Origin of the sequence: Paenarthrobacter sp. A20, from assembly GCF_024168825.1 — a bacterium.
Taxonomy (GTDB): Bacteria; Actinomycetota; Actinomycetes; order Actinomycetales; family Micrococcaceae; genus Arthrobacter.
On record NZ_JALJWH010000001.1, the window covers coordinates 4,178,018 to 4,234,928 of the forward strand.

54 protein-coding genes, 1 tRNA gene, 1 other RNA gene and 1 riboswitch (2 of these 57 cut by a window edge) are annotated in these 56,911 nt (G+C 62.2%); of the genes, 26 read left to right on the forward strand and 30 right to left on the reverse strand.

Translation table 11 applies throughout. The annotated features are described in order from the left end of the window. Together lysA and argS are read right to left on the reverse strand one after the other, a co-directional pair. Positions 1–361, reverse strand: partial view of a diaminopimelate decarboxylase gene (lysA, locus tag J3D46_RS19410; protein ID WP_253468558.1) — the beginning only. Its footprint begins 1,112 nt before the window's first position; only the first 361 of its 1,473 coding nucleotides appear in the window; the start codon lies at positions 359–361; the stop codon falls past the left edge of the window. A gap of 4 nt (positions 362–365) precedes the next feature. Further along, positions 366–2,030 (reverse strand): arginine--tRNA ligase, encoded by a 1,665-nt coding sequence (gene argS / locus J3D46_RS19415; RefSeq protein ID WP_231341874.1) that lies wholly within the window; start codon positions 2,028–2,030, stop codon positions 366–368. Positions 2,031–2,247: 217 nt separating this feature from the next. Between argS and J3D46_RS19420 the strand changes: the two genes are divergently transcribed. The 6 genes from J3D46_RS19420 to J3D46_RS19445 all read left to right on the forward strand — a co-directional run bounded on the left by J3D46_RS19420 (position 2,248) and on the right by J3D46_RS19445 (position 6,888). Next, positions 2,248–2,736 (forward strand): hypothetical protein, encoded by a 489-nt coding sequence (locus tag J3D46_RS19420; protein ID WP_231341875.1) that lies wholly within the window; start codon positions 2,248–2,250, stop codon positions 2,734–2,736. A 4-nt stretch (positions 2,737–2,740) separates the two neighbouring features. After that, positions 2,741–3,613, forward strand: a complete 873-nt coding sequence (locus tag J3D46_RS19425; RefSeq protein WP_231341876.1) for an FAD:protein FMN transferase — start codon at positions 2,741–2,743, stop codon at positions 3,611–3,613. Continuing rightward, positions 3,610–5,112, forward strand: coding sequence for an FAD-dependent oxidoreductase (locus tag J3D46_RS19430; protein ID WP_231341877.1), 1,503 nt, complete (start codon positions 3,610–3,612; stop codon positions 5,110–5,112). Before J3D46_RS19425 ends, J3D46_RS19430 begins: the two co-directional genes overlap by 4 nt. A gap of 120 nt (positions 5,113–5,232) precedes the next feature. Continuing rightward, positions 5,233–5,305 (forward strand) — tRNA-Arg (locus J3D46_RS19435). 157 nt (positions 5,306–5,462) lie between these two features. Further along, positions 5,463–6,503, forward strand: a complete 1,041-nt coding sequence (locus J3D46_RS19440) for a M4 family metallopeptidase (protein WP_231341891.1) — start codon at positions 5,463–5,465, stop codon at positions 6,501–6,503. An 82-nt stretch (positions 6,504–6,585) separates the two neighbouring features. Next, positions 6,586–6,888, forward strand: a complete 303-nt coding sequence (locus J3D46_RS19445) for a protealysin inhibitor emfourin (protein ID WP_231341878.1) — start codon at positions 6,586–6,588, stop codon at positions 6,886–6,888. A 14-nt stretch (positions 6,889–6,902) separates the two neighbouring features. On the opposite strand, the gene J3D46_RS19450 is transcribed toward J3D46_RS19445, so the two are convergent. Continuing rightward, positions 6,903–7,871 carry a GlxA family transcriptional regulator gene (locus J3D46_RS19450; RefSeq protein WP_231341879.1) on the reverse strand — a complete coding sequence of 323 codons (969 nt, stop codon included), beginning with the start codon at positions 7,869–7,871 and terminating at the stop codon, positions 6,903–6,905. 81 nt (positions 7,872–7,952) lie between these two features. Between J3D46_RS19450 and J3D46_RS19455 the strand changes: the two genes are divergently transcribed. From J3D46_RS19455 to hrpA, 3 genes are all read left to right on the forward strand, one after another. Next, positions 7,953–8,123 carry a hypothetical protein gene (locus J3D46_RS19455; protein ID WP_200846779.1) on the forward strand — a complete coding sequence of 57 codons (171 nt, stop codon included), beginning with the start codon at positions 7,953–7,955 and terminating at the stop codon, positions 8,121–8,123. 159 nt (positions 8,124–8,282) lie between these two features. After that, a complete protein-coding gene (locus tag J3D46_RS19460; protein ID WP_253468559.1) occupies positions 8,283–9,275 on the forward strand; it encodes a YafY family protein in 993 nt (330 codons plus the stop codon). A 13-nt stretch (positions 9,276–9,288) separates the two neighbouring features. Beyond that, positions 9,289–13,233: an ATP-dependent RNA helicase HrpA gene (gene hrpA / locus J3D46_RS19465; protein WP_253468560.1), complete on the forward strand. Its 3,945-nt coding sequence runs from the start codon at positions 9,289–9,291 to the stop codon at positions 13,231–13,233. 63 nt (positions 13,234–13,296) lie between these two features. Here hrpA and J3D46_RS19470 read toward each other — a convergent pair whose 3' ends face one another. From J3D46_RS19470 to J3D46_RS19480, 3 genes are read right to left on the reverse strand one after another with little or no spacing between them, the layout of a single operon-like run. After that, the gene (locus J3D46_RS19470; RefSeq protein ID WP_231341882.1) at positions 13,297–13,725 is read right to left on the reverse strand and encodes an HIT family protein; all 429 of its coding nucleotides are present in this window, start codon (positions 13,723–13,725) and stop codon (positions 13,297–13,299) included. After that, positions 13,722–14,870 (reverse strand): NAD(P)-dependent alcohol dehydrogenase, encoded by a 1,149-nt coding sequence (locus J3D46_RS19475; RefSeq protein WP_231341883.1) that lies wholly within the window; start codon positions 14,868–14,870, stop codon positions 13,722–13,724. The genes J3D46_RS19470 and J3D46_RS19475 overlap by 4 nt, the downstream gene beginning before the upstream one ends. Beyond that, complete coding sequence (locus J3D46_RS19480; RefSeq protein WP_231341884.1) at positions 14,867–15,784, reverse strand: sulfurtransferase; 918 nt, start codon at positions 15,782–15,784, stop codon at positions 14,867–14,869. The genes J3D46_RS19475 and J3D46_RS19480 overlap by 4 nt, the downstream gene beginning before the upstream one ends. 83 nt (positions 15,785–15,867) lie before the next feature. On the opposite strand from J3D46_RS19480, the gene J3D46_RS19485 reads away from it, so the two are divergent. Continuing rightward, on the forward strand, positions 15,868–16,950 hold the full coding sequence (locus tag J3D46_RS19485; RefSeq protein ID WP_231341885.1) for a PLP-dependent cysteine synthase family protein: 1,083 nt from the start codon (positions 15,868–15,870) through the stop codon (positions 16,948–16,950). On the opposite strand, the gene J3D46_RS19490 is transcribed toward J3D46_RS19485, so the two are convergent. Continuing rightward, positions 16,947–17,600, reverse strand: a complete 654-nt coding sequence (locus J3D46_RS19490) for an MBL fold metallo-hydrolase (protein ID WP_231341886.1) — start codon at positions 17,598–17,600, stop codon at positions 16,947–16,949. The genes J3D46_RS19485 and J3D46_RS19490 overlap by 4 nt on opposite strands. A 94-nt stretch (positions 17,601–17,694) precedes the next feature. Between J3D46_RS19490 and J3D46_RS19495 the strand changes: the two genes are divergently transcribed. Next, positions 17,695–18,162, forward strand: coding sequence for a Fur family transcriptional regulator (locus tag J3D46_RS19495; protein WP_231341887.1), 468 nt, complete (start codon positions 17,695–17,697; stop codon positions 18,160–18,162). On the opposite strand, the gene J3D46_RS19500 is transcribed toward J3D46_RS19495, so the two are convergent. From J3D46_RS19500 to J3D46_RS19520, 5 genes are all read right to left on the reverse strand, one after another. Further along, positions 18,159–19,049 carry a metal ABC transporter permease gene (locus J3D46_RS19500; RefSeq protein ID WP_231341888.1) on the reverse strand — a complete coding sequence of 297 codons (891 nt, stop codon included), beginning with the start codon at positions 19,047–19,049 and terminating at the stop codon, positions 18,159–18,161. The two genes, J3D46_RS19495 and J3D46_RS19500, sit on opposite strands and share 4 nt — an antisense overlap. After that, the gene (locus tag J3D46_RS19505) at positions 19,050–19,901 is read right to left on the reverse strand and encodes a metal ABC transporter ATP-binding protein (RefSeq protein ID WP_374110809.1); all 852 of its coding nucleotides are present in this window, start codon (positions 19,899–19,901) and stop codon (positions 19,050–19,052) included. Positions 19,902–20,014: 113 nt separating this feature from the next. Next, entirely contained in the window at positions 20,015–21,016 is a 1,002-nt protein-coding gene (locus tag J3D46_RS19510) for a metal ABC transporter solute-binding protein, Zn/Mn family (RefSeq protein ID WP_231341890.1), read from the reverse strand. A 118-nt stretch (positions 21,017–21,134) separates the two neighbouring features. Continuing rightward, the gene (locus J3D46_RS19515) at positions 21,135–22,205 is read right to left on the reverse strand and encodes a hemolysin family protein (RefSeq protein ID WP_231338298.1); all 1,071 of its coding nucleotides are present in this window, start codon (positions 22,203–22,205) and stop codon (positions 21,135–21,137) included. Beyond that, complete coding sequence (locus J3D46_RS19520) at positions 22,202–23,554, reverse strand: hemolysin family protein (protein WP_231338297.1); 1,353 nt, start codon at positions 23,552–23,554, stop codon at positions 22,202–22,204. The genes J3D46_RS19515 and J3D46_RS19520 overlap by 4 nt, the downstream gene beginning before the upstream one ends. Before the next feature lie 489 nt (positions 23,555–24,043). Between J3D46_RS19520 and J3D46_RS19525 the strand changes: the two genes are divergently transcribed. The 6 genes from J3D46_RS19525 to J3D46_RS25175 all read left to right on the forward strand — a co-directional run bounded on the left by J3D46_RS19525 (position 24,044) and on the right by J3D46_RS25175 (position 31,592). Further along, complete coding sequence (locus J3D46_RS19525) at positions 24,044–27,847, forward strand: multifunctional oxoglutarate decarboxylase/oxoglutarate dehydrogenase thiamine pyrophosphate-binding subunit/dihydrolipoyllysine-residue succinyltransferase subunit (RefSeq protein ID WP_231338296.1); 3,804 nt, start codon at positions 24,044–24,046, stop codon at positions 27,845–27,847. Between the two features lie 138 nt (positions 27,848–27,985). After that, positions 27,986–28,585 (forward strand): GDSL-type esterase/lipase family protein, encoded by a 600-nt coding sequence (locus J3D46_RS19530; RefSeq protein WP_014922202.1) that lies wholly within the window; start codon positions 27,986–27,988, stop codon positions 28,583–28,585. 2 nt (positions 28,586–28,587) lie between these two features. Then, positions 28,588–29,859, forward strand: coding sequence for a serine hydrolase (locus tag J3D46_RS19535; protein WP_231338295.1), 1,272 nt, complete (start codon positions 28,588–28,590; stop codon positions 29,857–29,859). A gap of 82 nt (positions 29,860–29,941) precedes the next feature. Beyond that, entirely contained in the window at positions 29,942–30,790 is an 849-nt protein-coding gene (locus tag J3D46_RS19540) for a DUF4097 family beta strand repeat-containing protein (protein WP_231338294.1), read from the forward strand. Then, positions 30,790–31,404 carry a PadR family transcriptional regulator gene (locus J3D46_RS19545; protein WP_231338293.1) on the forward strand — a complete coding sequence of 205 codons (615 nt, stop codon included), beginning with the start codon at positions 30,790–30,792 and terminating at the stop codon, positions 31,402–31,404. Before J3D46_RS19540 ends, J3D46_RS19545 begins: the two co-directional genes overlap by 1 nt. 113 nt (positions 31,405–31,517) lie before the next feature. Beyond that, complete coding sequence (locus J3D46_RS25175) at positions 31,518–31,592, forward strand: 50S ribosomal protein bL37 (protein WP_369299106.1); 75 nt, start codon at positions 31,518–31,520, stop codon at positions 31,590–31,592. An 87-nt stretch (positions 31,593–31,679) separates the two neighbouring features. Here J3D46_RS25175 and rsrA read toward each other — a convergent pair whose 3' ends face one another. After that, on the reverse strand, positions 31,680–31,940 hold the full coding sequence (gene rsrA, locus J3D46_RS19550; RefSeq protein ID WP_159707456.1) for a mycothiol system anti-sigma-R factor: 261 nt from the start codon (positions 31,938–31,940) through the stop codon (positions 31,680–31,682). Next, the gene (locus tag J3D46_RS19555) at positions 31,937–32,734 is read right to left on the reverse strand and encodes a sigma-70 family RNA polymerase sigma factor (RefSeq protein ID WP_231338292.1); all 798 of its coding nucleotides are present in this window, start codon (positions 32,732–32,734) and stop codon (positions 31,937–31,939) included. Before J3D46_RS19555 ends, rsrA begins: the two co-directional genes overlap by 4 nt. Positions 32,735–32,914: 180 nt before the next feature. On the opposite strand from J3D46_RS19555, the gene J3D46_RS19560 reads away from it, so the two are divergent. From J3D46_RS19560 to J3D46_RS19590, 7 genes are all read left to right on the forward strand, one after another. After that, positions 32,915–33,430 carry a DoxX family membrane protein gene (locus tag J3D46_RS19560; RefSeq protein WP_231338291.1) on the forward strand — a complete coding sequence of 172 codons (516 nt, stop codon included), beginning with the start codon at positions 32,915–32,917 and terminating at the stop codon, positions 33,428–33,430. 6 nt (positions 33,431–33,436) lie between these two features. After that, entirely contained in the window at positions 33,437–34,804 is a 1,368-nt protein-coding gene (gene aroA / locus J3D46_RS19565) for a 3-phosphoshikimate 1-carboxyvinyltransferase (protein ID WP_231338290.1), read from the forward strand. A gap of 2 nt (positions 34,805–34,806) precedes the next feature. Continuing rightward, the gene (locus tag J3D46_RS19570; RefSeq protein ID WP_231338289.1) at positions 34,807–35,922 is read left to right on the forward strand and encodes a ribosome small subunit-dependent GTPase A; all 1,116 of its coding nucleotides are present in this window, start codon (positions 34,807–34,809) and stop codon (positions 35,920–35,922) included. A gap of 54 nt (positions 35,923–35,976) precedes the next feature. Further along, positions 35,977–36,789, forward strand: a complete 813-nt coding sequence (hisN, locus tag J3D46_RS19575) for a histidinol-phosphatase (protein ID WP_231338288.1) — start codon at positions 35,977–35,979, stop codon at positions 36,787–36,789. A gap of 185 nt (positions 36,790–36,974) precedes the next feature. Next, positions 36,975–37,088: riboswitch (SAM riboswitch) on the forward strand. 32 nt (positions 37,089–37,120) lie between these two features. Further along, complete coding sequence (locus tag J3D46_RS19580; RefSeq protein WP_231338287.1) at positions 37,121–38,530, forward strand: aminotransferase class V-fold PLP-dependent enzyme; 1,410 nt, start codon at positions 37,121–37,123, stop codon at positions 38,528–38,530. 114 nt (positions 38,531–38,644) lie between these two features. Beyond that, a complete protein-coding gene (locus J3D46_RS19585; protein ID WP_253469260.1) occupies positions 38,645–39,469 on the forward strand; it encodes a class I SAM-dependent methyltransferase in 825 nt (274 codons plus the stop codon). 9 nt (positions 39,470–39,478) lie between these two features. Further along, positions 39,479–40,192 (forward strand): metal-dependent transcriptional regulator, encoded by a 714-nt coding sequence (locus J3D46_RS19590; protein ID WP_253468561.1) that lies wholly within the window; start codon positions 39,479–39,481, stop codon positions 40,190–40,192. A gap of 18 nt (positions 40,193–40,210) precedes the next feature. Here the strand turns inward: J3D46_RS19590 and J3D46_RS19595 are convergent, their stop codons facing one another. Next, positions 40,211–41,659, reverse strand: coding sequence for an MFS transporter (locus tag J3D46_RS19595; RefSeq protein ID WP_231338285.1), 1,449 nt, complete (start codon positions 41,657–41,659; stop codon positions 40,211–40,213). A 37-nt stretch (positions 41,660–41,696) separates the two neighbouring features. Here J3D46_RS19595 and J3D46_RS19600 point away from each other — a divergent pair, with 37 nt between their 5' ends. Beyond that, positions 41,697–42,071 carry a hypothetical protein gene (locus J3D46_RS19600; protein WP_231338284.1) on the forward strand — a complete coding sequence of 125 codons (375 nt, stop codon included), beginning with the start codon at positions 41,697–41,699 and terminating at the stop codon, positions 42,069–42,071. 7 nt (positions 42,072–42,078) lie between these two features. On the opposite strand, the gene J3D46_RS19605 is transcribed toward J3D46_RS19600, so the two are convergent. The 14 genes from J3D46_RS19605 to J3D46_RS19670 all read right to left on the reverse strand — a co-directional run bounded on the left by J3D46_RS19605 (position 42,079) and on the right by J3D46_RS19670 (position 53,529). Then, the gene (locus J3D46_RS19605) at positions 42,079–43,062 is read right to left on the reverse strand and encodes a S1C family serine protease (protein WP_231338283.1); all 984 of its coding nucleotides are present in this window, start codon (positions 43,060–43,062) and stop codon (positions 42,079–42,081) included. Positions 43,063–43,239: 177 nt separating this feature from the next. Continuing rightward, positions 43,240–43,608: a transfer-messenger RNA gene (ssrA, locus tag J3D46_RS19610) on the reverse strand. Between the two features lie 113 nt (positions 43,609–43,721). After that, a complete protein-coding gene (gene smpB / locus J3D46_RS19615) occupies positions 43,722–44,192 on the reverse strand; it encodes an SsrA-binding protein SmpB (RefSeq protein WP_026540087.1) in 471 nt (156 codons plus the stop codon). A gap of 74 nt (positions 44,193–44,266) precedes the next feature. Further along, positions 44,267–45,682: a M23 family metallopeptidase gene (locus J3D46_RS19620; protein WP_231338282.1), complete on the reverse strand. Its 1,416-nt coding sequence runs from the start codon at positions 45,680–45,682 to the stop codon at positions 44,267–44,269. Positions 45,683–45,739: 57 nt separating this feature from the next. Then, positions 45,740–46,654 (reverse strand): permease-like cell division protein FtsX, encoded by a 915-nt coding sequence (ftsX, locus tag J3D46_RS19625; protein ID WP_159707478.1) that lies wholly within the window; start codon positions 46,652–46,654, stop codon positions 45,740–45,742. Further along, a complete protein-coding gene (ftsE, locus tag J3D46_RS19630) occupies positions 46,651–47,415 on the reverse strand; it encodes a cell division ATP-binding protein FtsE (RefSeq protein WP_231338281.1) in 765 nt (254 codons plus the stop codon). The genes ftsX and ftsE overlap by 4 nt, the downstream gene beginning before the upstream one ends. A 190-nt stretch (positions 47,416–47,605) precedes the next feature. Next, positions 47,606–48,724 (reverse strand): peptide chain release factor 2, encoded by a 1,119-nt coding sequence (gene prfB, locus J3D46_RS19635; RefSeq protein ID WP_231338280.1) that lies wholly within the window; start codon positions 48,722–48,724, stop codon positions 47,606–47,608. A gap of 65 nt (positions 48,725–48,789) precedes the next feature. Then, entirely contained in the window at positions 48,790–49,263 is a 474-nt protein-coding gene (locus tag J3D46_RS19640) for a pilus assembly protein TadG-related protein (protein WP_231338279.1), read from the reverse strand. After that, positions 49,260–49,796 (reverse strand): hypothetical protein, encoded by a 537-nt coding sequence (locus J3D46_RS19645; RefSeq protein ID WP_231338278.1) that lies wholly within the window; start codon positions 49,794–49,796, stop codon positions 49,260–49,262. The genes J3D46_RS19640 and J3D46_RS19645 overlap by 4 nt, the downstream gene beginning before the upstream one ends. Then, the gene (locus J3D46_RS19650) at positions 49,777–50,166 is read right to left on the reverse strand and encodes a TadE/TadG family type IV pilus assembly protein (protein ID WP_231338303.1); all 390 of its coding nucleotides are present in this window, start codon (positions 50,164–50,166) and stop codon (positions 49,777–49,779) included. The genes J3D46_RS19645 and J3D46_RS19650 overlap by 20 nt, the downstream gene beginning before the upstream one ends. A 39-nt stretch (positions 50,167–50,205) precedes the next feature. After that, on the reverse strand, positions 50,206–50,445 hold the full coding sequence (locus J3D46_RS19655) for a hypothetical protein (protein ID WP_231338305.1): 240 nt from the start codon (positions 50,443–50,445) through the stop codon (positions 50,206–50,208). A 68-nt stretch (positions 50,446–50,513) separates the two neighbouring features. Further along, a complete protein-coding gene (locus tag J3D46_RS19660) occupies positions 50,514–51,455 on the reverse strand; it encodes a type II secretion system F family protein (protein ID WP_231338263.1) in 942 nt (313 codons plus the stop codon). Beyond that, positions 51,452–52,306 (reverse strand): type II secretion system F family protein, encoded by an 855-nt coding sequence (locus J3D46_RS19665; RefSeq protein ID WP_231338244.1) that lies wholly within the window; start codon positions 52,304–52,306, stop codon positions 51,452–51,454. Before J3D46_RS19665 ends, J3D46_RS19660 begins: the two co-directional genes overlap by 4 nt. Then, positions 52,306–53,529: a CpaF family protein gene (locus J3D46_RS19670; protein WP_231338233.1), complete on the reverse strand. Its 1,224-nt coding sequence runs from the start codon at positions 53,527–53,529 to the stop codon at positions 52,306–52,308. Before J3D46_RS19670 ends, J3D46_RS19665 begins: the two co-directional genes overlap by 1 nt. Before the next feature lie 285 nt (positions 53,530–53,814). Here J3D46_RS19670 and J3D46_RS19675 point away from each other — a divergent pair, with 285 nt between their 5' ends. Further along, positions 53,815–56,502 carry a GH25 family lysozyme gene (locus J3D46_RS19675; RefSeq protein ID WP_374110810.1) on the forward strand — a complete coding sequence of 896 codons (2,688 nt, stop codon included), beginning with the start codon at positions 53,815–53,817 and terminating at the stop codon, positions 56,500–56,502. Positions 56,503–56,601: 99 nt separating this feature from the next. On the opposite strand, the gene J3D46_RS19680 is transcribed toward J3D46_RS19675, so the two are convergent. Continuing rightward, positions 56,602–56,911, reverse strand: the final stretch of a protein-coding gene (locus J3D46_RS19680) for a hypothetical protein (RefSeq protein WP_231338219.1). The gene runs 1,037 nt beyond the window's last position; only the last 310 of its 1,347 coding nucleotides appear in the window; the start codon falls outside the window, past its right edge; it ends in the stop codon at positions 56,602–56,604.

The window sequence follows — 56,911 nt, forward strand, 5'->3', positions numbered from 1 at the left end:
CGCCGGAGCACGTATCCAGGCGGAGGCCCTCTTCGGCCACCCAGCTGGCCACAGCGGTGCAGAGGAAGGACTTTCCTGCATAGTAGACATCCACTCCCCCGCAGATGTCCGCAAAGGCGGCGTCGAAGGCGTCCTTGAATGCGCGGGCACGGGAGCGGAAGTCCGATTCGCTCATGACGAACAGTGGAGTGCCGAATTGTTCCTTGAGCTCACTGACGGTAATTCCGTCAATGGTGACCTCGCCGGCGTCGTTCTTCCCAACCCCGGCCGCCCACAGGGGCGCCTGCAGGGCATTGAGGTCTTCGGGGACAGCCAACCACCCGGGAGCCAGCGGAGAAGCGTGCGCAGCGTCTGTGTTCATAGCCCTACATCCGTTCCGGCGCCGAGACGCCAAGCAGTTCGAGTCCGTTGGCAAGGACTTGGCTCGTGGCGTCGTTGAGCCAGAGGCGTGTGCGGTTGACGTCCAGGACGGGATCGTCGCCCTGCGGGGACACGCGGCAGGCGTCGTACCAGCGGTGGTACGCGCCGGCGATGACCTCGAGGTGCCGGGCTACGCGGTGCGGTTCGCGCAGTTCGGCCGCCTTCGCCACGATGGACGGGTAGCTGCCCAGGTAGGAGAGCAGCTCGTTTTCCGTGGCGTGGTCAAGAAGTGACGCGTCGAAGGCATCCTGCCCGTCAACCTGGCGCTCGACGCCGGCCTCGGCAGCGTTACGTGCCGTGCCACGGGACCGTGCATGGGCGTACTGCACATAGAACACCGGGTTCTCATTGCTGTGCTTCTTCAGCAGTTCCGGATCCAGCGTCAACGGCGAGTCGGCCGGGAAACGGGCCAGCGAGTAGCGGACCGCGTCCTTGCCGAGCCAGGAAATAAGGTCCTTGAGCTCGATGATGTTGCCCGCTCGCTTGGACAGCTTTGCGCCATTCACAGACACGAGCTGGCCGATGAGGACCTCGATGTTGACTTCAGGGTCATCGCCCGCGCAAGCCGCAATGGCTTTCAGGCGGTTGATGTACCCGTGGTGGTCGGCACCGAGCAGGTAGATCTTTTCGGTGAATCCGCGGTCCTTCTTGGAGAGGTAATAGGCGGCGTCGGCAGCGAAGTAGGTAGGTTCACCGTTGGCGCGGATCATCACACGGTCTTTGTCGTCGCCGAAGTCGGTGGTGCGCAGCCAGACGGCACCACCGTCGTCAAAGACATGACCCTGCTCCCGGAGTCGGGCAACGGCGGATTCGATCGCACCGGCGTCGTGCAGTTCCTTCTCCGAGAAGAAGACGTCAAACTCAACACCGAAGCCTGCCAGCGTGGTCTTGATATCGGCCATCTGTGCCTCGTAGGCAGCGGCGCGGATCACCGGAAGGGCTGCCTCGTCCGTCAGTTCGCGGATGTCAGGGTGGGCCTTCAGGACTTCGTCGCCCAACTCCCGGATGTATTCGCCCGGGTAGCCGCCCTCCGGAACTCCCCGGCCGTGCAGGCGGGAAAGCACGGAGTTGGCAAAGACGTTCATCTGCGAGCCGGCGTCATTGATGTAGTACTCGGCCGTGACGTCAGCTCCCGAGGCACGCAACACCCGGGCGATGGCATCGCCCAGGGCGGCCCAGCGGGTGTGCCCGATGTGCAGCGGACCAGTGGGGTTGGCGGAAACGAATTCCATGTTGACCACGCGGCCCGCGAGCGCCTGGTTGGTGCCGTAGCCCGCGCCGGCCTCAACAATGGCCTTGGCCAGGGCACCGGCCGTGGCGGCGTCCACGGTGATGTTCAGGAAGCCTGGACCGGCGATTTCCACCCCGGTAACACCGGGAATGCCCTGCAGGTGGTTGCTGAGGATACCGGCGAAGTCGCGGGGATTCATACCGGCTTGCTTGGAGAGTTGCAGGGCGATGTTGGTGGCCCAGTCTCCATGATCCCGGTTCTTGGGTCGCTCCACTCGCACGGCGTCAGGCACGGCAGATTCCGTCAAGGCGATTTCGCCGGTAGAGACGGCGTCCTTAAGGCAGGCGGATATGGCAGCAGAGAGTTCTTCGGGAGTCACGCATCTAGCCTACCGGGGGCCTGCAAAGTCGCGGAATTGAGGGTCGCTTATGTGGATAGTTTGGTCACAGCCAGCGCACAGGAACGGCTGGCGGGTGGCACAGACTGAACCATTACGCTGAATTCAACGTTGTGAACACGTAGGAGGTGGCCGCGTTGGTCATCCCGGGAGAACCAGTCCATTGACCATTTCTTGTCCAGTTGAAACGAGCAGACCCATGACTACGCCACTCCGCAAGAGCCTTTACACCGGCATGGCCGGCCTTTCACTCATCGGTGCCGTGGCCGCCTGCGCACCATCTGCGCAGTCGCAGCCCGCGGAGTCCTCGCCGGCCGGCGAGAACGGTGGCCAGGCGAGCACATCCAGCCCCACCACTTCATCCACCACGTCCGGCTCCACCACCTCGGCCACCGCATATAAGGACGGAACCTACAGCGCCGACGGCACCTATACCTCTCCCAATGGTCAGGAGACTGTGGGCGTGGAACTCACCCTCGCGGGTGACACCGTGTCCGCTGTGAACATCACGGTCCATCCCTCCAACCCGAACACCAAGAAGTTCCAGGGCGAGTTCGCCAGCGGTATTTCGGCGCAAATCGTCGGCAAGAGCATCGATGAGCTCAACGTCTCCAAGGTGGCTGGTTCTTCCCTCACCTCGGGCGGATTCAACGACGCCGTGGAGCAGATCAAGTCCCAGGCCAAGTAGCACCATGCCGCATCCGGACTGGAGCAACTTCAGTTTCGAAGGCATAGGCACGCACTGGGAGATTTCGACGCCGGAGCCGCTGGCACCCGCGGTGCGCAACCAGCTGTTGGAAACAGTGGGTGATTATGACCTGACGTACTCGCGGTTCAGGGCAGATTCCTTGGTGTCCAGCCTGTCCCGGGCACCGGGCAGGATCACGTTGCCAGAGCATGCCAAAGACCTTCATAAGGTCTATGCCGCCTTGTATCGGCTCAGCAATGGCGCCATGACCCCGCTCATCGGCAGCAGCCTCGAACGGCTTGGCTACGATCCCGGATACACGTTGGCTCCTTCCGGAAGCCCCCAGCCTCCGCCCCGGTGGGAAGACGTCCTTGAGTGGACGGATGCGGCCTTGACCGCCACGGAGCCGGTGGTCCTGGATATTGGAGCCGCCGGAAAGGGGCAGCTGGTGGACCTCCTGGGCGAGGTCCTTCGCGCCGCGGACCATGCTGAGTTCCTGGTGGATGGCAGCGGCGACATGGTGCATGCGGGGACGCATCCGGTGATGGTCGCTTTGGAACACCCCTACAACCCTGGCCAGGCCATTGGCACCGTTGAACTCCACAATGCCGCGCTCTGCGCCTCGGCTTCGAACCGTCGGGCCTGGGGTGATGGATTGCACCATGTCCTGGATGGGACCACCGGCAAGCCCGTTAACACCACGGTGGCCACGTGGACCATGGCGTCGAGCGCGTTGTTGGCCGATGCGTTGGCCACGGCATTGTTCATGCTGGAACCGACCCGGTTGCAGGATGAGTTCGATTTCTCCTGGCTCAAGGTTTCCTCCAGTGGTGCCGCCACGTTTTCGAACCGTTTCGAGGGGAGACTGTTCACATGATTGCCGCTAAGTCCCGGGTGGACACCTGGTTGGGTCGATTGACGATGTACCGCTTGATTCTGTGGGTGCTGGGTGTGCTGGTGGCCTACAGCATGCTGCTCAACATCCTGGGATGGCTGACATTCGGCCTCCCGGAAATGCTGGTACACCTTGCGCTCTGCTTGGGGGTGACATACGCATCCAACCGATTGCTCGCGTTGGTCTTCCGGGTTAAGCCGCACACGGAGTCCTCCCTGATTACTGGGTTGCTGCTGTATTTCCTGTTCTGGCCGACGTTCGGGCTCACCGACATGACGGGTGTCGCACTGGCCTGCGTGTTGGCCAGCGTGTCCAAGTACGCGCTGGCTTTCCGCGGGCGGCACATCTTCAACCCAGCGGCCGCCGGGGCGTTCATCACCGGCCTGACCGGTTTGAACATCGCGACATGGTGGGCTGCCACCCCGGCAATGCTCTGGCTCTTGGTCCCCGGCGTGCTGGTTGTCCTCTACCGCACGCGAAAGCTGCTGATGGGCACGGTTTTCCTGGCGGCGGCCACCACCATCATTACGGTGGAGCTCCTGAGCCGCAGCATGACGTTCGGGCAGGCGTTGTGGCAATCGCTGGCGCAGCGCCCGTTGCTGTTCTTCGTGGGTTTCATGCTCTCGGAGCCGCTCACCCTGCCTCCCCGCCGCTGGCAGCAGGTGGCGCTTGCCGGCGTCGTGGGTGTTGTCTTCGCGGTTCCCTACAACTTCGGATTCGTCGCCAACTCCCCCGAACTTGCCCTGTTACTGGGCAACCTCCTGGCTTTCTTCCTGGGTCAGCGGGGCGGCGTTGAGCTGACGTTCAAGGGTTCGCGTGCCCTCACTCCGGGCAGTACGGAGTTCAGTTTCGAGCCGCAGCGGCCTGTGCGGTTTGTGGCCGGTCAGTTCATGGAGCTCAACTTGCCGCATTCCGGTTCCGACGGCAAAGGCCGCCGTCGTGTCTTCAGCATTACCAGCCCGCCCGGTTCGCCGGAGGTGACTTTCGGAGTTGGCACGGCCGAGCCGCTGTCTACGGCAAAAAAGGCGTTGATGGCTTTGAAGCCCGGCGACAAGCTCTCTGCAACTGCCGTAGGTGGAGACTTTCTCTTGCCGAACGACGCCGGGAAGCCGGTCCTGCTGATCGCTGCAGGAATCGGGATCACACCTTTCCTGTCGCAGCTGGCTGCCGACGCCCCGGCACGCGACACCGTGGTGGTGTATCTCGCCAAGGGCCGCAATGAGTTGGCCTGCGTAGAGCAGTTGCAAGCGTCAGGGGCGAAGGTCATTGCCCGCCTCGCGGACGGATCAACTCCCCCGGATTTCATGCTCGACGCCGGCGCCTCCAGGATCGATGCCGCACGCCTGGCGGAGTTGGTTCCGGACATCGTGGACCGGGAAGTGTTTGTCTCGGGCTCCCCGCGGAGCGTCGACTCCCTCCGCGCTGCCGCCCGAAGCGCAGGAGCACACCGGGTCCACGTCGACTCGTTCGCCGGGTACTGACCGGGTACTGATTGGCGGGCCCCTGAGCTGGGCCTGCCGCTACGGTGCCGGGTTTTCATTTGCGGCATAGTGGCTGCTAAGCTCTAGGACGTCCCACCGGCAACGGAGGGAACCCTGGATGCCCTCGTAGCTCAGGGGATAGAGCGTCTGCCTCCGGAGCAGAAGGCCGTAGGTTCGAATCCTATCGAGGGCACATCAAATACCCCGCCAGTCCTGCTGGCGGGGTATTTTTGTCTGCCGGTGCCGCGCTATCAGTTCGGGGCTTGCCGGGCGTACACCGCAATATTGTCTGCGGCTGCTTTTAGGCTGAATCCAGTTGGACTTACCGATAGCCAAAGGGGTTTGCCGTGATGTGCTCGATCGTCCCGCCGTACATGCTTCGCAAGATAGCCGCCCAGCACGAGCCCCGGCTGCGGGCCGTCGCCAGGGCAGCCAAAGAGTCGCTGCTGCATATTAAGGACCTGCAGGCCACCCGCACAGCCCCCGTTCCGGCGGCACCGCCCAGTGCCCGCCAGACCAAGCCGGGACCTCCGAAGCGGACCATATTCGATGCCGAATCCTCGGAAACCCTGCCGGGGCGGGTTGTCCGGAAAGAGGGCGCGGGACCCGTCGGGGACGTAGCTGCAGACGAGGCCTACGAAGGGCTCGGGAGCACGCACCGCCTCTACAGCGATATTTTCGGCAGGGACTCCATCGACGACGCCGGTCTCGCCCTGGACGCGACCGTCCATTACGGAAAGCTCTACGACAACGCCTTCTGGGATGGATCCCAGATGGTCTTTGGCGATGGTGACGGCCAGATTTTTCAGCGCTTCACCAAATCCGTCAGCGTCATAGGGCATGAACTGGCTCATGGTGTCACGCAGTACACAGCCAATCTGGCATACCGCAACCAGGCCGGCGCGCTCAATGAGTCCATGTCGGATGTGTTCGGCGTCCTGGTGGAGCAGTACCTTAAACAGGAGCCGGCAGCGCAGGCCAGCTGGCTGATCGGCGAGGGCCTCTTCACTGACCAGGTGCAAGGTGCTGCCCTGCGCTCCATGAGGGCACCCGGGACCGCTTATGACGACGACGTGCTGGGCAAGGATCCCCAACCGGACTCCATGGATACGTACGTGCGGACAAGTGCTGACAACGGTGGAGTGCATATCAACTCCGGCATCCCGAACAGGGCTTTCTACGTGGTTGCCTCGGAGCTCGGTGGCAATGCGTGGGAGGCGCCGGGCCAGATTTGGTACGGCACCCTGACCAGCGGTTCACTCCCCGCGACGTGCACGTTTGGAAAGTTCGCCAAGACCACTGTGGCCACCGCTGGGGAACTCTTCGGTTCCGGTTCAGCTGAACATGACGCCGTCCTCAAGGCGTGGGAGACTGTGAAGGTCAAGGTTTAGTCACAGGGCGGGACCGGACAGTGCTTGTTTGTGGTCCCGCCGGCCGGCTGGCCATGGAATGTCGAACGAGAAGCAGCCGGTCATGAAGATCACCGTCCAACGCAGTGGGGGAATCGCCGCGATGACACGCGTCTGGAGCGTGGAGGCTGTCTCCCCCGATGAGAAGGAACGATGGGTTCCGATTGTTGAGGCCTGCCCGTGGGACGAAGCGAAAAGCCAGCCCCGTTCAGCTAACGAACCGGACCGGTTCATGTACTCCATCAGGGCGGGCCAACGCCGCGCCACCCTCCCCGACCGTGCCGTCACAGGCCCGTGGCAGGAACTGGTGGAGTGCGCCAAGGCTGAGGGCTCGGAGTCCCGTGGTCGCCTCGGGAGCCGGCGCTAACGGTCCCGGTTCCCCTAGACGGCCTCAGCCAGCTGCCCCCGGAAGGCACGCCGGTAACTCTGCGGGCTGGTATCCAGCACCTTGGTGAAATGATGGCGGAGCAGCACCGAATGCCCGAACCCTGCTTCCCTGGCGATCTCGTCAATGTTCAGTTCTGTGGTCTCCAGTAGCTCCTGTGCCCTCAAGACCCGTTGCGAATTGAGCCACGCGGCAGGAGTCGTGCCGGTTTCGGCCCTGAAGCGGCGCGCGAAGGTCCTGGGAGACATGTGGAGACGTGCGGCGAGTTCATTCACGCTGTGTTCCTCGTCCAGGTGTTCCACCATCCAACGCAGGAGCTCCTCCATGGGCGCTGAACCACAGCGCGGCATGGGGCGGTCGATGAACTGGGCCTGGCCGCCGTCGCGATGGGGCGGAACCACCATGTCGCGCGCGATGGCAGCGGCGACGTTTGCTCCCAACTCGACGCGGACGAGGTGGAGGCAGGCATCGATTCCGGCTGCGGTGCCGGCGCTGGTGATGATGGTTCCGTCCTGCACATAGAGGACGTTCTCATCCACGATGATGTCCGGATAGCGGCTGGCCAGGTCTTGCGAATAGTGCCAGTGCGTGGTGCAACGGCGCCCGTCCAGCAGACCGGCACGGGCCAGTGCATAGGCTCCGGAACAGATGGACATCACCCATGCGCCGCGCGCGTGGGCGGCCCGCAAGGCATCCATGACCGACTCGGGGACCTCTTGGTCCCGGCCGAAAGGCGCCATGATGACCAGGTCCGCATCGGCTGCTGCCTCAAGGCCCAGATTCACATGCAGTGAGAGGCCGGACTTCATGCGGATGTCCCCAGGCTCGGGGGCGACCACCCGGAAATCGAAGGCCGGAACTCCGGCGTTTCGGTCCGATCTGTCGATGCCGAAGACCTCGAAGGCCGTCCCGAATTCGAAGATCGAGAAGTTGGGTACAACGATCACCGCCACTGATTTCAACATAACTCCAGTGTGGCAGAAAATTGTCTAAATGGGGCATTTCTGCCACTGTTTCTTGGTCTGCCACAGGAGCAGGCTTGAGGCATGGAAATCTTCGGAATCATCCTCTTCATCGTCCTCATCACCGCCGTCGCAGCTACCATCTCAGCCCTGTTGAAGGATGGTCGCGGACACAACCCGCCCGTCAGCTCCAAGGAACCGTGGAGCGCCTTCGACGCTCCGAGCAGCCCGTACTGGAACCCCCGCATCTACTAGGGGCATGCCAGTCCACTGCAAGGTCCACCACGCCATAACCAACCGACGCCCGTCCGTTCAAGGAATTCTGCAGGATTCCCCCAATGGCGGGCGTCCCAATTTAAGGGCTGCATGTTTCCTGGCTCTCACGCCTCGGACACATGGACTAGATTCACTTGCATGATCCAAACCTCTGCCCGGTTGCTCCAGCTGTTGTCGCTGTTGCAGGTTCGTCGGGAATGGACGGGCCCCGCCCTCGCTGACCGCATGGGCGTTACCGAGCGGACGGTCCGACGCGACATCGATAAGCTTCGGAACCTGGGATACCCCATCCATGCCTCACCCGGCATCGCCGGAGGCTACCAGCTTGGAGCCGGCGCGCAGCTTCCACCCCTCCTCCTGGACGACAACGAAGCATTGGCGGTCGCCTTGGGCTTGAACTCGGTGGCCGCAGGTCCGGTAGCTGGAATCGGCGAGGCTTCGGTCCGCGCCCTGGCAAAGCTGGAACAAGTCCTGCCATCCCGGCTTCGTCCCAAGTTCGCCATGCTGAAAGCCGCTGTCACCACGCTTCCCAGCAACGCGGCGACAGTTGATCCCCAACAGCTGACCGTTGTCTCAGCCGCCATATCAGACCGGCGCCAGATTTCCTTTGACTACGTCAAGTCCGACGGCGAATCTGCGCGGCGGCTTGTGGAACCCTACAGGCTGGTGGACACCGGCCGCCGCTGGTATCTGGTGGCCTGGGATGTGGACCGCGAGGATTGGCGGACCTTCAGGGCTGACAGGTTCGCTTCCCTGCCGTCCGAACGCAAGAAATACTTACCACGTCCGCTGCCCGCGGAAGACTTGGCTGCCTACGTGCAGCAGTCGATCACCCGCTCGCCGTACAGGTTCGATGTCGTGGTGCGACTCCGCGCACCGCTGGCCGAGGTAGCCGCCGTCGTGAATTCCCAATACGCGACGCTGACAGCAGACGGCCAGAGCGCCACCATCCTGAGCTCCGGATGGGACAACCTGGCCGCACCGGCCGCGTATCTGGCCGCGCTGGACATGGACTTCGAGATCCTCGAGCCCGAAGAATTCAGGTCCTTCGCCCGGCACCTGTCCCGCCGGCTCACCGCAGCAGCCGGGACTGTGACGGAAGCAGCGGACGCAGGACCCCGGCCACAGTAGACTGGCAGCAGCCATGACACTTCATATTTCCTACCCCGCAGAGCTGCCCGTCTCCGAGCGCCGCGAGGATCTGATGGCGGCCATCGCCGCAAACCAGGTGACCATCATTGCCGGTGAGACCGGCTCGGGCAAGACCACCCAGATCCCCAAAATGTGCCTCGAGCTTGGCCTTGGAGACAAGGGCCTGATCGGGCACACCCAGCCGCGCCGCCTGGCTGCCCGCACGGTGGCCGAACGCATCGCGTCGGAGCTCGGCGTCGAGATCGGCCAGGAGGTCGGCTTCCAGGTCCGCTTCACCGGCGAGGTGAGCGCGTCCACCAGGATCAAACTGATGACCGACGGAATCCTCCTTGCCGAGATCCAGCGGGACAAACTGCTCCGGAAGTACAGCACCATCATCATCGATGAGGCCCATGAACGCAGCCTCAACATCGACTTCATCCTGGGCTACCTCAAGCGCATCCTCCCCCAGCGCCCGGACCTCAAGGTCATCATCACCTCGGCCACCATCGATCCCCAACGCTTTGCCAAGCACTTCGGAAACGACGAAGAGCCCGCGCCCATCATTGAAGTTTCCGGACGCACCTACCCGGTGGAGATCCGTTACCGTCCGCTGTCCCAGCCAGCCGGCGCGGACGAAGAAAGTTCGGACGACGAACTCGAAGAAGACCGTGATCCCCTGGATGCTGTCTGCGACGCCGTAGACGAACTCGCCAAGGAAGCTCCGGGCGATATCCTCATTTTCTTCTCCGGCGAACGCGAAATCCGTGACGCGGCGGAGGCCATCAATGGCCGCATCCAGACCAACCGCCGCCTGGCGGGGACCGAAGTGCTGCCACTGTTTGCCCGCCTAAGCCTCCAGGAGCAGCACAGGGTCTTCAACCCTGGTGGCAAGCGACGCATCATCCTCGCTACCAACGTGGCGGAGACATCCCTGACCGTCCCGGGCATCAAGTACGTGATAGACACCGGAACGGCCCGCATCTCCCGCTACTCGCACCGGACCAAGGTCCAGCGCCTTCCCATAGAGCGCGTGTCCCAGGCCTCGGCCAACCAGCGCTCCGGTCGTTGCGGCCGTGTGTCCGAAGGCATCGCGATCCGCCTGTACTCCGAGGAAGACTTCGAGTCGCGTCCCCAGTTCACCGACCCGGAAATCCTCCGAACCAACCTTGCTGCCGTCATCCTGCAAATGACGGCCATGGGCGTCGCCCGCGGACCCAAGGATGTGGAGAACTTTCCCTTCGTGGAACCCCCGGATTCCAGGGCTATTAACGACGGCGTCACTCTCCTGCGCGAACTCGGTGCCTTGAGTTCGCCCAAGGCGGCAGACGCCGGCAGTAACGGTCGCAGCGGCAGCGGGCTGACCGCCGTCGGGCAGAAGCTTGCCCAGCTGCCTGTGGATCCGCGGCTTGGCCGGATGATCGTGGAAGCCGGCAAGCGCGGCTGCGTCCGGGAAGTCATGATCCTCGCGGCAGCCCTCACCATTCAGGATCCGCGCGAACGGCCAACTGACAAGCGGCAGCTCGCTTCGGAGAAGCACGCGCGGTTCCGCGATGAGATCTCGGACTTTACGGGCTTCCTCAACCTGTGGAACTACATCCAGGAAAAGCAGCGCGAACTGTCTTCCACGCAGTTCCGCAAGCTGTGCCGCAATGAGTTCATCAATTACTTGAGGGTCCGCGAGTGGCAGGACCTGTTCACGCAGCTCAGGCAACTGGCCAAGCCCTTGGGCATCGCGTTGGACAACAAGCGCGAGGCCGATCCCGTAGGGAACTATGAGGGCATCCACATCAGCCTGCTGTCCGGGTTATTGAGCCACATTGGCCTCCTCGATGAGCGCAAGCGTGAATATGCGGGGGCCCGCGGCAGCCGCTTCGCCATCTTCCCCGGCTCAGCCCTGTTCAAGAAGTCTCCTGCGTTTGTCATGGCTGCGGAGTTGGTGGAGACGAGCCGCCTTTGGGCGCGTGTCGCCGCGAAGTTCGATCCCCTGTGGGCCGAGCAGGTAGCCCCGGACCTGGTGAAGCGTTCCTACAGCGAACCCCATTGGTCTTCCCGGCAGGGCGCCGTCATGGCCCATGAGAAAGTCACGCTGTACGGCGTGCCGATCATTCCCAACCGGCGGGTCAATTACGGGCGCGTCGATCCCGAGCTCTCCCGTGAGCTGTTCATCCGCCACGCCCTGGTGGAAGGCGAATGGAAGACGCACCACAAGTTCTTCCACCGCAACCGTGCCTTGCTCCAGGAGATCGAGGAACTCGAGACCCGCATGCGCCGGCGCGACATCCTTGTGGACGACCAGACGCTGTTCGAGTTCTACGATGCACGCGTTGGCCCGGACGTTGTCTCCGAGAGGCACTTCGACAAGTGGTGGAAGGATGCCCGCCACGCGGATCCCAACCTCCTGGACTTCGACCAATCGCTGTTGATGAGCGAAGACGCCGAGGCACTGGACGACTCCGCATATCCGAAGACCTGGCTGCACAAGGGCTTTGAACTCCCCCTGAGTTACGAGTTCCATCCCGTGGCGCCGGGATCGGCACCCAACCCATCCGATGGTGTCACCGCCGAGGTTCCTGTGTTGTTCCTCAACCAACTCGATGATGCCCCCTTCCGTTGGCAGATTCCGGGGCAACGTGCAGAGCTGGTGACGGCCCTCATCAAATCGTTGCCTAAGCAGGTGCGGAAGAACTTCGTCCCTGCCCCTGATGTGGCCCGGCAGGCCACGGCCGCCCTGGAGGCAGACTTCGACCCCGCCGCAGACGACCTCGAAGCGTCATTGGAACTCGTACTCCGCCGGCTCCGTGGGCACGTCATTCCGCCCGGCTCATGGAATTGGGATGCAGTACCGTCCCACCTGCGCGTGAGTTTCAAAGTGGTCGACAGCAAAGGCAAGGTGCTGGACGAAGGCAAGGACCTCGCCGAACTCCAGGAGAAGCTGGCTCCTGCCACACGCCGCGCCATAGCGGAGTCGCTCGGCGCCACTCCCGCAACGACGTCGCGCGCCAAGGGTGGCAAGGGAACCGGCAGCGCCAACAGCCAACCGTCGACGGCGGCCGTTACCAACGCAACAGCTGGCAACGGAGCGGTGGCGGAACGCAGCGGAATCACCGAATGGGACTTCGGCACCGTGGAGCGTCAGGTCACACGCACCGTGAAGGGCCATGACGTCACTGGCTTCCCTGCTGTCGTTGATGAAGGCAAGTCGGTCGCCCTTCGGGTATTCCAGACCAGGGCTGAACAGGAAGCCGCCATGCGCGGTGGTGTCATCCGGCTCCTGGCGCTGCGAATTCCGCCCCCGGACCGATACGTGCTGGAGCACCTGAGCAACATGGAAAAACTGACCTTCAGCCAGAACCCGCACGGCTCCGTCAGCGCGCTGATCGCGGATTGCGCCCTTGCTGCCATCGATAAGTTGACGCCGCAGGACTTGCCGTGGGACAGGCCGTCTTTCGATGCGCTGTATGAAGTAGTCCGGGCAGAACTGATCGATACTGTCTTCACGGTGACTGCCGTCGTCGAGCGCATTTTGGCTAGTACGCGCCGCATCCAGAAAGAGCTCAAGTCCAACGCCAGCCTGCCGCTGATCACTGCCCTTAATGACATGAAGAGCCAGCTGGAACAACTGGTCTTCCCCGGCTTCGTGGCACAGACGGGCTACGCACAACTCAGCCAGCTGCCCCGGTACTTGCAGGCTATCGAGAAGCGGCTGGAAAAACTGCCGGGAAACGTCCAGCGTGATGGCCTGAATATGGCGATCGTACAGGCCCTGGAGGACGACTACGACGACGCTGTTTCTGCGCTGCTTCCCGGACGCAGGGCAGGGACGGAGTTAACCCGCGTGCGCTGGATGATTGAGGAACTGCGGGTGAGCCTGTTCGCCGTGGAGCTGGGCACCGCCTATTCGGTGTCGGAAAAGCGCATCCGCACGGTGCTCAACCAGGCCCTGGCCCCCGCCTAGCGGCAGACAAAGGAAAACCCGGCGGAGCTGATTAAGCACCGCCGGGTTAACTTGTCCCGGAGCTCAGTCTTCGGGGACAGCATCTCCGTGTCCGGCCGTCCGGAGTGCGGCACGAAGCTTTACTGCCGTGGCATCCATCACTGCGGGGTCCGGGTTGTGGTCTACGTTGTGGACTTCAAAGTCCGCGGTGGAGTAGGCCGGCCACACATGCACATGCAGGTGCTCCACCTCAAACCCCTCCATGAGGACGCCCACGCGCTTGGCGTCGAAGATCTTCTCCTGGACCTTGCCAATGCTCTGGGCGACGTCCATGACTTTGGCCAGGAGTTCCGGGCTGGCATGTGTCCACGAGTCCACTTCTTCGCGCGGCACCACCAAGGTGTGTCCGTGCGTGAGCGGAGCGATGGTGAGGAAGGCGACCACATCCTCGTCCTTCCACACGAAGCGGCCGGGGATCTCGCCATTGATGATCTTGGTGAACAGTGTGCTCATGCGTCTGCCCTTTCCGATGGTTTCTGAAGTGTTGCTGTGTCCAGCACGAAACGGTACTTTACGTCACCGGCAACCATGCGGTCGTAGGCCTCGTTCAGCTGTTCGGCCCCCACGATTTCCACGTCGCTGGTGACTCCGTGTTCCGCGCAGAAGTCCAGCATTTCCTGAGTTTCCGCAATGCCGCCGATCAACGAACCCGCGTAGGCGAGTCGGCGGCGGATGAGCAGGCCCGGGCTGACCGGCGGCATGTCGTCGGCAGGAAGGCCCAGCTGGAACAGCGCCCCATCCAGGCGAAGCGTCCGGAAGTAGGGGTTGAGGTCGTGCGGCGCGGCGACAGTATCAATGATGACGTCGATGCTCCGGTTGGCAGCCTCCATGGCGTCGGCGTCCATGGAGAGAACCACGTGGTCGGCACCAAGTTCCCTAGCGGCGTCGAACTTGGATTCGGAGGTAGTAAACACAGTGACTTCCGCCCCCATGGCCTTGGCGATCTTGACGGCCATGTGCCCCAGTCCGCCCAACCCCACAACGCCTACGGAGTCGCCTTCTTCGACGTCGAAGTACCGCAGCGGGGAGTAGGTGGTGATTCCTGCGCACAACAACGGCGCTGCCGCAGCGGGGTCGAGGGCTTCTGGAACGCGCAGCACGAAGCGCCTGTCAACCACCACCGACGTCGAATAGCCGCCTTGGGTGACCGCGTCACCGTGACGGGGGTCGGCAGCGCCGTACGTGCCGATGTTGCCCCGCTCGCAGTACTGCTCCAGGCCATCGAGGCAGCTCCCGCATTCGCGGCAGGAGTCCACCATGCAGCCGACACCCACCCGGTCACCCGGCGCAAAGTCCTCCACTGCGGTGCCCACGCGGGTTACCCGGCCAACTATCTCGTGGCCAGGGACCAGCGGGTAGGGGGGAATTCGCCACTCCCCCCGCGTCGCGTGCACGTCGGAGTGGCACAGGCCGCAGAATTCAACCGCGATCTCTACGTCGTCCTCAGCAGGTGCACGGCGGGAGACAGTCAAGGGAACCAGGCCACTATCGGGGGACGTAGCGCCATAGGCTGCAGCAAGGGTTTCCTTACCGGTTTCGCTGGTGTTCAGGGTGATGGGTTTGGCAAGGGGCGGGGGCACAGGGCGTCCGGGGGTCATGATCCGACGCTACTCCCGGCAGCTGTGCTTGTGCCACTTGCGCCAGCGTGATCAGGGGCACCCTCAGGGCCCTCGTCAAAAGGATCGCTTCCAACGGCTACGGGATTCGCGGCGTTGTTGGACCATTGCGAGAAGGATCCCGGGAACAATTCCGCCCGGTAACCAGCAATCTCCAGAGCCGCGATCTCGTGGGAAGCCGTCACCCCGGAGCCGCAATACACGGCAATGCGGGCTGACCCATCCACGCCCAGCTCCTCGAAGCGTCGTTTCAGTTCCTCCGCCGGCAAGAAGGTCCCCTCGCCCGTGACGTTTGCCGTGGTCGGTGCGCTCACAGCGCCCGGAATGTGTCCCGCCCGGGGGTCGATCGGCTCCACTTCGCCGCGGTAGCGCTCTCCCGCCCGGGCGTCCAACAGCACGCCGTGGCTGTGCCACTGAGCCGCTTCCTGCTCGGTAATCGCTGGCATGTTGCCCGCGCCCAAGAGGACATCTCCGACGGCGGGAGTCACCTCACCGGATTCCACCGGGTAACCCTCCGCACGCCAGGCCGCCAAACCGCCGTCGAGCAGGTAGACCGAGGAAGCCCCGGCGTTGCGCAGCATCCACCAAACGCGTGCTGCAGCCATGCTGCCGCTGTTGTCGTACGCAACCACTGTGTCGCCGTCGTTGATTCCCCACTTTCGCGCGGTCTCCTGGAAGTGTTCGCGCGACGGCAACGGGTGCCGGCCACGGCCGGGCTGCGCGTGGTCTGCGAGCTCAGTGGGGAGGTCCACGTAAACTGCGCCGGGCAGGTGCCCGGCCAGGTATTCACTATGCCCGTCAGTCCGTCCCAACACCCAGCGGACATCCAGGAGCACAGTGCGCTCCCCGGATTGGAGGCGCTCGTGCAGTTGTGACGAACTGATCAGCGTGGACATAAGTTCTCCTTCGTTCCGGCGGCCGGTCTCCCCGCGCAGCTGCTGGTGCTGCCGCCGCCCGGAATCCAGCCTAGGCTTATCCAGTGAGCAATTCGTGCATTCAGGACAGGGCATGGGCCAGCGAGGCCATCCGCAAGATCGAGGCTGAGAACAACCGCTCGGCGGACACGCACCTTTACGCGGTTCCCCTCCCGGAACATTGGGGGGTCCAGCTGTATCTGAAGGATGAGTCGACCCACCGCTCGGGCAGCCTCAAGCACCGCTTGGCGCGATCGTTGTTCCTGTACGGCCTGGTCAACGGATGGATCACGGAGGGCACCACCATCGTGGAAGCCTCCAGCGGCAGTACTGCCGTGTCCGAGGCTTACTTTGCGCGGCTGATTGGCTTGCCCTTCATCGCCGTCATGACCAAAACCACCAGCCCCGAGAAGATCGCCCTGATCGAGGACTTTGGCGGCGCGTGCCTGTTGGTGGACCATGCTTCGGAGGTCTATGCCGTGGCCGAGGAAACCGCCCAAACGTCCGGCGGCTACTACATGGATCAGTTCACATATGCAGAACGCGCCACAGATTGGCGGGGCAACAACAACATCGCGGAGTCGATTTTCGACCAACTCGCCCTTGAGGAACACCCGATTCCCGACTGGATCGTGGTGGGCGCGGGCACCGGTGGCACCAGCGCGACCATTGGCCGCTACCTGAGGTACAACCGCTACCCCACGCGCCTGGCCGTAGTGGACCCGGAAAACTCCGCCTTCTACCCCGCTTGGCGCGACGGCGACACCGCCGCAGCCACGGGCCTGCCATCACGAATCGAGGGCATCGGCCGTCCAAGGTCTGAACCCAGTTTCGTCCCTGCGGTGATCGACCACATGATCCAGGTGCCCGACGCCGCGTCCGTTGCCGCCATGCGCCATCTCCGCAAGCTCACGGGCCTGCACGCAGGGCCCTCCACCGGGACCAACCTGTGGGGCGTCTGGCAGTTGGTGGCCGGGATGGTGGCTGAGGGGCGTCAAGGCAGCATCGTTTCACTGATGTGCGACAGCGGCGACCGCTATGCAGGCAGTTATAACGACGCCGGCTGGCTGGCGGCCAAGGGCTTGGATCCTTTACCGCACGAAGCAGTCCTGGAGCGGTTCCACAACACGGGGGCTTGGACCGGCTAGACCTCTACTGAGTCGCGCGGCGCAAGGCGTTCGTAGCTGGTCCCGTAGCGGGCGCCGATTCGGGTCACGTGGCCCTCCACGATGCCACGTCCCAGCTCATTGAGCAGTGCGTCATGGACCGGAAACGCCCTGGGAGCGCGGACTGAGATGACGAAGTCCACCACCTCGCCCACCTTGGACCACGGGGCATGGATGGGCACCAGGAGGGTTTTGACGTCAATCCCGTCCGGGACGACGAAGGAGTCCCCCGGGTGGAACACATTTTCATCCACCAAGTAGCCGATGTTCGCCACCACCGGGATTTGCGCGTGGATTACCGCGTGCTGGCCGCCGAACGTCCGCACGCTGAATCCTGCGGCTTCGAAATCAGAGCCGGGCTCCACGGCGTGCACCCGCTCGGCCACGTCGCCATCTTCCCGCAATGCCGTGGCAATACCAGCAGGAGCATGGACTTCCAACGATGGATTGCTCCGCATGGCTGCCAGAACGGCCGGACGGTCTATGTGGTCATTGTGCTCGTGAGTGACAAGTACGGCGTGGGCCCCGCTCAATGCTTCCTCCGATTCGGAAAACGTTCCAGGATCAATGACCAGGACGTTTCCCTCCTTCTCCAACCGGACACAGGCGTGGGTGTACTTGGTGAGCAGCATGTCCTCAGCCTAGGACCACCGGCTGACAGTTTCCAACCCTGCCCTGCTGGTAAAATTGGGGTTTGCCAGCATCCCCACGGAAGTGAGTCTTTCCATGCCACACGGCACCAATTCCGCCACGACCGGCCCTGCGGCGCCGGCCACCAGCGGTGTCAAGGAGCAGCGTGTCACCAAGCAACGCTTGGCCGTCAGCGCCGCACTGGACGAATTGGATGACTTCGTCAGCACCCAGGAGCTATACCGGTTGCTGCAGAACAAGGGCATTTCCGTGTCGCTGGCCACTGCGTACCGCATCCTTCAGTCGTTGGCCGATGACGGACTTATTGATGTCCTCCGCAACGGCGAAGGAGAAGCGGTCTACAGACGTTGCGCTGTCACGGGACACCACCACCACTTGCTGTGCCGCAACTGTGGGAAGGCAGTGGAAGTGGAAGCACCCGCCGTCGAAACCTGGGCTGCACGAACTGCCGCCGAACACGGTTTCACTGAGGTGGCCCACACCGTCGAAATCTTCGGACTCTGCCCGGAGTGCACCGCGAAAAAGGCTGCCGGCAAGCTCTAGAGTGCGCCCGCGGGCTGGTCCCGTGACACTCGGCCGTTAAGCCCCCTGTTGGTCCGGACCCGTCCAATGACCCGGCACACCACGTAGATCAGGAATGACAAGGTGGTGACGTAGGGGCTGATGGGGATCCGGCTGCCGAGGGCCAGGAGGATGCCTCCCACAGTGGCAGTCATCGCGAATACCACGCTCAGCAGCACCACCAGGCGAGGCGAAGTAGTCACGCGCAGCGCCGCAGCCGCGGGGGTGATAAGCAATGCAAGCACAAGCAGCGCACCGACAATCTGGATGGACAGCGCCACGCTGATGCCCAGCAGCACCATGAACCCGATGGCCAGTCCCCTGACCGGAACGCCCCGGGCTTCAGCCATTTCGGGGTCCACGCTGGCGAAGCTCAGCGGCCGCCAGATAGCAGCCAACGCTGCCATCACCACCACCGCTGTCCCGGCAAGAACCTGTAACTGGACGGTGTCCACGGAAACAATCTGACCGGTCAGCAGGCCGAATTTGTTAGCCGCACGGCCCTCATACAGCGCTAGGAACAAGATGCCCAGGCCCAGGCCGAACGGCATGATCACGCCAATGATCGAGTTCTTGTCCCGCGCCCTCACGCCCATGAATCCAAGCAGTACTGCTGCAGCCACCGAGCCAATCAACGAGCCAAAAATGATGTCGGCACCAATCAGCAAAGCAAACGCAGCACCGGCAAAGGACAACTCGGAGATGCCATGGACCGCGAAGGCAAGGTCCCGCTTCATGACGAAAGTGCCAACCAAGCCACCCAGCAACCCCAGTACCGCACCGGCCCAGATGGAGTTCTGGACAAGCACCAGCAACTCGCCATAGTTCTCGAAGTTGAAAATGGTTTGCAGGATGTTGTCGGGATCCACTTAGAATTCCTCCCCGGCATTAGCGTGGGCTTCGTCGTGGAAGTGAGTGGTTGCGTCGGGAAGACCGACGACGACGATCCTTCCGTTGGTGTGGATGACCTCCACATGGCTGTCGTAAAGCTCCGAAAGGACTTCCGTGGTCATGACTTCCTGCGGCGTCCCGACCCGGAACTGGCCGCCGGCCAGATAGAGGACGCGGTCAACATAATCCATCACCGGGTTGATCTCATGGGTCACGAAAACCACTGCGCTGTTGCGCTCATGGCACTGCTTGTTGATCAGCGAACTCACGCCCTGCTGGTGGTGAAGGTCCAGCGAAAGGAGCGGTTCGTCGCACAGGAGAACTTGCGGCTCCGTGGCCAGCGCTTGCGCCACCCTGAGCCGTTGCTGCTCGCCACCGGACAGTTGCCCCACCGGAACCTTTGCGTAGTCCGATGCCCCCACCAACTCCAGCAATTCGTCGACACGCTGGTTGACCTTTCCTGCAGACAGCCGCATGCCCCAGCGATGCCCATCAATGCCAAGGCCCACCAGGTCCCGGGCACGCAAAGGCGTATCCGGAGCGAACGACTTTTGCTGCGGAATGTAGCCGATGCGCTTACTGCCGCGCTCCACGGGGTGACCACCGAGAGTCACTGATCCGGAGTGCAGCTCCTGAAGTCCGAGGAGGACTTTCAGGAAGCTTGTCTTGCCACTGCCGTTCGGGCCAAGGACTGCGAAGAACTCTCCCGGATTAATGTCCAGATCAAGATCCCGCCAAAGCGTCCTCTTGCCGAACTGCAGGCTCCCTCCGCGGAGGCTCACTACCGGTGTCAAAAGTTGTCCTCGATCCACGCGCTCCGGGGAACGCATTCTGATGCCGCTCGTGTTCGCGACTGGGTGGTGGCAGCAAAAGGCCCCGCAGCCATCCCTGAATATCTTAGGACGCGGGCGGGGCCCTTCACCGCAATTTGATGCTGGTAAAGCTACTTCTTCAATGCTGCAGTGACGGCTTCCACGTTGTCCGTCATCCACTGGACGTAGTCCTTGCCGTCAGGCAGGGTCTCCGTGAAATTCACCACCGGCACACCCGCAGCCTCGGCGGCCCGCTTGACGGCTTCGGTCTGGGGTCCTTCGGTCTGTTCGTTGTATGCCAGGAACCGCACGGAGTTGGCACTGACCAAGTCCGTGGTTTCCTTCAATACAGCGGCCGGGACATCGGTTTCCTCTTCAATGGCGGCGCTGTAGGCCTCGGGAGTCTTATTCTCCAGGCCCGCCGCTTCCAGCAGATACAGCGGCACGGGCTCAGTGACCGCTACCGGCGCGTGCTCGTTGGCCGCCTTGACGGCGTCGAGTTTTCCAGTGAGGTCAGTGAGCTTGGCTTTGAACGCGTCGGCATTGGCCGTGAACGTCGCGGCCGATCCCGCATCCAGGCTGCCAAGTTTGGCGGCAACTGCGTCGGCCACCTTGCCCATGGTGGCCAGGCTGTACCAGACGTGTTCGTTGAACTCACCGTGATTGTGCGCGTGGTCCGCATCGCTGTGGGCTTCCTCGCTGTGTCCCTCTCCTTCCGGAGCAAGCCCGGAAATTTCGACTGCGCTGATCATGTTCTCGTGGCCGACCTTGGTTTCATCAGCAATCTTGTGGAGGAACTCGTCATAGCCTCCGCCGTTCTCCACTACGAGCTTTGCCTTGGAGATGACCAACTTGTCCTGGGCAGATGCCTCATAGGAGTGCGGGTCCTGGCTGGTCTTGGTGATGATGGCGCTGACGTTGACTTTATCCCCACCGATTGCTTTCACTACGTCGCCGTAAACATTCGTGGAGGTGACCACCTCGATGGCGCCGGACGATGACGGATTGGTGGCCCCAGCCGTACCGGCACAAGAAGAAAGCAGGAGGGCGGCAATACCTGCGGAAGCGGCCATGGACAGGCGGGCGGCGGAACGACGCACGAGGACCTCGGATCTACTCAAAATGAGAATCAAACACAATTACTGGCAGGTTCCAGTGTAGCCCTAAATAGGAATGATTCCTATTTAGACAAGACTGGCGCCGATCGGTTTCGATCGGCGCCAGTCTGTTCTGTCGTTCCACTACGTTCGTTTATTTCGTTTGCTGGTCTCCGTAGCGGCGGATGCCGGTCGCCTGCGTGGCGTCGCGAATCTCGCCAACCAACTGTTCAATGACGTCCTCGAGGAAGAGGACACCCTGTGTTTCTCCGCCAGTGCCGATAACACGGGCAAGGTGGGAGCCGGTGCGTTGCATGACGGACATTGCCTGCTCGATCTCGTCATCCGGCGCCAGGTTGGCCAGAGAGCGGATGCGCCCTTCGGCGATGGGATGCCTTCTGCCCTCATCCGGGATGGACAGGATGTCCTTCACGTGCAGGTATCCGGCGAGTTCGCCGTCGTCGTCCACCATCGGGAACCGGGAGAAGCCCGTACGGCTGACCGCCTTTTCCAGGTCCACCGGGGTGGAAGTCGTCTTCAGCACCACCAGCTTGTCCAGAGGAACCATGATGTGCGAGGCCGTGTGCTCCGAGAACTCAAGGGCACCGCTCAACAAGCCTGCTTCGTCGTCCACCAGGCCATGGCGTGTGGACTCCTGCACGATCGACTGCACTTCCTCCAGCGTGAACGACGAGGACACTTCGTCCTTGGGCTCGATCTTCATCAGCCGCAGGATGTGGTTGGCCAGCCAGTTCAGCGACCAGATGATCGGGTTCACCACGCGTGCAATGAACATCAACGGGGGTGCCAACACAAGCGCAGCTTTGTCCGCCACGGAAACCGAAATGTTCTTGGGAACCATCTCACCAAAGGTGACATGCAGGAACGTGACGAACAGCAGGGCAATCGCAAACGCGATGACGTCCGCGAGTTCCACCGGAACGCCAACCAGCTCAAGAGGCTCAGCCAACAAATGGTGGATGGCTGGCTCGGCAACCTGAAGGATCAACAGGGAGCAAACAGTGATACCCAACTGGGCACAGGCGAGCATTAGCGAAACGTTTTCCATGGCACGCAGTGTTGTCTGCGCCCGCTTGGACCCGGCTTCAGCCAAGGGCTCGATCTGGCTGCGGCGTGCCGACATGACGGCAAACTCCGCGCCCACGAAGAACGCGTTGCCGATCAGGAGAACGACGAGCCATACGATTCCTACCCAGTCGCTCATACGGCACCCGCTTCATGGCGCGGCTTATCCGCATGCTCTGCTGTGGACTCGTCCACCGCCACATGATGGAAACAGATCCTGTCAATCCTCCGGCCATCCATCCTGGTCACAGTGAGCGTCCCGCCCACTGTGTCCACGACGTCGCCCGTCTTCGCAATGCGGCCAAGCTGGCTCATGACATACCCGCCCACGGTTTCATAGGCAGACTCGTCAGGAACGATGAGATTGGGGATCTGCTCCGACACTTCGTCCGGCCTCAGCAGCCCCGGGAAGTACCAGTCACCGGACGCGCTCTGCAGCACTCCCGGACGGACCTTGTCGTGCTCGTCAGCGACTTCGCCGACGATCTCCTCCACCAGGTCTTCCAAGGTGGCGATGCCCGCTGTTCCGCCGTATTCGTCCAGCACTACGGCAAGCTGCAGGTTGCCTTCGCGCAGTTCGGACAGCAACGCATCCAGGTGGATCGTCTCAGGAACCTGGAGGACGTCGGTCATGATCGCTCCGGCCTCCAGTTTGGCCCGGCGCTCGGCCGGGACAGCCACGGCCTTCTTGACGTGCACCACACCGCGAATGTCGTCCGTGGAATCACCGATGACAGGGAACCGTGAATATCCGGTTCGCCGCGCGGCGTCGAGGATGTCGGCCACCGGCTGGTCGGCGTCGATCGTTTCCATGCGGATGCGTGGCGTCATGACGTCAGCGGCCGTGCGCCCGGAAAAGTTCAGGGTCCTGGCCACAAAGTTGGCCGTACCGGCATCCAAAGTCCCAAGCTCAGCTGAACGCCTCACCAGGGAAGCGAGTTCAGCGGGGGTCCTTGCCCCGGAGATCTCTTCCTTGGCTTCCAGGCCAAACAGGTTCAGCACCTTGTTCGAGAAACCATTCAGGACAACGATGGCCGGTTTGAAGACGGCCGTAAACATCAACTGAGGGCGGGCCAACCGCTTCCCCAAGGGAAACGCCAGGGCAATGGCCATGTTCTTGGGAACCAGCTCACCCAAAAGCATCGACAGGAGCGTGGCGAACGCCATCGCCACAATCAATGCCACGGAATGAACCACTTCAGCCGGGAGGCCCAGCAGGCCGAGGGGCCCCAGGAGCAACTGCCCAACGGAGGGTTCCATCACGAAACCCGTCAACAGCGTTGTCAGGGTAATGCCAAGCTGGCAACTGGAGAGCTGGGTGGAGAGCGACTTGAGGCACTTCAGCAGCGGGGCGGCAGCGTGGTCGCCGTTGTCAACCGCACGCTGAACGCTCGCCTGATCCAACGCAACCAGGGAAAACTCAACTGCTACAAAGAAGCCGGTGCCCAGAATCAAGGCGAAGCCGGCCAGAAGAAGAATCCATTCCACTTAGCGCATCACTCCATGAGTGGGCGCGTGCAATGGGGGGAACACCTGCGGCGCGGGGAGTCGCCCCGGCGGAGGCTGGTCGGGTCCCGCGGACGCGTGGTCCGCGGAACCACCGGCTGTGAGCGCCGGCGCGTGATGGGCATGTGAACGGGTATTGCCGGCTCGACGGGCACGCTGTGCGGAGTTGCCAGATTGGCTCCCCCGACAGTTCCCAGGCCGGCACCTAGATTTACTGTCCATAAGGGTTTCAGTCTACAGTCCAGCGGCCGGGCGCCTCCAACGGCGGGCTTAACTCCGCGACAAAAAAGAAGAGCTTCTCCACTAAGTCAGCCGCAACATGATTTAGGTCACCACTATTGGCAGTTAACCAACGATCCTAACTAGACTGTCAGGGGTCTGAGTTCGCGGGACCCGGACCCTGTCCCATCGTTGCGGAAAAGCAACTTTGGCCAGCGGGAAAACAACACTCATGGAAGAGGCGTATTTCAAGTGCCAGAGCAGCCCAGCCACCGTCTACCAGAGGAATTTGGCGGAAACGAGTGGCTCGTTGACGAACTGTACGAGCGGTACCAACAGGACAAGAATTCGGTCGACACCAAGTGGTGGCCACTCTTTGAATCCTTTGCTTCTGCTGACGGCACTTCTTCCAACGGAACCTCCGCAGCTACAACAGCTGCCAATCCCCCTACCCAAGTACTTCCCGTGGTAGCTCCGGCTGCAGCGGCTCCGGCACCGGCGCCGGCCGCTCCTGCAGCGGCGCCCGCCGCGGAACCTGCCGCACCGGCGGCTCCCGCCCCGGCAAAAAAGGCACCGGCCACGGTTGCCCGGGACGGAGCAAAGAAGCCCGCTGCCGGCACCACTGCCCAGCCCATTCCTGCCCAACTGCCCAAGAGCACCAAGGCGCCTACCGCACCCGAGGAAGACGTCGTTTCCGTTCTCCGGGGTCCGGCCAAGGCCATCGCCACCAACATGGTGACCAGCTTGGAAGTACCTACCGCCACAAGCGTCCGGGCAGTTCCCGCCAAGCTGCTCATCGACAACCGGGTGGTCATCAACTCCAACCTTGCCCGGGCCCGCGGCGGCAAGGTCTCCTTTACGCACCTCATCGGATACGCCGTTGTTCGCGCACTTTCCCAGTTCCCGTCGATGAACGTCTACTACGACGAAATCGATGGCAAGCCCAGCGCCGTGCAGCCGGCACACGTCAACTTTGGCATCGCCATTGACATGCCCAAGCCCGACGGCACCCGCCTCCTGATGGTTCCCAACATCAAGAAGGCCGAGACCATGGACTTCGCAGAGTTCTGGCACACCTACGAGGACCTCATCAAGCGTGCCCGCAACGGCAAGCTGACGGCTGATGACCACGCAGGCACCACGGTTTCGCTGACCAACCCCGGCGGCATCGGCACCGTTCACTCGGTGCCGCGCCTCTCCAAGGGGCAGGCTGCCATCATCGGCGTCGGCGCCCTTGACTACCCGGCAGAGTTCCAGGGTGCCAGCGAGAAGATCATCGCGCAGAACGCCATCAGCAAGATCCTCACCTTGACCTCCACCTACGATCACCGCGTGATCCAGGGTGCCGGCAGTGGAGAGTTCCTCAAGCTTGTCCACCAGCTCCTGCTCGGTGCGCAGAACTTCTACGATGAGATCTTCGAAGCCCTGCGTATCCCGTACGAGCCCGTCCGCTGGAGCCCGGACCTCCAAGTGGATCCCGCCGACGAGATCAACAAGGTTGCCCGCATCCAGCAGCTGATCCACTCCTACCGCGTGCGCGGCCACCTGATGGCCGACACCGATCCCCTGGAGTACGTGCAGCGCAAGCACCCCGACCTGGACGTGCTGACCTACGGCCTGACCTTGTGGGACCTGGACCGTGAGTGGCCCACCGGCGGATTCGGCGGCAAGCCGCAGCTCAAGTTCCGCGACATCCTCGGTGTTCTCCGTGACGCTTACTGCCGCACCACGGGCATCGAGTACATGCACATCCAGGAGCCGGCGGAACGCAAATGGTTCCAGGACCAGCTGGAGCACCCTTACTCCAAGCCAAGCCGTGAAGAACAGCTGCGCATCGTCTCCAAGCTCAACGCCGCTGAGGCATTCGAGACGTTCCTGCAGACCAAGTTCGTCGGCCAGAAGCGGTTCTCCCTCGAGGGTGGCGAGTCACTGATTCCGCTGCTCGATGCCGTGATCTCGGACGCAGCAGACGACGGACTGGACGAGGTTGCCATTGGCATGGCACACCGCGGCCGCCTCAACGTGCTCACCAACATCGCCGGCAAGACCTATGCACAGGTCTTCCGCGAGTTCGAGGGCACCCAGGACCCACGCTCCGTCCAGGGCTCGGGCGACGTCAAGTACCACCTCGGTACCGAAGGCACCTTCACCTCGGACAACGGCAAGCAGACCAAGGTCTACCTCGCCGCCAACCCGTCGCACCTGGAAGCCGTGGACTCCGTCCTTGAGGGCATCGTCCGCGCCAAGCAGGACCGGTTGGACCAAGGCGAGTCGTTCCCCGTGCTGCCCATCATGGTCCACGGTGACGCCGCGTTTGCCGGCCAGGGTGTTGTGGCTGAAACCCTCAACCTCTCCCAGCTGCGTGGCTACCGCACCGGCGGTACCATCCACGTGATCGTCAACAACCAGGTTGGCTTCACCACAGCGCCGTCGTCATCGCGTTCGTCCACGTACTCCACGGACGTTGCCAAGATGATCCAGGCTCCGGTGTTCCACGTGAACGGCGACGATCCCGAAGCAGTGGTGCGTGTTGCGCAGCTCGCCTACGAGTTCCGTCAGCGTTTCCACAAGGATGTCGTCATCGACATGGTCTGCTACCGCCGTCGCGGCCACAACGAAGGCGACGACCCCTCGATGACCCAGCCGCTCATGTACAACCTGATCGAAGCCAAGCGCTCCGTCCGGAAGTTGTACACCGAGTCGCTCATCGGCCGTGGCGACATCACCGAGGAAGAAGCAGAGCAGTTGCTCCGCGACTACCAGGAGCGCCTCGAGCGTGTCTTCGCTGAGACGCACGCAGCGCAGACCTCGCCGATCCCGATCATCACTGCGGATTCCGCTGCGGTCTCGGACATCGAGCGTCCCATCGCCCAGCAGGCCGACTTCGGTACCAACTCCCCTGCGTCCACCGCCATTTCCGCTGACACCCTTGCCCGGATCGGCAAGGCGCATCTGGAAATTCCCGATGGCTTCACGGTCCACTCCAAGCTCAAGCAGCTCCTGGAAAAGCGTGAACAGATGTCCCGCGAAGGCGGCATCGACTGGGGCTTCGGCGAAATCGCAGCGTTCGGCTCGCTGATCATGGAGGGCGTGCCTGTTCGTTTGGCCGGCCAGGACTCCCGCCGTGGCACGTTCGTGCAGCGTCACGCAGTCTTCCACGACCGCGCCAACGGCAACGAGTGGCTGCCCCTGGGCAACCTTTCCGATGACCAGGCCAAGCTGTGGATCTACGACTCCTTGCTGTCCGAATACGCAGCCATGGGCTTCGAATACGGCTACTCAGTGGAGCGTCCGGATGCCCTGGTCCTGTGGGAAGCCCAGTTTGGTGACTTCGTCAATGGCGCCCAGACCATCATTGATGAGTTCATTTCCTCGGCAGAACAGAAATGGGGCCAGCGCTCCTCGCTGGTGCTCATGCTCCCGCACGGCTACGAAGGCCAAGGTCCGGACCACTCGTCGGCACGTATCGAGCGCTTCCTGCAGATGTGCGCCGAGGACAACATGATCGTGGCCAACCCCACCACCGCGGCATCGCATTTCCACCTGTTGCGCCGCCAGGCCTACAGCCGTCCGCGCAAGCCGCTGATCATCTTCACGCCGAAGCAGCTGCTCCGGCTCAAGGGCGCCGCGTCCGCCGTCGAAGACTTCACCACGGGCGGCTTCCGGCCGGTCATTGCCGATCCGGAAGTACAGCCGGCTAACGTGGACCGGGTCATCCTGGTCTCGGGTCGCTTGTACTACGACCTTCTGTCCAACCGACAGAAGTCCGGCGACACCTCCACCGCGATTATCCGCGTCGAGCAGCTGTACCCGCTGCCCAAGGCTGAGATTGACGCCGAGCTGGCCAAGTACCCGAACGCTGACATCGTTTGGGCACAGGATGAGCCTGCCAACCAGGGTCCGTGGCCGTTCATGGGCTTGAACCTGGCACCGGAGCTTGACCGCAAGCTGCGCTTGGTCTCGCGCCCGGCTTCAGCCTCCACGGCTGCCGGTTCCATGAAGCGCCACGCCGCTGAGCAGGATGCCCTGATCAAGCAGGCGTTCGAACGCAAGTAAGCGAAACTGCCCGGCCTGAGGAGCGAATGCGCGCCTCAGGCCGGGCAGTTCTGTTTAATGGGACAGGTACCCGGTTCCAGAACCGGCCGATGATCCGGCAAACTGTGCAAGGACCGTAACGAGTGTGAAGAGGTAACCGTGGAAGACAGGAAGCTGCGCATCGCGGCTGTAGGAGATGAACTGCTGGCGGGCCTGGGGGATCCCCGCGCATTGGGTTGGCTCGGACGAGTGCTGGCCCGCACGCCCCAGGACTCCGTCGTGGTGGAAAGTTTCCCGCTCCCCTGCCCCATGGAAGGCACAGAGGGCTTGGCCGCCCGCTGGCAGGATGAAGCCGGTCGACGTTTCAGTGATACCCACGAGAACCGCCTGGTCATCGGGCTCTCCGGGCGGGACCTGGAGTTTGGCCTGTCCACGGCACGAAGCCGCCTGAACCTGGCCAACATCCTCGACGGCGCCTCCCACAGCAGCGTGGAGGTCTTTGTGGTGGGCCCGCCTCCCACACTGGACCCGGCACGGAACAAGCGCCTCGCTGAACTCAACACGGCCTTTGCCGATGTCACTACCAGGCGGAACCACCATTACGTTGACACGTTCTCCCCCTTGCTCAATCATGAGCAGTGGAGGACGGACCTCGCAGCCAATGGGGGAACACCGGGCCAGGCCGGCTACGGATTGATTGCGTGGCTGGTCCTGCACCGCGGCTGGTTCCAATGGCTTAATATCGCCCAACCGGAGTAGCCATGACGCGGAACATGCAGGTTTCTGTCAGAGCAACAGTCGCAGCGGCCGTCGTCGCCGCCGTAGCAGCCACAGTTTCCTGCAGTTCCGGTCCTCCCGCTCCCGCAACGTCCTCCACGGCGCCCGCATCGTCCACACCGCCGTCCGCCGCCACATCTGCCGCAGCATTACTGCCCTTCGACGCGGGAACGTTGCGTGCCGAATTCGAACGCACGGCCAAAGAACTCCTGGTCCCCGGTGCAGTGGTGCTGCTGCAGACTCCCGAGGGATCGCTGACGGCGTCCTACGGCACGGGGACCCGCGGCGCTGACCGTCCAGTTTCTGCCCAGGACCACATCCGGGTAGGTTCCGTCACCAAGACCTGGACCACCACAGTCATTCTGCAACTCGTACAGGACGGCAAGCTTTCTCTGGGCGACCCTGTGTCGAAGTACCGCCCCGACGTCCCCAACGGCGAGTCGATCACCCTCGAACAGATGCTGACCATGCGCAGCGGCCTGTTCAACTACACAGAGACCCTTGAACTCAACACGGCGATGGACCAGGATCCACAAAGAGTCTGGCAGCCGGAAGAGCTCCTTGCCCTGGCATTCGCCCATCCGCCGTATTTCGGGCCGGGCCAAGGCTTTCATTACTCCAACACGAACACGGTTCTTCTGGGCCTGATCGCCGAGAAATTGGAAGGAAAGCCGCTCGGAACCCTGTTCAAGGAGCGGATTTTCGAACCGCTCGGGCTAAAGGGTACGGTCTTTCCCGAGATTTCTTCCAATGCGATTCCGGAGCCCCATTCCCAAGGCTATTTCTACGGCGACAACGTCCTGACCATGACCAATCCGGCCCTTCCCGAGGACATGCAGAAGGAGGCCACGGCCGGCGCTCTGGCGCCGAACGATGTCACCGACGTCAATCCGTCGTGGGCTTGGGCCGCGGGGTCGGGCATATCCACGGCTGAGGACCTCAAGATTTTGGGCGAAGCCCTGGTCAACGGCAAGCTCCTCAAACCGGAACTCCAGCAAAAACGGCTTGAGAGCGTCACCCCCACCAATCCCGACAATACCGGTGGCGCATCCTATGGTTTGGGAATCGCAAAGTTCGGTAACTTGTATGGGCACACCGGCGAGTTGCCGGGCTTCAACACCTTTATGGGTCATGACCCCGCCAATTCAGTCTCGTTGGTGGTGTGGACCAACCTGGCGCCCGCTGCCGACGGGCGGGACCCCGCGACCACCATTGCCCGCACGCTGATTGGCAAGTTGTACCGCCCGGCTGCTTGATTGTCCCCAGGCCCTTGCCCCCCAAGGGACTCGCGATATATCGTGAATTGAACAACGCGATATATCGCAACCTGGAGGAATCATGTCTGAGGAACTATGGACCGTGACGGGTCCGCAAACCATCGATGTGGACGACGTCCGCTCCCTCAAGCTGGGAATCGTGAAGGGCCGCTTTGACGTCATGACCCATGACGAACCATACGTCCGCATCGAAATCAGCGAGATCACGGGCGACCCCCTGACGGTGACACTGGTGGACGGACGCTTGGAGGTCCGTCATCAGCTGCAAGGGCCGCAGGGTTGGTTCCGGAACCTGATGGGGACCGTCAATAACACCAGCACCAACTCGGTGGTAGTGGGGATCGCCCTTCCGCCCGGCGTCGACGTCGAAGCTGGAACGGTGAGCGGCGACGGCATGGTCTCCGGGATCAGTGGACGGACGCGCCTGAACACCGTCTCCGGTTCCGTCATGGCCGACGGCACCAGCGGCGAACTGCACGTGAACACCGTCAGCGGGGAGGTCATCGCCAGGAACCACGACGGCGTCCTGACCGCCAAGAGCGTGTCAGGCGAAGTTACCGCTTCGGGAAAGTTCAAGAACGTCCGGGCCAGCACCATTAGTGGCGACCTCAGTTTCGATCTTCAGGACTATACCAACGACTTCGGCGCCAATTCCGTTTCCGGTGACCTGACCATCCGGCTGCCCCATGATGTCGGTCTGGACATCGTGGCAAAATCCGCCAGCGGGACCGTGGTCATCGACGATCAGTTGTACGCCCAGCCCGGCAGCAACGTGCACACGATCGTCGGCCCGGACGAACGGCTCATGCTGGTGCGCACCAATACAGTCTCCGGCAAGACGTACATCATGCACGGGTCGGCGCCGGCCACGGATAATAACCACCACTTCCCCGGCGAAGCGGGCCTCTGATGCCGCCGGTCTTCGCCCACGGAGCGTTGCGCCTCTATCTTCTGGCGTTGCTCGAAACGGGTCCTAAACACGGATATGAACTGATCAAGGCACTGGGTGACCGCTTCGGCGGCACATATTCCCCCAGCGCGGGAACCATCTATCCACGGCTGGGGAAGCTGGAAGAAGAGGGCCTCGTCGCAACTGAGACTGAGGGTCGCCGTACCAAATACTTCATCACTGATGCGGGCCGCGCCGAGCTTGATGGGCGGCGCGAGGAATTGGCGGACGTGGAAGACACCATCTCGGCCTCGGTCAGGAGGCTCGCGGACAACCTGCGGGACGACATCCGGACCAACATGCGTGGACTGCGGGCGGACCTGGCGGCTACCGCGGAAGCGGCGCGCACCAGCGCGACCTCTGCGACTTTCCGAAGCCGTACCGCGGGCTATACACCCGATGGCCAGCGCATGCTGAAGGAGGCCGAGTTGATGGTCCAGGCATTCAGGGACGATATCCGCATCGAGTTGCGCCAACACGGCGCCTCGCACCCGTTGACGCCAGTGGCACTTGAAACCGTGCGCACAGTGTTGGACCAAGCCCGTATTTCGATCCGGAATTCGTTGGGGAAATGACCTCCTTCCGAACCGGGCCACTGCAACACCAGGCCCGGTTCGCGACGCGGCACCCGGATGTGCGAAACTGGAGGGCAGCTCTATTGAGTATCAATCATTGAAGGAGGCCAGCTATGAGCAAGCGTGCACGTAAGCGTCGTGACCGTAAGCGCGGCGGCGCGAACCACGGCAAGCGTCCCAACACCTAAGCCAGCGGCTTAGTGTCACAGGCTTAAGAGCGAGGGCCCCGGAAACCATGCGGTTTCCGGGGCCCTTGGCGTTGTGGCCGGCTCTGATCAGGCCTCTACCGGCTTGATGGAGTGGATCCTGTCAAGAATCGAGTTCTTCAGGTTTTCCGGTGCCGATTCCGTACACGAGCGCTTGACCATGGTGCGGATAAGGCACTCAAGGTCATACTGCTCAGAGCATTCCTCACAGGTGTCCAAATGCTGCTTGATCTCAGTGAGGTCCTCGCGGGTCAAAGCGCCGTCGAGGTACTCGTAGATCCGCTGCATTCGCGTATCGTCGCAATCGCCCAATCCCTGGCAGTCGCTCATTTCTCTTTCTCCTGATTGTTGCTTCCGGCCGCGGCCTGATCTTCGGTATGGGCCCTGAAGCCCCGTTCGGTGGCGTAGTCCGCCAGCATGTCCCTCAGCATCTTCCTGCCTCGGTGCAACCGTGACATGACCGTGCCGATCGGGGTGTTCATGATTTCTGAGATTTGCTTGTAGGCATAGCCTTCGACGTCTGCAAAGTAGACGGCCAGACGGAATTCTTCCGGGATCGACTGCAGCGCGTTCTTGACATCGGAGTCCGGCAAGTGATCCAGTGCCTCAGTTTCGGCGGACCTCAGGCCTGCCGACGTGTGCGATTCTGCCTTGGCCAACTGCCAATCCTCGATCGTGTCCGAGTTGGACTGCAAAGGCTCCCGCTGACGCTTACGGTAAAGGTTGATATAGGTGTTGGTCAGGATGCGGTAAAGCCACGCCTTAAGGTTTGTTCCCGGCTTGTACTGGTGGAAAGCCGAGAATGCCTTGGTGTAGGCCTCCTGAACCAGGTCCTCGGCATCCGAGGGGTTGCGGGCCATCCTCATGGCCGCCGAATACAACTGGTCCACGTACTGCATGGCGTCGCGTTCGAAGCGCTCCCGCCGCTGTTCGGTAGTCTCCGTGGCAAGGTCGACGTCGGTCGCGGCCACTGCGTCGTCATTCGCGCCGGCTGCCTGGTCCGTGGCCGCTGCGGCCGGTTCCGTGGTGCTCATCGTTGCCAAGTCTACTGTCAGCTGCCGGGATTCCGGCTGCATGCCGTACCCGGGCTCCGGTAGAACCACCCGGTCCTTAACCAAAGTCAAAAAACCAACTCCGTTCACCAAGGCGGCAACACCTGCCGCAGTCCGGTCTCCACCGCACCACTAGTTCACAACGGCCGCCGCTGGGTAAATATTCCGCAAAGGTGCAAGACTAGAGCAGACTGCACCCCTTGAACACAACACTCATTGACATCGTGTGGCAAGCCACCCAGGAGGCAAGACATGTCTGTTATCCGTTTTCTCGCCCGTCCCATGCTCGCGTCCAGCTTCGTCGTCGCAGGTCTGGACAAGCTCAGGAACGCGGACGACACCGCCAAGCAGCTCTCCCCCGTCCTACGACGCGCCTCCGAATCCCTCCCTTTCAAGGCCGATGAGAAGACCCTCGCGCGCCTCATCGGTGGAGCACAGCTGGGCGCCGGAGCATTGCTTGGACTGGGAAAGCTTTCCCGTTTCGCCGCCACTGTGCTGGCTGTGACGTCGGCTTTGAACTCCTACGTCGAATGGCGTTCGGCCGATATCAGCACCAAGGAGGGCCGGAGCGCCCGTAAGGCACAGCTGTTGAAGAACATTTCCCTGACGGGCGGAGTCCTTCTTGCCTCTGTTGATACCGACGGACGTCCGAGCATCGCCTGGCGCGCAGAGCACTTGGCTGCCGATGCCAAAAAGGTGACGGGCAAGCAGATCAAGCGGGCAGACAAAGCAGTACGCAAGGCCGTAGACAACGCAGTTGGAGCATAAGGAAGCATGACAGGTACCACCGCCGCAAACACAGGATCGACCGAAGCCGCCGCGCTGCCACTCTGGCCGGCCCCGTACGCCAAGGGGCCAGTGGACGCCACGGTGACGGTGCCTGGTTCAAAGTCGCTGACCAACCGGTTCCTGGTGTTGGCGGCTTTGGCGGATGGCCCCTCGAGGTTACGCGCTCCCCTGCATTCCCGTGACTCCGCACTCATGATCCAGGCCCTGCGGCACTTGGGCGCCACCGTCACGGAGGTCCCCGGTGACGGCGACTACGGTCCGGACCTTGAGATAACGCCCATGGATCCTGCAGCCTCGGGCTCGGAAACTGCCATCGACTGCGGCCTGGCTGGAACCGTCATGCGTTTCGTGCCTCCCCTCGCGGCATTGCGCAACGGGCCCACCGTCTTCGATGGAGATCCACATGCCCGCAACCGGCCCATGGGAACCATCATCGAGGCGTTGATCGCCCTCGGCGTTCCCGTGGCAGCGGAAGGCGGCAGGACGCCGTCGGCCCTTCCGTTCACAGTGGAAGGCACCGGCGAGGTCCGCGGCGGCCACTTGGTGATCGACGCCAGCGCCTCGTCCCAGTTCGTCTCCGCCTTGCTGCTGGTGGGCGCACGGTTTACCGAGGGGCTTCACTTGGAGCACGTCGGAAAGCCGGTACCCAGCCTCGACCACATCACCATGACCGTGGAGGTCCTGCGAAGTGTCGGAGTCTCCGTGGACGACTCCGTGCCCAACCATTGGCGGGTCTCCCCCGGCTCCATCAAGGCCTTTGACCAACGGATCGAACAGGATCTTTCAAATGCGGGGCCGTTCCTGGCCGCAGCGTTGGCCACGCAGGGAACCGTCCGCATCCCCAACTGGCCGGCCAGCACCACCCAGGTCGGCGATATGTGGAGGACGATCCTCGCCACTATGGGGGCCGAGGTCACCTTGGCGGACGGGACCCTTAGCGTGACCGGCGGGCCGGCGATCCTCGGAGCCGACTTCGACGAAACCAGCGAACTCGCTCCCACTGTTGCGGCCTTGTGCGCTCTTGCCGCAAGCCCCTCGCGGCTGACGGGCATTGCCCATCTCCGTGGTCACGAAACGGACCGGCTTGCTGCGCTTGTCGCTGAGATCAACGCCCTGGGTGGAGACTCCGAAGAAACCGCCGATGGCTTGATTATCCGCCCCGCGGCCTTGCACGGCGGTGTGGTGCACAGCTACGCCGACCACCGCATGGCCACTGCGGGTGCCATCCTCGGACTCGCGATCGAAGGCGTCCACGTGGAAGATATCGCCACGACGTCAAAGACCATGCCGGAGTTCCCTGAAATCTGGGCAAGTATGCTCGAATCCGCCGGCACGGACGAGGCCAGCAACTGACCATGGGCCGCGATGCACGCTCCTGGGACGAATCCGACGTCCGGATCCGCCCCAACAAAAAAGGATCAAGGCCCCGGACCAAGGACCGGCCAAGCCATGATGACGCCGTTATTGGCCGGATCATCACCGTGGACCGCGGGCGCTACAGGGCCATTGTGGACGAAGATTCCGCGGATGAACGCGTCATTATCGCCGCCCGCGCCCGTGAACTGCGGCGGAACCCCGTGGTCCCCGGCGATTTCGTCGCCTTGGTAGGTGATGTCTCCGGCGCCCCGGACACGCTTGCAAGGCTGGTCCGTGTTGAAGAACGCCGCACCCTGCTGCGTCGCAGCGCCGACGACACTGACCCCATCGAACGGGTGGTTGTGGCCAACGCCGATCAGCTGGTGGTGGTTGTTGCTGCCGCCAACCCCGAACCGCGCACCGGGTTCATCGACCGCGCCTTGGTGGCAGCGTACGACGCCGGCATAGAGCCGCTGCTGCTCATCACCAAAGCGGACGTCAAGGATCCGGCGGAATTGCTCGCCAACTACCTCAGCCTGGACTTCCCCGTGATCATCAGCCGCACAGCGGACACTGAAGCCAGCGGTATTGACGCGCGTTCGGATGACGGATTATCAGCACGTTTGGACAGGGACGCCGTGGCCCAGCTGCGCTCCCACCTCGGCGGCAAGGTGACCGTCATGCTCGGCCACTCAGGCGTCGGCAAATCCACCATGGTCAATGCTTTGACGGGGGCGGAACGAGCCACGGGCGGCGTCAATGCCGTGACGGGCCGTGGACGGCATACCTCGTCGTCTGCCTTGGCCCTGAAACTTGCCGATGCCCCGTCCGGCAGCTGGATCATCGACACCCCCGGCATCCGCTCCTTTGGTCTTGCGCACGTGGATCCGGACCGGATCCTGCATTCGTTCCCTGACCTTGAGCCCGGCACGGAAGCCTGCGAGCGTGGCTGCAAGCATGACGCCACAGCCATCAATTGCGGCCTGGATCCCTGGGTGAACGAAGGCCATGCAGGGCCCTCCGGTGTGGCCCGGCTGGCTTCCTTGCGCCGCCTGCTGGGTGCGGACCCCCGGCTTGAAGCCAAAGAGGCCAAGGAACTGGGCACCGTCAACTGATCCTTACGGCGCCACGTCCCCACCGCAGCTGATGATTCAGGATAGTTTGGTGGCATGACCCATCCCGTTTCCACCTACAACGATGACCTGCGCCTTGCCCACGTCCTCGCTGATTCAGTCGACGCCCAGACCATGGACCGCTTCAAGGCACTGGACCTGCAGATCGAAACCAAGCCAGACCTCACACCAGTCACCGATGCCGACAAGGCCGCTGAGGAAGCAATCAGGGGTCAGCTGTCCCGCTCCCGGCCGAGGGACGCCGTCCTGGGCGAGGAGTTTGGCAGCAGCGGCCATGGCTCACGGCGTTGGATCATAGATCCCATTGACGGGACCAAGAACTTCGTCCGCGGCGTGCCGGTCTGGGCAACGTTGATCGCCCTCGTTGACGAGGGAGAACCTGTTGTCGGCGTCGTCAGCGCACCGGCATTGGGCAAGCGCTGGTGGGCGGCCAAGGACATGGGCGCCTACATGGGCCGCTCCCTCGCGTCCGCTACGCGCCTGAAGGTCTCGAACGTTTCCCGGTTGGCCGACGCTTCGATGTCGTATTCAAGCCTGTCCGGGTGGAAGCAGCGAGGAAACCTCGACGAGTTCATGGGGCTCACCGAAGACATCTGGCGAACCCGAGCCTACGGTGACTTCTGGTCCTACTGTCTGGTGGCCGAAGGCGCCGTGGACATCGCCTGCGAGCCGGAGTTGAACCTCTACGACATGGCAGCACTCGTCCCGATCGTTACCGAGGCCGGTGGCCGTTTTACTTCCTTGGAAGGCGAAGACGGCCCCTTCGGCGGCAACGCCCTGGCCACCAACTCGATCCTGCACTCCGAGGTCCTCAAACGGCTCAACCCGGGGCTGGACGACCTCCTCTAAGGCACAGTTGCGGACGGTCGCGGCCGCGCGCGTTTTCCGAATTTTCGACGGCGGATTCCCCCCTTTGGGGGTGTCCGCCGTTTTTTCTTCGCCGGATCACCTCATTCGGCCACCGACGTAACAAAGCGCTTAACAATGCGAATCAGCTTTGGAGCGGTCCCGGGCAGTGCCCTAACCTTGTTACAGGTCACGAGTGCCAGCGCTAAACCCCGGTTTGCTGGCCGGCAACCCTCCATTCGCGGTGGGGTGCCCCGGGTGACGACCCGGCCGGTCCGGAACGGATGCGGCAAGCGCGGATCCCCCTATGGGGGTCCCTCTTGAGTGAGGTCCCATGAGCACTGTCACGTTCGACTCAAACATCATTCCTTCTCTTGCCGAAGAAACCCCGGCGCAGGCTGCCGCCGCTTCAAGGCCGCTCTCCGCAGTCACGGGTGCAGAGTTACAGGCTCCGCTGATCCAGGGCGGGCATGTTCGGTACGCCAACCTCGATTACGGAGCATCGGCGCCTGCCCTGACCATCGTTTCTGCATACCTCAACGAAGTCCTGCCGTACTATGCGAGCGTTCACCGCGGTGCGGGTTATGCGTCCCAGATCAGCACGTCAGTCTACGAAAATTCGCGGAACATCGTCCGTGAATTCGTCGGAGGACGCCCCGACGACTCCGTGATCTTCACCCGTAATACCACCGACTCCTTGAATCTTCTCGCGGGATGCCTCCCGCAGGTTGACAGCCTACCGACGGGCGAAGTCCTGTATCTGGACATCGAACACCACGCCAACCTCCTTCCATGGCAGGGTGTCCCGCACCGCAGCGTCGTCGCAGCGTCTACCTTGACAGCAACACTGGACAGGCTCCGCACGGAGTTGGCCCAGGGCGGAGTAAGCCTGCTTGCCGTGACAGGTGCCTCGAACGTCACCGGCGAAATCCTTCCCATCGCGCAACTAGCTTCCCTGGCCCACGAATACGGCGCCCGTATCGTGGTGGACGCGGCCCAGCTCGCACCGCACCGCCGGATCAACATCACCGAGGCGGACGTCGACTACATCGTCTTCTCCGGACACAAGCTGTACGCACCGTTCGGCGCTGGTGTCGTGGTTGGTCGCCCGGATTGGCTCGACGCCGGAACGCCGCACCTGGCCGGCGGCGGGGCCGTCCGTGAAGCCCGCCTGGACTCCGTCAGCTGGGCAACCGGTCCCGCCCGCCACGAGGGTGGCTCGCCCAACGTCCTGGGTGCGGCAACCCTCGCCCGCGCCACCCAGGTCCTCGCCGGACTGGACCAAGAGGCGTGGCACGCCCATGAAGCAGCCATCCGCTCCTACCTGGTGGACGGCCTGGAGGCCATCGATGGCGTGACGGTCCACCGGATCTTCAGCGACTCCGAAGACACCATTGGCGTCGTCAATTTCTCCGTGGAAGGATTCGACGCCGGGTTGGTCGCCGCGTATCTGGCGGCGGAGCACGGCGTTGGTCTCCGGGACGGACGCTTCTGCGCCCACCCCCTGCTCAAGCGGCTCGGCCTGCCCTCAGGCTCCTTGCGTGCCAGCTTTGGCGTCGGCTCCCGGTTGGAGGACGCCACGAGGCTGCTGGCAGGCATCGATGAACTCAAGCGCAACGGGCTGGGTTGGGACTACGTGGTGGACGAGGGCCGCTGGGTACCTGCCAATGACCACCGAACCTACCCGGAATGGGCTCCCAACACACCCGGCACTGCCGGCGCTGCTCCCTGCACCGTGGACTAGAACCCCACCGTGGACCAGGGACGCGGCTAACCCCGAGATCCAAGCTCTCCCGCTGCTGCGGTAAATTCGTAGGGTATATTTTTGGCGACCCTGTGAAGGAGTCCTTGCGTGGCATTGCGTTCTCCGGCTCCATCAAACGGACAGCCCGGCATTCCCGGACCGGCTGGACCGCGTGGTCCGAAACTCCATGCCACACGTCGGCAAGAACTCGGCCAGAGCTTTCAAGACGGCGGTGAGCACTATGATCGCGTGCGGCCCGGTTACCCAGCAGATTCCCTGACGTGGCTCCTTCCCGATAGAGCAGAGACAGCTGCGGACATTGGAGCAGGTACCGGAAAGTTCACTGCCCTCCTCCTCGAACGCGGACTTGAGGTGGCCGCCGTCGATCCTTCCACTGACATGTTGGAACAACTGCGGAAGAACTATCCTCAGGTCAGCGCAGTGGAGGGTACGGCCGAGGCAACTGGGCTGGCGGACTCAGCATTCGACGTCGTCAGCGTTGCCCAGGCCTGGCACTGGTGCGACCCCCTCCCCGCCAGCACCGAAATCTCCCGGATCCTGCGCCCACAGGGAATCCTGGGACTGATCTGGAACCAGTTGGATACGTCGGTTCCGTGGGTCCACAGGCTTTCGCGCATCATGCACGCCGGAGATGTCCACAAACCTGGCTTCCGGCCTGCCATCGGTCCGGAGTTCGCCGGGTTGCAGAGCCACCTCACGGCGTGGGCGGACCCCACCACGCCCGAGGAGATCATGGAACTGACGAAGTCGCGCAGCTACTACCTCCGGGCCAACGAAGCAACGCGGGCGAAAGTCATGGGAAACCTCGAGTGGTATCTGTACGACCACCTTGCGCACGCGCCAGGGGGGACCGTCCAGTTGCCCTACGTGACGCAAACCTGGCGGGCGGTCAAGGTTCACCCCGCCCCGCCACGGTAGGCTTGGGTTGTGAAGACCAGTACGCCCTCCTCCTCGATCGAGGACTACGTCAAGGTCATCTACTCCTACACGGAGTGGCAAGACAAGCCGATTACGTCCTCCCAGCTTGCCCAGCGCCTGGGTGTGGCCAACTCGTCAGTGTCTGAGATGGTCCGCAAGCTCAAGGACCAAGGCTTGGTGGACCACCAGCCCTACAGCGCCATCAGGTTGACTCCCGAAGGCATGCGCCTTGCCCTCTCCATGGTCCGACGACACCGCCTTATTGAGACGTACTTGGTGGAAGAACTCGGGTACAGCTGGGACGAGGTCCACGATGAAGCCGAGATGCTGGAGCACGCGGTGTCAGACACCTTCATCGAGCGGATGTCTGCCAAACTTGGCCATCCCACCAGGGACCCGCACGGGGACCCCATTCCTTCGGCAGATGGCTCCGTTGAATTGCCGCACGCCTACCGCATGATCGAACTGGACCAGGGCCACTCCGGCCGTATCACCCGGATCAGCGATGAAAACCCCGATCTCCTCAGGTACCTGGCAGCCGAAGAAATTTCCTTGGACGCTCCGGTTGAAGTCGTCGGACGCAAACCGTTCGGTGGTGCACTCGTAGTCAGGATCGGAACCGGAGCCCAATGCCGCGAGTTCGATCTCGCCGATGAAGTAGCGTCTGCCCTTTGGGTTCAGAGCGCTGAAGTCCATGAAGGTTGCGTCCTGCCCGCCCTGTGACCGGAGCCCCGCATGAGGTCAGTTGGGCAGCCCGACCGCCCCGCCGTCGTCGGACGCTGCATCCGGTTCGCTGCCAGCGGCCGGCGCCGCCTCCTTTGGAGGGTTCCGGATTCCGACGGCGGATGCCACTGCCCCCAGCACGAACAGTCCCGCCGTTACCACCAGTGCGTTGAAAAGCCCTTGCCGGGTAAAGACCGGGCCCACGATCAGCCCTGCAAAGGCAATGGTGATCAACCCGGCGATGCGCGCCACTGCGTTGTTCACCGCAGACCCGATCCCGGCTTCGTCGGTTGGGACAGCACCAAGAATGGCGGCCGTGAGAGGCGCCACGAGAGTGGCCAAACCCAAGCCGAAGACGATCTGTCCCGGGAGCACCTGGGTCCAATAGTTCAGTGGCTCCTGAACTGAGAGTGACAGCAGGAAGCCCACCGCGCACAGCAGCGGACCCACGGTCATGAACCAGCGGGGGCCGTATTTTCCGGCCAGGCCGCCAAAATACGATGCACTGAGCATGAGGATGACGGTACCCGGGAGCAGGGCGATGCCCGCCATCGTGGCTGCCATGCCGCCAACTTGCTGCAGATAGATTCCCAGTACGAAGAATCCGAGGGAAATTCCACCGTAAATGGCAAGGGTGGCAAGGTTCCCCCAAGCAAAATTGCGGATGGCGAAAAGCCTGAGGGGCAGCATGGGCTCCGCCGTCCGGGCCTCATGGACCAGGAAGAGCGCCATGGCCACAATGCCCACCGCCAGGGGCACCCACACCTGGATGCTTCCCCAGCCCATGCGGCCTTGCTCGATGAAGGCATATACGGGGCCGCCGAGGCCCACCATGGCCAGAAATGCCCCGAGGTAGTCAATGCGCTTGCTCTTGTCCCTCGCTGCGTCGGACGCCCGGAGGCCGGCCAGCATCGGCCAGATGGCGACAGCCGGAACGACGTTGATGAAGAAGATGACACGCCAGGAGAGAAGGTCCACGGCCATCCCGCCGATCAGGGGCCCGACGATGGCTGCAGCACTGGTCCAACCGGACCACTGGCCGATGGCCTTGGATTGCGCAGGTCCGGAGAAGGACGTGATGATCATGGCGAGCGAACTCGGAACCAACAAGGCACCGGCAATTCCCTGAAGCGCCCTCGACACCACCAGAACTTCGCCGGTCCAGGCCAGCCCGCACAACACCGATGTCGCTGCGAAGCCCGCGAGGCCCCATTCGAGGATCCGTGCCCTGCCGAAATGGTCGGACAGCGAACCGGCCACCAGTATCAGTGCACCCAACGTCAGCAGATACGCATCCACCACCCACTGCTGGATGACCAAGCCTCCACCCAGCTCGCGCCCTATGGCGGGGAGTGCGAGATTCACCACAAATCCATCAAGTATGGCGATGAACGAAGCCACAATTGCCACCACCAGCACGCGCCTTTGGAGCGGAGTACTGGGTAGCAGGGCCGCTGCGTCAGTCATGAGCACAGCCTACGCCCGGGAAGTCCCGTATCGTTGAATGGTGATTAGCAGACGTGATGCCGCATTGGCCCTTGATATTTCGATGGAAATGGCCCAACGCCACGGTATTCCGTCCCGGCTTTCAGAGGCCGAACTCCGCGAAATGCAGGACAACCCCCCGGCGTGGCTGGTTCAGTCGCGTGCCAACCGAACCGGCAAACGACCAGTCTGGGTCCATCTGACCTGTGCCGTGTGTGGCTACTCCGAGGCCGTCCGCCCCAAGAAATGGTGGCCTGACTTTTCATTCGTCTACTGCGGCACCCATCGGAACAGCGACCTTCCCAAGCTCTTCCTGGGTGAAGTGCGCAGCGAATACGAAGGTGTGGGCAGCCGCTTCGTCGGCGTCGTCGACGTTCCGGAGAACCAGGCCTAGCCAGGCTTCATTGCTGTTGGCTCATTTCTGAGGGCACTGCGATGATCTGCAGGGCCTTTCCTTCCCTGAGCACTGTCAGCGGAAAGGGTTCGCCGATGGCTTCCTCGAACAATAGCTTCTGAAGGCTCTCGGCGCTCGACACTGCCCGCCCCTGGGCGCGCAACACCAAGTCCCCTGCTCGGAGTCCGGACCACTCCGCTGGGGAGTTGGGAATCACCTCCACCACCCGCAGGCCCTCTTTCTGCCCCGTCCTCACTACGGCACTGGCATCAAGCGGAATCGGAGTGCTCACCAAACCCAGGTAGGCGCGTCGAACACGGCCGTCCCGCAGGAGGGAGGCGACGATGCGCTGGGTTGTCGTGTTGATCGGTACTGCCAGCCCGAGGCCCAGCCCCGCCACAGCGGTGTTGATGCCGACGATACGCCCCTTGGTGTCGGCCAAAGCACCACCGGAGTTCCCGGGATTCAGGGCGGCGTCCGTTTGTATGACATCCTCAATGACACGCCTGTGTTCCCCCGCACGGACAGGGACGGACCGTCCAAGACCGCTGACCACACCCGCGGTCACCGAACCGGCCAAGCCCAAGGGATTGCCCACGGCGATGACCAACTGCCCAACCCGCAGCGTGTCGGCATTGCCCAACAACGCTGGCGGTGGAGTGGACTTCACGCCCCGGACCACGGCGAGGTCTGACAACGGATCTGCCCCAACCAGCTCCACATCGGTGTGCTTGCCATCGGCGAACACGGCCCGCCCGGACCGGATTCCTGCCACTACGTGGGCGTTCGTGAGCATGTACCCATCGCCGGTGAAGACAACGGCCGAGCCGCTGCCCATGCGGATTTGTCCCCGTCGTCCGGTGCTGGTCATCTCGATGGCGGCAACATGCGGCGTCACTGACTCGGCCACGCGAATCACGATCCTCGAGTAGGCATCCAGTGCCTGCCCGTCATCAGGGTCGTCCAGTTCGAACTCCGGCTCAGTACTCATCACAAGCCTCCTGCCACCGCTCCACCGTGTTTCGGCGCCTATCCTGTTCAACCGCTGAGCCGGTTCCGGTAGTCCTGGGGTCGGTACGCCCTGGGTGAACGCCTAAGCGCCCCTGGCATTCATCAAGCACCCGGGCAAAAGAAAACCCCCGGATCACGAGGATCCGAGGGCTTTCCGGGGTGGAGATGGGGGGAATTGAACCCCCGTCCGATGTCGTTTTGTCAGGGCTTCTCCGGGCGCAGTTCGCGTCGGATTTTCTCGGCCCCAGCCATCCTGCGAACAGGTGGCTGATCCGGGCCCAGTCATCTAAGAGTCCCGTTTACCTCAATGACGAAGGCAAACAGCAGTGGCTATCTAAATGACGCCAGGAACCGGGGCGATAGCAACCCCGGGCTGACGGACTGTCTTACTGCTTAGGCAGCGAGAGCGAAGTCAGTGCGCTTAGATTCGGCACTTATTGGTTTGCAGACAGCGTTTACGAGATAATTCTGCATCCTCGGCCCGCTTCACCTGTCGCGACTAACATCGTCGAAACCGATCATCCCCGTATTTTGTTACCAAACCCGACCGGCACATCGATCATGTCGAGTTCCCGTCGGACTACCCATCATAACGCATTCATCCGTTGGAACATTCCCCGGACGCGATTGGCGTGGCGCCTACCGGCGGTTGCGTTCCCGCAGCTCACGCAGTGATTCACGCTTGTCCTGTTGCTCACGCAACGTTTGGCGCTTGTCGTAGTCCTTCTTACCCCGGGCGATGGCGATTTCCACCTTGGCCCTGCCGTCAAGGAAGTACAGCTGCAGCGGCACCACAGTGAATCCGGACTCGCGGATCTTTTGCGAGATCTTGTCCAGCTCTTCGCGGTGCAGCAAAAGCTTACGACGCCGGCGTGCTGCATGGTTGGTCCAGCTCCCTTGGTGATACTCAGGGATGTGGATACCCTCCATCCACAACTCGTCGTTGTAGAAGGTGCAGAAGCCGTCCACCATGGAGGCGTGGCCCTCACGGAGGGACTTCACTTCTGTCCCCATGAGCGCGATGCCAGCCTCATAGGTGTCCAGGACATGGTAGTTATGCCGGGCCTTCCGATTGGTGGCCACTACCTTACGGCCACTTTCCTTGGGCACGGTAGAACTCCTTGTTAGTTGCGGATTTCAACTAGTGTACGCCAGCACGACGAGGCCCCCGCGCTGGCCCCACGCTAGAGAAGGTTCATGGGATCCACTGCGGAGCCGTTCAGCCACGTTTCGAAGTGCGCGTGGCAGCCGGTCGAGTTACCGGTGCTTCCCGAGTATGCGATGAGCTGGCCTGCAGAGACCCGCTGGCCATTCGCCACCACGATGCTGCTGTTGTGGTAGTAAATCGTGGTCAGTGAGTTCCCTTGGACAACACCGTGAGACAGCTTTACTCGCCAGCCACCTCCGTCGGCCGAGTTCCAGCCTGAGTTGAAGACTTCGCCTGCAGCTGCCGCATAGACGGGTGTGCCGCATGCCGCACCGAAGTCGATGCCGGTGTGCATGTAGCCACCAGTACCGTAGAAGTCGATGGTGCCCGGCGGGGTTGCGCGCCAGCCGAATCCAGAGGTGATAGGCACATAGCTTGCGAACGGGTGACGCAATCCAAAGGCAGAGGGCGAACCCGCAGCCGGAGGAACATAGGGCTGCTCCGGAGGCGCAGGCCGCCCCTGTGCTGCCGCTGCGGCCGCAGCGGCAGCAGCAGCTTCTTCGGCAAGACGCCGTTGCTCTGCTTCCCAGGCTTCCCTGAGTTTCCTGTCCCGTTCCACGATCTCGGCAGCAACGGTGTCCTGTTCGGCCTTCACCCTGGCAAGGTTCGCTTCAATGCCGGGCTTGGCCGCCTGAAGTTGCCCGTTGAGGCGGGTGGTGTCTTCGATCAGCTTGTCGACTTCGGCTTTCTTGCTCGCAGCCTCGTCCCTTGCCGATTTTTCGCGTTCCAGCGCAGCATCCGCTTTCGCCTTGAGGTCCTGGATCTCCTCTTCGACAGCTACCAGCCTCGCCTGCGAGTTCACGTTGGTGGCGTTCTGCTGGGTCAGCTTGGTCATCGCTGCGTTCTGGCTCCGCATGGCCTGGTCTGCCAAATCCATGGATTCCGTCAGGTTGCCGGACTCGCTGGACCCGAACAGAAGGGCAATATTGGTCGGGACGCCACCGGATTTATAAGCCTGTGACGCGATCTGGCCGATCAGCTTCTTGGTGTCGGTGATTTTCTGCTTATCACTTTCCAGCTGCTCGGTGATCTTGGCCTTGTTCTGCTGGGCAAGTTCAACCCTCGCCGCCAATGCCTCGACTTCCTTGACCGCACTGGCCACCCTGCCTTGGGCCTCAAGCAGGGCCTGCTGCGCCCCTGGAAGGCGGCCTTGGTAGATCACGAGGTCGCCGGCGGCCTTGGCGATGTTGGCGTCCACAAATTCGAGGGACGCCTGGACGCGGGCAGCTTCTGCTTCGAGTGCAGCCTGTTGGTCTTCAAGGTTGTCGGCCTGCGCCGCGGGAGCGCCCGACAAGAGACTGACAGCCAGACCCACAGCAAGGACTGCACCTAAAATCCGAGCATTGCCCGACGCAAGGCGCCGACGCAGGGATGTCGGGTCCAACGTGGTCATCAGGAGTCCTTTTCCGTCGTGATCATGATTGTCAATCGAGTCAGAGTTTTCATTGCGCTAGACCTTCAGGTAACGCCGGAGCGTCAAAAGCGAGGATATCCCGGCAAGGCCAGCGCCAAGGGCGATCAGCACCGGTGCAATCACCAGCACTTGGGTGGAGGAAATGAACGGTGTGTTGAGGAACTGCGTGGACAAGTCGCCGTTGAGCCAGAAGTGCGCCATCAGCCATAGCGTGACCGAAGCCAACACCGCCCCCACAACAGCTGCGATGACACCTTCCAGGATGAAGGGCAGTTGGATAACCGTCTTGGAGGCGCCCACCAACCGCATGATTCCGGTTTCCCGCCGTCGGCTGAAGGCCGAGAGACGGATGGTGGTGGTGATGAGCAATACCGCGCAGAAGATCATCACCACGGCCACACCCATCGCCGCAACGGACGCCCCGTTCATCCAGGAGAAGATGCGTTCCAGAACCTGCCTCTGGTCGCTGACCGTCTCGACTCCCGGCTGGGAAGAGAACGTCTCGCTGATGATCTGGTATTTCTCAGGGTTCTTCATGTTGATCCGGAAGGATGCCGGCAGTTGGTCCTCAGAGACCGAATCCACAATCGGTGAATTGGAGAACTGTTCCTTGAAGTGGGTGTATGCCTCGGCCTGGGATTCGAACTGGAAATCGTTGATGTATTGCTTGACCGCCGGCGACTCCAGCATCGCCTGAAGGTTGGCTTGCTGTTCCTTGGTGGCCGGACCCGAAGCGCAACCAACCGCCGTCGAACCGTCGTTGCAGAGGAAGACGGCCACCTGGACTTTGTCGTACCAGTAGCCCTTCATCTGGTTGATCTGCATTTGCAGCATTCCGGCGGCACCCACGAAGGTCAGGGAAACGAACGTCACCAGCACCACGGAAATCACCATGGAGAGATTCCTGCGCAGACCGCTGCCGATTTCCCCCAGGATAAACAAAAGCCTCACAGCTGTGCCCCCTGTGCACGGTCGAGTTCCTCACCGCTGGCGTCCCGCAGCCGACGCGATTCGCCAACCACCGGAATCATCGACGTGTATAGGGCCTTGGCTTCGTCTCGAATGACCTTGCCATTCTTGAGCTCCACCACGCGGCGGCGCATTTCATTGACGATGTCGTCGTCGTGGGTTGCCATGACTACCGTGGTGCCGTTCTGGTTGATCTTGTCCAGGACTCCCATGATTCCCATCGACGTAATGGGGTCCAGGTTTCCCGTCGGCTCGTCCGCCAGCAGGATGCCGGGACGGTTTACGACGGCGCGGGCGATCGCCACGCGTTGCTGCTCGCCGCCGGAGAGTTCGTGGGGCATGCGGCGTTCCTTGCCCTCCAAGCCCACAGTTTTCAGGACCTCAGGAACTGTTTCGCGAATGATTGAGCGGCTCTTGCCGATGACCTGCATGGCGAAGGCAACGTTGGCGAACACGTTCTTTTGCGGAAGGAGGCGGAAGTCCTGGAAAACAACCCCGATGCCGCGCCGGAGCTTGGGGACGCGCCAGCTCGAAATGTTGGCAACATTCTGGCCGGCAACATACACGGATCCGGAATAGGCTTTGTCTTCCTTCAGGATCAGTCGCAGAAAGGTTGACTTTCCTGAGCCCGAAGCGCCCACCAGGAAGGTGAATTCGCCGCGGTTGATCTCAAGGCTGACAGAGTCGAGCGCCGGTCGGGCATTCTGCTCGTAGACCTTGGTGACATTCTCAAATCTGATCATGGCCCTTTAGAACCCCGCCGGACATGACATAGTCGCCCAGTCCAACAGCCGGAGCACGGGCTTTCGATGGGGGAAGTGAGAGCACCGGCCACTCGACTATACGCACGGACGGACCGGGTTTCCGGGCCTTTGGGGGGCGTGTCGCAGAATCCCGAGGGTCAGTCCGAACCGGACCCCGCCTTTCGGGGTCTTAGTTGGCAGCAGCGTTACGATTGCCCGTGCGCCAACGGATGCCGGCGTCAATGAAGTCATCGATATCGCCGTCCAGCACTGCCGAGGTGTTGCCCACTTCGTGTTCTGTACGCAGGTCCTTGACCATCTGGTACGGATTAAGAACGTACGACCGCATCTGGTCACCCCAGGACGCCTTGACGTCTCCGGCCAGTGCCTTCTTTTCAGCGTCCTGTTGTTCCTTCTTAACCAGCAGCAACCGGGACTGAAGCACACGCATGGCAGCGGCCCGGTTCTGAAGCTGTGACTTTTCATTCTGCATCGAGACCACGATGCCCGTGGGAATGTGAGTCAACCGCACAGCTGAGTCAGTGGTGTTGACCGACTGGCCGCCGGGGCCCGACGAGCGGAAGACGTCAACGCGGATTTCGTTGTCGGGAATCTCAATTGAATCGGTCTGTTCGATCAGCGGGATAACCTCGACGGCAGCGAAGGATGTCTGCCGGCGTCCTTGGTTGTCGAACGGGCTGATACGGACCAGCCGGTGGGTACCTGCCTCAACACTCAACGTACCGAAGGCATAAGGTGCCTTGACTTCGAAAGTAGCGGACTTCAGGCCTGCTTCTTCCGCATAGGAGGTGTCCATCACGGTGGTGGGGTAGCCATGGCGTTCGGCCCAACGCAGGTACATCCTCATGAGCATCTCGGCGAAATCGGCAGCGTCAACGCCGCCGGCCCCGGCTCGGATGGTAACTACGGCTTCGCGTTCGTCGTACTCACCTGACAACAGTGTGGTGATTTCGAGTTCCGCCAGGGCTTTGCGTATTGACGACAGTTCCTTCGCAGCTTCCGCCATGGAGTCTTCGTCGCCCTCGTCCTGGCCGAGTTCCACCAGGACTTCGAGGTCGTCAATCCTGGAGGCAAGCTTGGAAAGGCGCTCAACTTCCGACTGTCTGTGGGACAGCCGCGACGTGACCACCTGGGCCGAAGCGGGGTCGTCCCAGAGGTCCGGAGCGCCGGCTTGCTCGCTCAGTTCAGCGATCTCCGCCTTGAGGGCATCAACATCAGTGACGTTCTCGATGGAGCTGTAAGTTGCGCGAAGTGCGCGGATTTCTGCGGGAAAATCTATCTCAGCCATGGTCATCCCAGCGTACGCTATTCACCGCGCTCCCCCGACGGCACCCATGTTGCCATGCCGGACCATTACTGGGTCAAGGAAGACCGGGCGACGGACCTGGCCTCAACGAGGATCCCATCGGGCAACAGGAAGCTGACCACCGGAGGATGTGCGACTGCTGCCAGAACAACCACCGCCGTACCGCCGGGTTCGCTTCCTGTACCGGCCGTGAGAACCAGCTGATCATGACGCCCGAAGGCACCGTTGGCTGTGAGGTAGGAGCCTGCTGTCGCCTTGACGCGCTCTTCCATCAGCGAAGTTGCGGGCAAGCTCCCTGCCCCAATATCCCCCACCAGAAAAGAGTCAGCGGCCGCCAGGGCTGCTCCGTCCGCCAATGACAGCAGCTTCTTATGTTCCAAGTAGACCGCCGAAGCAGCCATAACCACGGTGGCCAGAAGAAGCGCCAACACAACGTAGCCAATGACGAGAACACCGATCTGGCCATCTTCGCGTGGTTCACCGACGGGAGGACTGGACCCGCGACGCCGGAGCGATGTCATTGGTAACGCCCCACGACCTGGGTCGACGACGCACTCAGTCGGGCGGCGTTCAAGTGCAGAGAGTCTGCGAACGGCAGCATGGGCAGAGGTACATCCAGGCCCACGGTCACTGTGACGCTTGCTCCTGCCGACAAGCAGTCCGCTCGATCGCATGCGATATCGACGCTGGCTTGGTTCGCTGTATGACCGTAGTCCCGAACGGCCAGGAGGACGGCGCCCTCAGCTGCAGCCCTTGCACCCGTGGCATCCGTGCGGGTCACAAAGACCTTGGCGGCCTGGTCGGCAGCCCCGACCACCGCGAACGACCCGCCTTGGATCTGGCCTACTGTCACTACGAAGTAGACCAGCGGAACCATGAGCAGCACCGCCAGGAAAGTAAACTCCACGACGGCGCTGCCCTTTTGCGCCTGGCAAGTCCGGTTGCGGTCCCCGAACCCGTCGACCACCTCGACAGGCAGGCACAGAGCCTCACTCAGCCTCCGCAGGAAGGCGTCCAGCACTCTCTTGGTTGGCTTATCCGGAGAGTGCTGCATGCCCCTTCACCTCCAGCAATCCACCGGGACCTACGAGCCCGACCACCGGCAGTGGTGCCTTCACCGTCACCTCCAAGGCACGAACGCCGTCTACTGTGACCTCGGAACAGGAAATGTCCTTGGAATAATCGCTGTTCAACGCCGCGTGGATAAGCTGCGCAGTCCGCGCTTGGGCATCCGCCTGGGTGCGGTCCGCCAGCGCTCCGTAGCGCGCGCCGGAAGCTGCGGCATCAATGAGCGTGTTGTTGATATGCAGCACCAGCGTGAGCTGGACGATCGCCATAAAGAAAACGGTCAATAACGCCCCTACCAGGACGAAGTCCACAATGGCTGACCCGCGCTCCTCGGCAGCTCCCTGCCGCTCACCCATGGCGGGCGACGCAACCGCGGTGCTGGTACACCGCATTCCCTACTTGCCTACCTTGCTCATTGCCTGCTCGAACATGCCCCTCAGTGCCGGCGTGGCAAGGGCAAGAAGCCCGGCTACCAGCACGGCCGACATCAGTGTGATCATGACCCAACCTGGGACGTCGCCGCGATCACGGTCTTCGCGACGGGGCATCCCTCTCATATTGATCGTCATGAGCCACGAGCCGCAGCCAAGGATCATGATCGATGAGGTGGACAGTAATCTTGCAATTTGCTTCATGGTTTTCCAATTCGAGTAGTGCGGTCAGCGGATTCATCGTGAGTTGGTCAGATTCTGTTGTGGACGCCCTAAAGACTCATTTCCAAAGCTGCAACGGCCGGGAACGCGGCAAAAACGACCGTGAGTGGCAGCACTCCAAAAACCAGGGGCACCATCATGGCAATCTCTTTTCTGCCGGCGGACTCCATGAGGTCACGCTTTGCGGCATCGCGGACATCTGCAGCCTGTGCCCGGAGGACATCTGCCAGCGGTGTCCCCCGTTCGACGGCGACCACAAGACCGTCAAAGAACCTGACCAAGGGAGGCAACTCCGACCTTGAAGAGAAGGCTTGGAGTGCCTCTGAGAGGGGCTTCCCGGACCGGGTGTCGGCAAGGACGATGTCAAATTCCGCCGAAAGTTCACCGTGGGAACTGCGGCTGACTCTGTCCATGGCGCCCATCGCGCTCTCCCCTGCCGCGACTGCGAGCGCCATCAACTCCGCGAGACTGGGAAACTCGGCCAGCATTGCTGATTCACGCCGTTTGATCCGCTGGCCCAGTAGGTAGTCGCGGAGCAAGTAGCCACCCACGGAACCTGCGACGACTGAAACCAACGCGAATGCAGGGCTGAATTGGCCAGCCGCGGCGCTGACCGCGACGACGAGCACCATGAGCACAAAACCAACACCGGCGCACATCAGCTGCTCGGCCCTGAAATCCAGCGTGGACTTTGTTGAACCGGCGCGGGCCATTCTCTTTACCAGCGCAGCCGACCCCGGATTGAAGCGGGACAAGTACGTGACAGCGTCACCGATGATCGGGCGGAGAATCCGCTCCAGCGGCCCGAACGGCGTGAGATTGGAAGTTGGTTTCCGCAGGAGGCGTGACTCAAGATTGCGGGACTTCAACTGGGGCTCGATACGTTCCGAAAATGTGGTCGCACGCATGAAAGGCAGCCGCACCAGGACGAGCCAACAACCCGACCCCAGAAGCAATCCGCAGAGCACGGCGAAGGCCAACGACGTGCTCATCGAAGAACACGCTCGTCTTCGGGCAATGCACCCACGCGCAGCATCACGGAATAGCAGAAGACCGAGACCAGGAGCCCTCCCAGCAACACCATTGCTCCCACACCAGAGTTATAGGCAAGCATTGCTTCGGGACGGCTGGCCATGACAACCAGCACTATCCAAGGTGCGGCAACAGCCAGCCGCGCGGCGTTAATGGTCCATGACTGCCGCGCCTCAAGCTCACTACGGGTGCGGGCACTGTCCCTGAGGAACTCAGAGAGGATGCCCAACATCCGTCCGAGGTCTGAGCCACCCACTTCGCGGGTCATTCTCAATGCCTCGATAATGCGGTCTGCCACGGGATCAGCCAGTCGATCCTTGAGCCGATTCAGCGCGGCTTCAAAGTGGCCACCAGACCTGTAATCGGCCCCGAAATCCAAGAATAATACCCGAAGCTCTTCGGGCCCCTTATGCCCCAATTGAATGAGCGCCTCCGGCAGTGCCAGACCGGCCCGTATGGCTGAGCGCAGGTGGTCTACGACATCCGGCCACAGCAGCCGAAGTGCTGCCCGGCGCTTTCTTGCACGCCAACGGACTGCAGCAAAGGGAATCCATGAACCGAATATCGCAAAGCACACGGCCACCGGGGGCGATCCAGTGACAACGAAGAACACGAGCAGTGTCAAAAGGCCGAAGCCCGCGCAGGTGAGAAGAAGTCCCCCACCCGTTACCTTCTCAATTCCAGCCGACATGAGCAGCAGGTCCAAGCGTCGGGGCCTTGGCTCTTTGGCTTCCACCGGCGGCTGCACCCATGCGGACCACCACACCAGAAAGACACCAAGACCGAAAAGAATACCGAGAAGTGGCGCCATCAGTTCAACTCCAGAAGCGCGGCGACATCGAAGCCCGCGCGGGAAAACTTCTCCGCGGCAGGCATGGAGTTGGCCCGCGGCTGCAATTGACCGGCGACCATCCCGAACACGCCTGAGGACTCGATGACGCCGTTCTCCACCCTTCGCCCGAGGGAGAGGATTTCGGTCACCTGTCTACGCCCCGTGGAATGGCGGCTGCAGTGCACTACCAGGTCAATGCAGGACGCCACCGTGGGCACCACGAAAGCACTGGAAATATTGGCCCCCGCCAGTAGCGGGAGCGTGCAGATCTTGGTGACCGCGTCATGTGCGGAATTGGCGTGGACAGTGCACATGCCTGGCAAGCCCGAGTTAAGGGCAATGAGCATGTCAAGGCTTTCCGCCTCCCGCACCTCGCCCACTACCAGACGGTCCGGCCGCATTCGAAGGGCCTCCTTGACCAACCGCCTAAGCGGTATTTCACCTTCCCCTTCCAAGTTGGGTTGGCGGCACTGCAACCCGACCACGTCGCGCAGGGGTAGTTGCAGTTCGAAGATTTCCTCCACAGTAATGACTCGTTCACGGGAACCAATGTGGGCGGCAAGGCAGTTCAACATAGTGGTCTTCCCCGCTTGGGTAGCACCCGAGACCAATATGTTGAGCCCGCTGGCCACTGAAGCTCCCAGAAACCGCGCGGCTTGTGGCGTCAAGCTTCCAAGCTCCACCAAGTGCTCAAGTCGGCTCGCCCGTGCGATGAACTTCCTGATGTTGACAGCCCAATGCTTCCGGGTGATGTCAGGTATGGCTACGTGCAGTCTGGAACCGTCCGGAAGCGCGGCGTCAACGAATGGTGAAGACAGGTCAAGCCGGCGCCCGGAGCTCTTGAGCATCCGTTCCACGAGGTCACGAACCTGCTGCTCGTTGAGGCTGATGGCGGTCAGTTCGGATTCACCATTGCGGGCAACGTAGACCTCGTGGGGCGCGTTGATCCACACCTCTTCCACCGCGGCATCATCCAGGAGTGGCTGCAGCGGCCCGAACCCGGCAACGGCATCGAAGATGTGCCTTCTGGCTGCATCAAGGTGCCCCAGGGGAGGAAGCGGTCCCAGGAGCGCCCGTTCGTCGTAGTCGTTGACTGCTGCTTCCACAAGCCGTCTGACATCCGCGGCCTGCTCGAGGGGATCCAGCCCGCGACGTCGAATGAGCTCGCGGACTTCACCTTCGACGATCCTTACAGCATCCACATCTTCCCCAAACGATCCCGAGCCCGTAAACGAGAGGCATATCTCGAGTCATTCACGCTAAGGGAGCCATCACCCGCCCTCAAGTCGCCTGGCATGGCATGTGGATAACTTAGGAACACCAGCCACGTGAGCAACCTGGATCCCACTAGTCACTCCAGTTTCAGGATGTTATGGTAAAGCCCGTTAGGAGCTGGCCTTTGGTCTCATGCGCAAGCGCCCGCCCCGGAGCTTGTCCGCAAGCCACCCCATGCGCCGCTGAGCCGCGGTACAGGGCCGGATATGAAGATGAAAAGACGTGCAAGTGCCCCGTTCGGCCGCAGCCTACTGGCCCGGGCAGGCCTGGCGCTAACGACCGCCCTCGTAGCGGGCAGCTGCCTTGGTTCGCCGTCATGGGCAGAGTCCTCCGGACCACGACCGGCCCCATCGCCTGAGGCGCAGGAAACAATTCCAGCGCAGGGACCGCAGCCCGCAGGTGCCGGGCAGCAACAGCCGCTGCCCGCCGTCGAGCCTTCACCCGACATTGCGCCGTTGCCCGCCGATCCCGGTAACGGCTCCGAGGGACAGCTCCCCAAAGCGCAAGCAATGCCCGGCAACGCACCGGACGCGGAAACGATGAAGGCAGCCATGCGGGCAGCCATCCCGGCAGGCGGCGCGGAAATGGGACAACGATCCCCCAGGGTCCTGGCAGCGCAACAAAGCAATGGCACCCCGGCAGCTTCAGGCTCACGGGCCATAGGCAGCGCAGTCAGCTCCGCGGTTTCCATGGCAGCAGATCCGGGCCACTGGCGTCCCACCATCGGCGTCGCCGGACAGGACGTCAGCGCCCACCAACCCAACATCAACTGGCAGAGCCAATGGAACCAAGGATCCCGCTGGGCTTACGTCAAGGCATCCGAGGGCAACTACTACCTCAACGAGCAATACACCCAGCAGTACAACGGCTCCCGCAACGTGGGCATGGTGCGGGGCGCCTATCACTTCGCCATCCCCAATTGGTCATCAGGCGCTGACCAAGCACGGTATTTCGTGGCGAACGGTGGAGGCTGGACGGCCGACGGATACACCCTCCCGCCCGTTCTGGACATCGAGTACAACCCGTACGCCGGACGAACCATCAACGGTTTCTACTTCGGCAACACGTGCTACGACATGTCCAAAGCCCAGTTGGGGCAATGGGCAGCCGACTTTGGCAACACCGTCAAGGCCCTGACCGGCCGCTTCCCTGTCATTTACAGCACCACCGATTGGTGGAACACCTGCGTCGGCAATTCCACCTTCGGAAGCTACCCCTTGTGGATCGCTTCCTACTGGAACAACCCCACAAATTCGCCGGGCTCCATGCCGGCCAGCTGGGGCGACTACACGATGTGGCAGTACAGCAGCACAGGTCCGTTTGAGGGTGATTCAAACATTTTCAATGGCAGTTATGACCAGCTGCGCACGTTTGCCCGCGGGGTCTCCTACCCTTCGAATCCGTCCATCAAGTCTGCTGCCGATGTCCTTGCTACGAGCCCGGGCGGACGATTGGACGCCTTCCCTGCAAACGGTTCGGGTCGAATCACCGGACCTGTCGCCATCGGGTCAGGGTGGTCCGGCGCAAAGTCGCTCTACGTTGTGGACTGGAACCAGGACGGAGTGCAGGACATCCTGTCCCAATGGTCCGATGGGACGCTAAAGGTATTCCGGGGCGCCCCTGGGGGGTCTTTCTACGCACCCATCCAAGTCGGTTCCGGGTGGCAGGAAATGTCCCTGACAGTAGGGTGGTGGAACGCGAAGGATGCCTATCCGGGTGTGATCGGACAGGACTACCTGGGCAATCTGTACCGGTACCCGAACAGCGGCGGTGGAGGACTTGGAAACGGTGTCTTGATTGGCACCGGATTCAGCGGCCACCAACTCAACCAAATCGACTTCGACGGCGACGGCAACCAGGACATTGTCACACGCACTTCGGACGGAACCCTCCGTCTTTTCCGTTCCAATGGCGTCGGCAGCTTCATCAGCGAGCCCGGCAGGGTGATCGGCTCGGGCTGGGGTGGCATGACGGCAGTAAGCTCGGCAATCAACTTCAATGGAGCAGACTCCCAAGGTCTCCACGCCCGTGCAGCGAACGGCGATCTTTACTACTATCCTGCAGGTTCCGGGTCATGGGGCAACCGCAGCCTCATAGGGTTGGGGTGGAACGACGCAAGCCTCATCAGTGGTGCCTCACTGGATGTGGAGACAACCCTTGGCATCGACCAGGAAGATGTCCTGGCGGTCCGTCCGGATGCCAACCTCTACCGTTATCCGGGGACCGGCACCACGGCCCTTTTGCCGGAAGACCTCATCGGAACGGGCTGGGCGGGCTTCAAAGCAGGGTTTGTCACCGACTGGAACGGCGACGGCGCACTGGACATTGTCGCCCAATGGTCTGACGGCCGGTTAAACGTCTACCCGGGCAGGAACGGCAGCGGCTTTGGGACGGCGATAGCGTTGGGCAGCAACTGGAAGGGCTGGACCCTGAGCGTAGGCACCTGGAAAAAGGCAGACGCGCACCCCGGAATTGTCGGCTATGACTCCGCCGGCCGGCTGTACTACTTCAATAACCCCAGCGGCAAGACCCTTTCCGCGGGGGTCTACATCGGCGTCGGATGGGCCGGCCTGGACATTGCCCAAATGGACTTCGACAAGGATTCCAATGCTGATCTCCTCGTCAAAACGGGCACCGGGGACCTAAAGCTGTACCGCACTAACGGTACCGGCAACTTCATTCAGGAAGCTCCAAGCGTTGTGGGTACCGGCTGGAACGTGATTTCCGGATTCGGTGCCGTTCGTGGATTTGCGGGTGCGGGCTCACTCGGCGTCGTTGCACGAACCACCATCGGTGAACTGCGCTACTACCCTGTAGGTTCGAACAAGACCTGGGGAACGCCAACCAGGATCGGCACAGGCTGGAGCAACCTCACAATCCTGGCACCGGCCGCCGGTTAGCAGGACCCCCAAGCTCAGACCACGTCATGAATGAGGGGCCCATCCGCGGAAATCCGTGGGCGGGCCCCTCATTCATCATTGCCCTTAGCCGGGCCAACTCTATGCAAGCAAAGCATTCATGGCATTTACCAGTGTGGTCTCCACGCCATTAGTGCCGGCTTTGAAGTGCGCCAAGTGGCCGTAGACAGTCATCGAACCCCCCGCGATTCCAGGGAAGTCGGGCTCCCATCCACCTTCATAACTGCCCAGAGGCATGAAAGGTGGAAAGAACTCATTGCTTGGTATATAGCAGCAGGATTCATTTGCATATCCACCGACAATAATACCGTTGGTCCCACCATTTCGGCCGCGAAAATAAGCCGCATAGCCGCTGACGAGTTCGCCACCGATCATGGCTATCTTCAGCTCC

What these genes read in the sequence shown, in the direction of transcription:
- J3D46_RS19505 (WP_374110809.1), bottom strand. Translation starts at nt 19,901, where the DNA reads ATGCGTTCCCCGGAGCGCGTGGATCGAGGACAACTTTTGACACCGGTA.
- J3D46_RS19450 (WP_231341879.1), bottom strand. Translation starts at nt 7,871, where the DNA reads ATGTTGAAATCAGTGGCGGTGATCGTTGTACCCAACTTCTCGATCTTC.
- J3D46_RS19430 (WP_231341877.1), top strand. Translation starts at nt 3,610, where the DNA reads ATGATTGCCGCTAAGTCCCGGGTGGACACCTGGTTGGGTCGATTGACG.
- J3D46_RS19540 (WP_231338294.1), top strand. Translation starts at nt 29,942, where the DNA reads ATGTCTGAGGAACTATGGACCGTGACGGGTCCGCAAACCATCGATGTG.
- J3D46_RS19675 (WP_374110810.1), top strand. Translation starts at nt 53,815, where the DNA reads ATGAAAAGACGTGCAAGTGCCCCGTTCGGCCGCAGCCTACTGGCCCGG.
- J3D46_RS19600 (WP_231338284.1), top strand. Translation starts at nt 41,697, where the DNA reads ATGGTGATTAGCAGACGTGATGCCGCATTGGCCCTTGATATTTCGATG.
- J3D46_RS19640 (WP_231338279.1), bottom strand. Translation starts at nt 49,263, where the DNA reads ATGACATCGCTCCGGCGTCGCGGGTCCAGTCCTCCCGTCGGTGAACCA.
- J3D46_RS19665 (WP_231338244.1), bottom strand. Translation starts at nt 52,306, where the DNA reads ATGGCGCCACTTCTCGGTATTCTTTTCGGTCTTGGTGTCTTTCTGGTG.
- J3D46_RS19420 (WP_231341875.1), top strand. Translation starts at nt 2,248, where the DNA reads ATGACTACGCCACTCCGCAAGAGCCTTTACACCGGCATGGCCGGCCTT.
- J3D46_RS19515 (WP_231338298.1), bottom strand. Translation starts at nt 22,205, where the DNA reads ATGAGCGACTGGGTAGGAATCGTATGGCTCGTCGTTCTCCTGATCGGC.
- J3D46_RS19655 (WP_231338305.1), bottom strand. Translation starts at nt 50,445, where the DNA reads ATGAAGCAAATTGCAAGATTACTGTCCACCTCATCGATCATGATCCTT.
- rsrA (WP_159707456.1), bottom strand. Translation starts at nt 31,940, where the DNA reads ATGAGCGACTGCCAGGGATTGGGCGATTGCGACGATACGCGAATGCAG.
- J3D46_RS19425 (WP_231341876.1), top strand. Translation starts at nt 2,741, where the DNA reads ATGCCGCATCCGGACTGGAGCAACTTCAGTTTCGAAGGCATAGGCACG.
- J3D46_RS19545 (WP_231338293.1), top strand. Translation starts at nt 30,790, where the DNA reads ATGCCGCCGGTCTTCGCCCACGGAGCGTTGCGCCTCTATCTTCTGGCG.
- J3D46_RS19535 (WP_231338295.1), top strand. Translation starts at nt 28,588, where the DNA reads ATGACGCGGAACATGCAGGTTTCTGTCAGAGCAACAGTCGCAGCGGCC.
- J3D46_RS19660 (WP_231338263.1), bottom strand. Translation starts at nt 51,455, where the DNA reads ATGAGCACGTCGTTGGCCTTCGCCGTGCTCTGCGGATTGCTTCTGGGG.
- J3D46_RS19455 (WP_200846779.1), top strand. Translation starts at nt 7,953, where the DNA reads ATGGAAATCTTCGGAATCATCCTCTTCATCGTCCTCATCACCGCCGTC.
- J3D46_RS19490 (WP_231341886.1), bottom strand. Translation starts at nt 17,600, where the DNA reads ATGCTGCTCACCAAGTACACCCACGCCTGTGTCCGGTTGGAGAAGGAG.
- J3D46_RS19595 (WP_231338285.1), bottom strand. Translation starts at nt 41,659, where the DNA reads ATGACTGACGCAGCGGCCCTGCTACCCAGTACTCCGCTCCAAAGGCGC.
- hrpA (WP_253468560.1), top strand. Translation starts at nt 9,289, where the DNA reads ATGACACTTCATATTTCCTACCCCGCAGAGCTGCCCGTCTCCGAGCGC.
- J3D46_RS19445 (WP_231341878.1), top strand. Translation starts at nt 6,586, where the DNA reads ATGAAGATCACCGTCCAACGCAGTGGGGGAATCGCCGCGATGACACGC.
- J3D46_RS19560 (WP_231338291.1), top strand. Translation starts at nt 32,915, where the DNA reads ATGTCTGTTATCCGTTTTCTCGCCCGTCCCATGCTCGCGTCCAGCTTC.
- prfB (WP_231338280.1), bottom strand. Translation starts at nt 48,724, where the DNA reads ATGGCTGAGATAGATTTTCCCGCAGAAATCCGCGCACTTCGCGCAACT.
- ftsE (WP_231338281.1), bottom strand. Translation starts at nt 47,415, where the DNA reads ATGATCAGATTTGAGAATGTCACCAAGGTCTACGAGCAGAATGCCCGA.
- aroA (WP_231338290.1), top strand. Translation starts at nt 33,437, where the DNA reads ATGACAGGTACCACCGCCGCAAACACAGGATCGACCGAAGCCGCCGCG.
- J3D46_RS19440 (WP_231341891.1), top strand. Translation starts at nt 5,463, where the DNA reads ATGTGCTCGATCGTCCCGCCGTACATGCTTCGCAAGATAGCCGCCCAG.
- J3D46_RS19605 (WP_231338283.1), bottom strand. Translation starts at nt 43,062, where the DNA reads ATGAGTACTGAGCCGGAGTTCGAACTGGACGACCCTGATGACGGGCAG.
- J3D46_RS19470 (WP_231341882.1), bottom strand. Translation starts at nt 13,725, where the DNA reads ATGAGCACACTGTTCACCAAGATCATCAATGGCGAGATCCCCGGCCGC.
- J3D46_RS19645 (WP_231338278.1), bottom strand. Translation starts at nt 49,796, where the DNA reads ATGCAGCACTCTCCGGATAAGCCAACCAAGAGAGTGCTGGACGCCTTC.
- J3D46_RS19650 (WP_231338303.1), bottom strand. Translation starts at nt 50,166, where the DNA reads ATGGGTGAGCGGCAGGGAGCTGCCGAGGAGCGCGGGTCAGCCATTGTG.
- J3D46_RS19475 (WP_231341883.1), bottom strand. Translation starts at nt 14,870, where the DNA reads ATGACCCCCGGACGCCCTGTGCCCCCGCCCCTTGCCAAACCCATCACC.
- J3D46_RS19580 (WP_231338287.1), top strand. Translation starts at nt 37,121, where the DNA reads ATGAGCACTGTCACGTTCGACTCAAACATCATTCCTTCTCTTGCCGAA.
- J3D46_RS19620 (WP_231338282.1), bottom strand. Translation starts at nt 45,682, where the DNA reads ATGACCACGTTGGACCCGACATCCCTGCGTCGGCGCCTTGCGTCGGGC.
- hisN (WP_231338288.1), top strand. Translation starts at nt 35,977, where the DNA reads ATGACCCATCCCGTTTCCACCTACAACGATGACCTGCGCCTTGCCCAC.
- J3D46_RS19495 (WP_231341887.1), top strand. Translation starts at nt 17,695, where the DNA reads ATGCCACACGGCACCAATTCCGCCACGACCGGCCCTGCGGCGCCGGCC.
- J3D46_RS19480 (WP_231341884.1), bottom strand. Translation starts at nt 15,784, where the DNA reads ATGTCCACGCTGATCAGTTCGTCACAACTGCACGAGCGCCTCCAATCC.
- J3D46_RS19570 (WP_231338289.1), top strand. Translation starts at nt 34,807, where the DNA reads ATGGGCCGCGATGCACGCTCCTGGGACGAATCCGACGTCCGGATCCGC.
- J3D46_RS19460 (WP_253468559.1), top strand. Translation starts at nt 8,283, where the DNA reads ATGATCCAAACCTCTGCCCGGTTGCTCCAGCTGTTGTCGCTGTTGCAG.